General features: G+C 61.2%; 60 protein-coding genes, 5 pseudogenes and 1 other annotated feature (1 of these 66 running past the window's edge). Of the genes and pseudogenes, 28 read left to right on the forward strand and 37 right to left on the reverse strand.

Annotation, left to right across the window (positions count from 1 at the left end):
* On the reverse strand, nt 1-22 hold the 5' portion of the coding sequence (locus tag ACT6VE_RS16475; RefSeq protein ID WP_444799634.1) for a DUF6894 family protein. The gene continues 227 nt to the left of window position 1, outside the view; the window shows 22 of its 249 coding nt (coding positions 1-22); it begins with the start codon at nt 20-22; its stop codon lies beyond the left edge, outside the window.
* Nucleotides 23-396: 374 nt separating this feature from the next.
* Between ACT6VE_RS16475 and ACT6VE_RS16480 the strand changes: the two genes are divergently transcribed.
* A complete protein-coding gene (locus tag ACT6VE_RS16480; RefSeq protein ID WP_130520302.1) occupies nt 397-579 on the forward strand; it encodes a hypothetical protein in 183 nt (60 codons plus the stop codon).
* 87 nt (nt 580-666) lie between these two features.
* Nucleotides 667-1,167, forward strand: coding sequence for a YciE/YciF ferroxidase family protein (locus tag ACT6VE_RS16485; RefSeq protein WP_444799635.1), 501 nt, complete (start codon nt 667-669; stop codon nt 1,165-1,167).
* A 164-nt stretch (nt 1,168-1,331) separates the two neighbouring features.
* On the opposite strand, the gene ACT6VE_RS16490 is transcribed toward ACT6VE_RS16485, so the two are convergent.
* The 3 genes from ACT6VE_RS16490 to ACT6VE_RS16500 form a co-directional block, all read right to left on the reverse strand.
* Entirely contained in the window at nt 1,332-2,297 is a 966-nt protein-coding gene (locus ACT6VE_RS16490; RefSeq protein WP_444799636.1) for an SDR family oxidoreductase, read from the reverse strand.
* Between the two features lie 11 nt (nt 2,298-2,308).
* Nucleotides 2,309-2,665, reverse strand: coding sequence for a hypothetical protein (locus ACT6VE_RS16495; RefSeq protein ID WP_444799798.1), 357 nt, complete (start codon nt 2,663-2,665; stop codon nt 2,309-2,311).
* Between the two features lie 412 nt (nt 2,666-3,077).
* Nucleotides 3,078-3,329, reverse strand: coding sequence for a hypothetical protein (locus ACT6VE_RS16500; protein ID WP_444799637.1), 252 nt, complete (start codon nt 3,327-3,329; stop codon nt 3,078-3,080).
* A 42-nt stretch (nt 3,330-3,371) separates the two neighbouring features.
* On the opposite strand from ACT6VE_RS16500, the gene ACT6VE_RS16505 reads away from it, so the two are divergent.
* Together ACT6VE_RS16505 and ACT6VE_RS16510 are read left to right on the forward strand one after the other, a co-directional pair.
* Nucleotides 3,372-3,806 carry a hypothetical protein gene (locus ACT6VE_RS16505; RefSeq protein ID WP_444799638.1) on the forward strand — a complete coding sequence of 145 codons (435 nt, stop codon included), beginning with the start codon at nt 3,372-3,374 and terminating at the stop codon, nt 3,804-3,806.
* 70 nt (nt 3,807-3,876) lie between these two features.
* Nucleotides 3,877-4,236: a response regulator gene (locus tag ACT6VE_RS16510; protein ID WP_444799639.1), complete on the forward strand. Its 360-nt coding sequence runs from the start codon at nt 3,877-3,879 to the stop codon at nt 4,234-4,236.
* A gap of 292 nt (nt 4,237-4,528) precedes the next feature.
* Here the strand turns inward: ACT6VE_RS16510 and ACT6VE_RS16515 are convergent, their stop codons facing one another.
* The 3 genes from ACT6VE_RS16515 to ACT6VE_RS16525 are packed head-to-tail and all read right to left on the reverse strand — an operon-like array spanning nt 4,529 to nt 6,511.
* The gene (locus tag ACT6VE_RS16515) at nt 4,529-5,071 is read right to left on the reverse strand and encodes a DNA-3-methyladenine glycosylase (RefSeq protein WP_444799640.1); all 543 of its coding nucleotides are present in this window, start codon (nt 5,069-5,071) and stop codon (nt 4,529-4,531) included.
* Entirely contained in the window at nt 5,064-5,786 is a 723-nt protein-coding gene (locus ACT6VE_RS16520) for a DUF72 domain-containing protein (protein WP_444799641.1), read from the reverse strand. The genes ACT6VE_RS16515 and ACT6VE_RS16520 overlap by 8 nt, the downstream gene beginning before the upstream one ends.
* Complete coding sequence (locus ACT6VE_RS16525) at nt 5,786-6,511, reverse strand: endonuclease/exonuclease/phosphatase family protein (RefSeq protein ID WP_444799642.1); 726 nt, start codon at nt 6,509-6,511, stop codon at nt 5,786-5,788. Before ACT6VE_RS16525 ends, ACT6VE_RS16520 begins: the two co-directional genes overlap by 1 nt.
* A gap of 86 nt (nt 6,512-6,597) precedes the next feature.
* Between ACT6VE_RS16525 and ACT6VE_RS16530 the strand changes: the two genes are divergently transcribed.
* Nucleotides 6,598-7,530 (forward strand): lysylphosphatidylglycerol synthase domain-containing protein, encoded by a 933-nt coding sequence (locus ACT6VE_RS16530; protein ID WP_444799643.1) that lies wholly within the window; start codon nt 6,598-6,600, stop codon nt 7,528-7,530.
* Here ACT6VE_RS16530 and ACT6VE_RS16535 read toward each other — a convergent pair.
* The 5 genes from ACT6VE_RS16535 to ACT6VE_RS16555 form a co-directional block, all read right to left on the reverse strand.
* The gene (locus ACT6VE_RS16535) at nt 7,428-8,981 is read right to left on the reverse strand and encodes a phospholipase D-like domain-containing protein (RefSeq protein WP_444799644.1); all 1,554 of its coding nucleotides are present in this window, start codon (nt 8,979-8,981) and stop codon (nt 7,428-7,430) included. The genes ACT6VE_RS16530 and ACT6VE_RS16535 overlap by 103 nt on opposite strands.
* Before the next feature lie 390 nt (nt 8,982-9,371).
* On the reverse strand, nt 9,372-9,593 hold the full coding sequence (locus ACT6VE_RS16540; protein WP_444799645.1) for a hypothetical protein: 222 nt from the start codon (nt 9,591-9,593) through the stop codon (nt 9,372-9,374).
* 21 nt (nt 9,594-9,614) lie between these two features.
* Entirely contained in the window at nt 9,615-10,055 is a 441-nt protein-coding gene (locus ACT6VE_RS16545) for a PPC domain-containing DNA-binding protein (RefSeq protein WP_444799646.1), read from the reverse strand.
* A gap of 15 nt (nt 10,056-10,070) precedes the next feature.
* Nucleotides 10,071-10,313: a hypothetical protein gene (locus ACT6VE_RS16550; RefSeq protein ID WP_444799647.1), complete on the reverse strand. Its 243-nt coding sequence runs from the start codon at nt 10,311-10,313 to the stop codon at nt 10,071-10,073.
* 165 nt (nt 10,314-10,478) lie between these two features.
* Nucleotides 10,479-10,739, reverse strand: coding sequence for a hypothetical protein (locus ACT6VE_RS16555; protein ID WP_444799648.1), 261 nt, complete (start codon nt 10,737-10,739; stop codon nt 10,479-10,481).
* 152 nt (nt 10,740-10,891) lie between these two features.
* Here ACT6VE_RS16555 and catE point away from each other — a divergent pair, with 152 nt between their 5' ends.
* The 3 genes from catE (at nt 10,892) to ACT6VE_RS16570 (ending at nt 14,338) form a co-directional block, all read left to right on the forward strand.
* Nucleotides 10,892-13,054 carry a catalase gene (catE, locus tag ACT6VE_RS16560; RefSeq protein WP_444799649.1) on the forward strand — a complete coding sequence of 721 codons (2,163 nt, stop codon included), beginning with the start codon at nt 10,892-10,894 and terminating at the stop codon, nt 13,052-13,054.
* A 115-nt stretch (nt 13,055-13,169) separates the two neighbouring features.
* Nucleotides 13,170-13,670 (forward strand): YciE/YciF ferroxidase family protein, encoded by a 501-nt coding sequence (locus ACT6VE_RS16565; protein WP_444799650.1) that lies wholly within the window; start codon nt 13,170-13,172, stop codon nt 13,668-13,670.
* 86 nt (nt 13,671-13,756) lie between these two features.
* On the forward strand, nt 13,757-14,338 hold the full coding sequence (locus ACT6VE_RS16570; protein ID WP_444799651.1) for a cysteine hydrolase family protein: 582 nt from the start codon (nt 13,757-13,759) through the stop codon (nt 14,336-14,338).
* Between the two features lie 18 nt (nt 14,339-14,356).
* Here ACT6VE_RS16570 and ACT6VE_RS16575 read toward each other — a convergent pair whose 3' ends face one another.
* The 4 genes from ACT6VE_RS16575 to ACT6VE_RS16590 form a co-directional block, all read right to left on the reverse strand.
* A complete protein-coding gene (locus tag ACT6VE_RS16575) occupies nt 14,357-14,764 on the reverse strand; it encodes an HD domain-containing protein (protein ID WP_444799652.1) in 408 nt (135 codons plus the stop codon).
* Nucleotides 14,765-14,768: 4 nt separating this feature from the next.
* Nucleotides 14,769-15,002: a DUF2934 domain-containing protein gene (locus ACT6VE_RS16580; protein WP_444799653.1), complete on the reverse strand. Its 234-nt coding sequence runs from the start codon at nt 15,000-15,002 to the stop codon at nt 14,769-14,771.
* Between the two features lie 220 nt (nt 15,003-15,222).
* On the reverse strand, nt 15,223-15,417 hold the full coding sequence (locus ACT6VE_RS16585) for a DUF2934 domain-containing protein (RefSeq protein WP_444799654.1): 195 nt from the start codon (nt 15,415-15,417) through the stop codon (nt 15,223-15,225).
* 77 nt (nt 15,418-15,494) lie between these two features.
* A complete protein-coding gene (locus tag ACT6VE_RS16590) occupies nt 15,495-15,797 on the reverse strand; it encodes a DUF982 domain-containing protein (RefSeq protein WP_444799655.1) in 303 nt (100 codons plus the stop codon).
* 232 nt (nt 15,798-16,029) lie between these two features.
* Between ACT6VE_RS16590 and ACT6VE_RS16595 the strand changes: the two genes are divergently transcribed.
* From ACT6VE_RS16595 to ACT6VE_RS16610, 4 genes are read left to right on the forward strand one after another with little or no spacing between them, the layout of a single operon-like run.
* Nucleotides 16,030-16,554, forward strand: a complete 525-nt coding sequence (locus ACT6VE_RS16595) for a (2Fe-2S)-binding protein (protein WP_444799799.1) — start codon at nt 16,030-16,032, stop codon at nt 16,552-16,554.
* Nucleotides 16,551-17,567, forward strand: a complete 1,017-nt coding sequence (locus ACT6VE_RS16600; protein ID WP_444799656.1) for an FAD binding domain-containing protein — start codon at nt 16,551-16,553, stop codon at nt 17,565-17,567. The genes ACT6VE_RS16595 and ACT6VE_RS16600 overlap by 4 nt, the downstream gene beginning before the upstream one ends.
* Nucleotides 17,568-17,576: 9 nt before the next feature.
* Nucleotides 17,577-19,829, forward strand: a complete 2,253-nt coding sequence (locus ACT6VE_RS16605) for a xanthine dehydrogenase family protein molybdopterin-binding subunit (RefSeq protein WP_444799657.1) — start codon at nt 17,577-17,579, stop codon at nt 19,827-19,829.
* The gene (locus ACT6VE_RS16610) at nt 19,826-21,001 is read left to right on the forward strand and encodes a catalase family protein (protein WP_444799658.1); all 1,176 of its coding nucleotides are present in this window, start codon (nt 19,826-19,828) and stop codon (nt 20,999-21,001) included. Before ACT6VE_RS16605 ends, ACT6VE_RS16610 begins: the two co-directional genes overlap by 4 nt.
* 85 nt (nt 21,002-21,086) lie before the next feature.
* Here the strand turns inward: ACT6VE_RS16610 and ACT6VE_RS16615 are convergent.
* Nucleotides 21,087-21,571, reverse strand: a pseudogene (locus tag ACT6VE_RS16615) (DUF3597 domain-containing protein).
* Between the two features lie 109 nt (nt 21,572-21,680).
* Nucleotides 21,681-21,947: a PepSY domain-containing protein gene (locus tag ACT6VE_RS16620; protein WP_444799659.1), complete on the reverse strand. Its 267-nt coding sequence runs from the start codon at nt 21,945-21,947 to the stop codon at nt 21,681-21,683.
* Between the two features lie 288 nt (nt 21,948-22,235).
* On the opposite strand from ACT6VE_RS16620, the gene ACT6VE_RS16625 reads away from it, so the two are divergent.
* On the forward strand, nt 22,236-22,586 hold the full coding sequence (locus ACT6VE_RS16625; protein WP_444799660.1) for a hypothetical protein: 351 nt from the start codon (nt 22,236-22,238) through the stop codon (nt 22,584-22,586).
* A 263-nt stretch (nt 22,587-22,849) separates the two neighbouring features.
* On the opposite strand, the gene ACT6VE_RS16630 is transcribed toward ACT6VE_RS16625, so the two are convergent.
* The 3 genes and pseudogenes from ACT6VE_RS16630 to ACT6VE_RS16640 all read right to left on the reverse strand — a co-directional run bounded on the left by ACT6VE_RS16630 (nt 22,850) and on the right by ACT6VE_RS16640 (nt 25,669).
* Entirely contained in the window at nt 22,850-22,972 is a 123-nt protein-coding gene (locus tag ACT6VE_RS16630; RefSeq protein WP_444799661.1) for a hypothetical protein, read from the reverse strand.
* 167 nt (nt 22,973-23,139) lie between these two features.
* Nucleotides 23,140-24,591: a sensor histidine kinase gene (locus tag ACT6VE_RS16635; RefSeq protein WP_444799662.1), complete on the reverse strand. Its 1,452-nt coding sequence runs from the start codon at nt 24,589-24,591 to the stop codon at nt 23,140-23,142.
* A 205-nt stretch (nt 24,592-24,796) separates the two neighbouring features.
* A pseudogene (locus ACT6VE_RS16640) lies at nt 24,797-25,669 on the reverse strand (hypothetical protein).
* Between the two features lie 270 nt (nt 25,670-25,939).
* Between ACT6VE_RS16640 and ACT6VE_RS16645 the strand changes: the two are divergent.
* From ACT6VE_RS16645 to ACT6VE_RS16665, 5 genes are read left to right on the forward strand one after another with little or no spacing between them, the layout of a single operon-like run.
* On the forward strand, nt 25,940-26,599 hold the full coding sequence (locus ACT6VE_RS16645) for a DUF6766 family protein (protein ID WP_444799800.1): 660 nt from the start codon (nt 25,940-25,942) through the stop codon (nt 26,597-26,599).
* Nucleotides 26,600-26,634: 35 nt separating this feature from the next.
* Nucleotides 26,635-27,444: an ammonia-dependent NAD(+) synthetase gene (nadE, locus tag ACT6VE_RS16650; RefSeq protein ID WP_444799663.1), complete on the forward strand. Its 810-nt coding sequence runs from the start codon at nt 26,635-26,637 to the stop codon at nt 27,442-27,444.
* Between the two features lie 48 nt (nt 27,445-27,492).
* A complete protein-coding gene (locus ACT6VE_RS16655) occupies nt 27,493-27,705 on the forward strand; it encodes a hypothetical protein (RefSeq protein ID WP_444799664.1) in 213 nt (70 codons plus the stop codon).
* The gene (locus ACT6VE_RS16660) at nt 27,695-27,889 is read left to right on the forward strand and encodes a hypothetical protein (RefSeq protein ID WP_444799665.1); all 195 of its coding nucleotides are present in this window, start codon (nt 27,695-27,697) and stop codon (nt 27,887-27,889) included. Before ACT6VE_RS16655 ends, ACT6VE_RS16660 begins: the two co-directional genes overlap by 11 nt.
* A gap of 9 nt (nt 27,890-27,898) precedes the next feature.
* A complete protein-coding gene (locus ACT6VE_RS16665; RefSeq protein WP_444799666.1) occupies nt 27,899-28,084 on the forward strand; it encodes a hypothetical protein in 186 nt (61 codons plus the stop codon).
* 329 nt (nt 28,085-28,413) lie between these two features.
* Here ACT6VE_RS16665 and ACT6VE_RS16670 read toward each other — a convergent pair whose 3' ends face one another.
* The 6 genes from ACT6VE_RS16670 to ACT6VE_RS16695 all read right to left on the reverse strand — a co-directional run bounded on the left by ACT6VE_RS16670 (nt 28,414) and on the right by ACT6VE_RS16695 (nt 32,889).
* Nucleotides 28,414-28,677, reverse strand: a complete 264-nt coding sequence (locus ACT6VE_RS16670) for a hypothetical protein (RefSeq protein WP_444799667.1) — start codon at nt 28,675-28,677, stop codon at nt 28,414-28,416.
* 11 nt (nt 28,678-28,688) lie between these two features.
* Nucleotides 28,689-29,558 (reverse strand): SDR family oxidoreductase, encoded by an 870-nt coding sequence (locus ACT6VE_RS16675; protein WP_444799668.1) that lies wholly within the window; start codon nt 29,556-29,558, stop codon nt 28,689-28,691.
* Between the two features lie 193 nt (nt 29,559-29,751).
* Nucleotides 29,752-30,003 (reverse strand): glycine zipper domain-containing protein, encoded by a 252-nt coding sequence (locus ACT6VE_RS16680; protein WP_272790573.1) that lies wholly within the window; start codon nt 30,001-30,003, stop codon nt 29,752-29,754.
* A gap of 97 nt (nt 30,004-30,100) precedes the next feature.
* On the reverse strand, nt 30,101-30,952 hold the full coding sequence (locus ACT6VE_RS16685) for an NmrA family NAD(P)-binding protein (protein WP_444799669.1): 852 nt from the start codon (nt 30,950-30,952) through the stop codon (nt 30,101-30,103).
* A 25-nt stretch (nt 30,953-30,977) separates the two neighbouring features.
* A complete protein-coding gene (locus tag ACT6VE_RS16690; RefSeq protein ID WP_444799670.1) occupies nt 30,978-32,459 on the reverse strand; it encodes a PQQ-dependent sugar dehydrogenase in 1,482 nt (493 codons plus the stop codon).
* Nucleotides 32,452-32,889: a DUF2231 domain-containing protein gene (locus ACT6VE_RS16695; RefSeq protein WP_444799671.1), complete on the reverse strand. Its 438-nt coding sequence runs from the start codon at nt 32,887-32,889 to the stop codon at nt 32,452-32,454. The genes ACT6VE_RS16690 and ACT6VE_RS16695 overlap by 8 nt, the downstream gene beginning before the upstream one ends.
* A gap of 203 nt (nt 32,890-33,092) precedes the next feature.
* On the opposite strand from ACT6VE_RS16695, the gene coxB reads away from it, so the two are divergent.
* The 8 genes and pseudogenes from coxB to ACT6VE_RS16735 form a co-directional block, all read left to right on the forward strand.
* The gene (coxB, locus tag ACT6VE_RS16700) at nt 33,093-34,040 is read left to right on the forward strand and encodes a cytochrome c oxidase subunit II (protein ID WP_444799672.1); all 948 of its coding nucleotides are present in this window, start codon (nt 33,093-33,095) and stop codon (nt 34,038-34,040) included.
* Nucleotides 34,037-36,550 (forward strand): cytochrome c oxidase subunit I, encoded by a 2,514-nt coding sequence (gene ctaD, locus ACT6VE_RS16705; RefSeq protein ID WP_444799673.1) that lies wholly within the window; start codon nt 34,037-34,039, stop codon nt 36,548-36,550. The genes coxB and ctaD overlap by 4 nt, the downstream gene beginning before the upstream one ends.
* 4 nt (nt 36,551-36,554) lie before the next feature.
* A complete protein-coding gene (locus tag ACT6VE_RS16710; RefSeq protein WP_444799674.1) occupies nt 36,555-36,935 on the forward strand; it encodes a hypothetical protein in 381 nt (126 codons plus the stop codon).
* Nucleotides 36,932-37,561 (forward strand): cytochrome c oxidase assembly protein, encoded by a 630-nt coding sequence (locus ACT6VE_RS16715; RefSeq protein WP_444799675.1) that lies wholly within the window; start codon nt 36,932-36,934, stop codon nt 37,559-37,561. The genes ACT6VE_RS16710 and ACT6VE_RS16715 overlap by 4 nt, the downstream gene beginning before the upstream one ends.
* Nucleotides 37,555-38,622 carry a c-type cytochrome gene (locus ACT6VE_RS16720; RefSeq protein WP_444799676.1) on the forward strand — a complete coding sequence of 356 codons (1,068 nt, stop codon included), beginning with the start codon at nt 37,555-37,557 and terminating at the stop codon, nt 38,620-38,622. The genes ACT6VE_RS16715 and ACT6VE_RS16720 overlap by 7 nt, the downstream gene beginning before the upstream one ends.
* Before the next feature lie 110 nt (nt 38,623-38,732).
* Nucleotides 38,733-39,362 (forward strand): flavodoxin family protein, encoded by a 630-nt coding sequence (locus ACT6VE_RS16725; RefSeq protein ID WP_444799677.1) that lies wholly within the window; start codon nt 38,733-38,735, stop codon nt 39,360-39,362.
* A gap of 12 nt (nt 39,363-39,374) precedes the next feature.
* A pseudogene (locus ACT6VE_RS16730) lies at nt 39,375-40,452 on the forward strand (IS3 family transposase); the annotation flags it as partial.
* Nucleotides 39,704-39,813, forward strand: a sequence feature (AL1L pseudoknot). It overlaps the preceding pseudogene by 110 nt.
* A pseudogene (locus ACT6VE_RS16735) lies at nt 40,415-41,068 on the forward strand (transposase); the annotation flags it as partial. The pseudogenes ACT6VE_RS16730 and ACT6VE_RS16735, both read left to right, overlap by 38 nt.
* Here the strand turns inward: ACT6VE_RS16735 and ACT6VE_RS16740 are convergent.
* The 3 genes and pseudogenes from ACT6VE_RS16740 to ACT6VE_RS16750 form a co-directional block, all read right to left on the reverse strand.
* Nucleotides 41,065-41,367 (reverse strand): annotated as a pseudogene (locus ACT6VE_RS16740) (DUF1810 domain-containing protein); the annotation flags it as partial. The pseudogenes ACT6VE_RS16735 and ACT6VE_RS16740 sit on opposite strands and share 4 nt — an antisense overlap.
* 12 nt (nt 41,368-41,379) lie before the next feature.
* Nucleotides 41,380-41,508 (reverse strand): hypothetical protein, encoded by a 129-nt coding sequence (locus tag ACT6VE_RS16745; RefSeq protein WP_444799678.1) that lies wholly within the window; start codon nt 41,506-41,508, stop codon nt 41,380-41,382.
* A gap of 1,007 nt (nt 41,509-42,515) precedes the next feature.
* Complete coding sequence (locus ACT6VE_RS16750) at nt 42,516-43,616, reverse strand: GlxA family transcriptional regulator (protein ID WP_444799679.1); 1,101 nt, start codon at nt 43,614-43,616, stop codon at nt 42,516-42,518.
* 252 nt (nt 43,617-43,868) lie between these two features.
* On the opposite strand from ACT6VE_RS16750, the gene ACT6VE_RS16755 reads away from it, so the two are divergent.
* Both ACT6VE_RS16755 and ACT6VE_RS16760 read left to right on the forward strand, forming a co-directional pair.
* The gene (locus tag ACT6VE_RS16755) at nt 43,869-45,083 is read left to right on the forward strand and encodes a M24 family metallopeptidase (RefSeq protein WP_444799801.1); all 1,215 of its coding nucleotides are present in this window, start codon (nt 43,869-43,871) and stop codon (nt 45,081-45,083) included.
* Between the two features lie 67 nt (nt 45,084-45,150).
* Complete coding sequence (locus tag ACT6VE_RS16760; RefSeq protein ID WP_444799680.1) at nt 45,151-46,026, forward strand: LysR family transcriptional regulator; 876 nt, start codon at nt 45,151-45,153, stop codon at nt 46,024-46,026.
* Here ACT6VE_RS16760 and ACT6VE_RS16765 read toward each other — a convergent pair whose 3' ends face one another.
* From ACT6VE_RS16765 to ACT6VE_RS16795, 7 genes are all read right to left on the reverse strand, one after another.
* Nucleotides 46,027-46,836, reverse strand: coding sequence for an ABC transporter permease (locus tag ACT6VE_RS16765; RefSeq protein WP_444799681.1), 810 nt, complete (start codon nt 46,834-46,836; stop codon nt 46,027-46,029). It abuts the gene before it with no gap.
* 5 nt (nt 46,837-46,841) lie between these two features.
* Complete coding sequence (locus ACT6VE_RS16770) at nt 46,842-48,089, reverse strand: ABC transporter permease (protein WP_444799682.1); 1,248 nt, start codon at nt 48,087-48,089, stop codon at nt 46,842-46,844.
* A 2-nt stretch (nt 48,090-48,091) separates the two neighbouring features.
* Nucleotides 48,092-49,228 carry an ABC transporter ATP-binding protein gene (locus ACT6VE_RS16775; protein ID WP_444799683.1) on the reverse strand — a complete coding sequence of 379 codons (1,137 nt, stop codon included), beginning with the start codon at nt 49,226-49,228 and terminating at the stop codon, nt 48,092-48,094.
* A 10-nt stretch (nt 49,229-49,238) separates the two neighbouring features.
* Complete coding sequence (locus tag ACT6VE_RS16780; RefSeq protein ID WP_444799684.1) at nt 49,239-50,282, reverse strand: ABC transporter substrate-binding protein; 1,044 nt, start codon at nt 50,280-50,282, stop codon at nt 49,239-49,241.
* A gap of 284 nt (nt 50,283-50,566) precedes the next feature.
* Nucleotides 50,567-52,276 (reverse strand): FMN-binding glutamate synthase family protein, encoded by a 1,710-nt coding sequence (locus ACT6VE_RS16785; protein WP_444799685.1) that lies wholly within the window; start codon nt 52,274-52,276, stop codon nt 50,567-50,569.
* 155 nt (nt 52,277-52,431) lie between these two features.
* Nucleotides 52,432-52,638, reverse strand: coding sequence for a hypothetical protein (locus tag ACT6VE_RS16790; protein WP_444799686.1), 207 nt, complete (start codon nt 52,636-52,638; stop codon nt 52,432-52,434).
* Nucleotides 52,639-52,847: 209 nt separating this feature from the next.
* Nucleotides 52,848-53,372 (reverse strand): NUDIX hydrolase, encoded by a 525-nt coding sequence (locus ACT6VE_RS16795; RefSeq protein WP_444799687.1) that lies wholly within the window; start codon nt 53,370-53,372, stop codon nt 52,848-52,850.
* Between the last annotated feature and the right edge of the window lie 92 nt (nt 53,373-53,464).

Genomic DNA, 53,464 nt, shown 5'->3' on the forward strand with positions numbered 1-53,464 from the left:
TCTTGAAATAATACCGTTCCATTGCCGCCTCCCGGATTGAGAAGACAATGGCAAAGCGGGGCAAACGTTCCGTGAGCGAGCGAGCCGCGCAAAGGATAGGGCGGCCAACGCTCGGGGGAGCTTTGGCAACGAAGGGCTTGAGGCCTCCGCCCAATCGCCAAACGGCGACTGCGCCCTCCCTTGCGGGAGAGCGGAATGTGTCACGACAACAAGGCGAGATGAAGCGGCGTGCCGGCTTATGCCGGCTCCGTACGAAACCGCACCGACCCCCGAATTGCAGCACCTCTCGGTTGATAGAAGCCGAAACATGTACGGTTCCGTACAAACACTCAGCCGGCAGGAACATCCCCTTCCCCAATTTCATTTGCGTGACACCACCAGCGGGGGAACGACGTCATGCAACATCTCGACAAGAAGCGTTCGAAACCATCCGTCAAAGTGTTCGACGTCATCGCGTACTGCCGATCGCACAACATCGATGAGCGGGAGACCAGAAAGCTCGTGCTCATTGTCGGCCGTTTTGCGAGCAGGCTTGAAATCCAGATGAATCTTACGAAACGGCCTGCGCGCTTCCGATAGCGCTTTGTCCGGCACCCGGAACAATCACGGAAAGCACTTGATGAAACCGGAGCTGATCAACGGCTCATTCCAAGCGAGGAGATTGAAATGCCCACGAAAACAATGGAGGACCTCTTCTTCGATGGGGTCAAGGATATCTATTACGCCGAACGCAAGATCGTCGCCGCGCTCAAGAAGATGATCCGCGGCGCCAAGGCCGAAGAGTTGAAGGCCGCGTTTGACAAACACCTGCAGGAAACGGAAAGCCAGATCGAGCGCCTCGTTCACGTGTTCGAAATCCTCGGCAAGCCTGCCCGCGGCAAGACCTGCCCCGCCATCGACGGCATCCTCGAAGAAGGCCAGGAGATTCTGGAGGAGTTCAAGGACTCGCCTGCGCTCGACGCCGGTCTGCTGGCAGCCGCACAGGCCGTCGAACACTATGAGATTGCCCGCTATGGCACCCTGAAGTCATGGGCCCTGCAGCTGGGGCACAAGGATGTCGCCCAGTTGCTCGAGCAGACTCTTTCGGAAGAGATGAAGACCGACCAGGCGCTGAGCCAGCTCGCCGAAACGAAGGTGAACCGCGAAGGCAAGGCCAAGGCTGCCTGAACGCGCGGGGTGGGCAGTTCGGTTGAAAAAATGCAGGAACCGCCCACCGCTTCATTGCGCAACACCCTGCTTCAAACAAAGGCTCCCGCGCTCGACGGGGGCCTCAATGCGCAGACAACATCCTTTGAAAGTTGTTTCCAGGTATCGGCCTGGTACCTGGCTGCTCAATAGCCGCCAATGATGGGGAGCACCTCGCCGGTGATGTAGCTGGAGCACTGCGGCGACGCGAGGAAGACATAGGCCGGGGCCAATTCCTCAGGTTGGGCAGGTCGTTTCATCGGCGTGTTAGCGCCGAATTTTGCAACGTCCGCCGCCTCCTTGTCAGAAGGGTTGAGCGGCGTCCACACCGGTCCCGGCGCTACGGCATTGACACGGATACCGCGCGGCACGAGCTGGCCGGCGAGCGAACGCGTAAAGGCATGAATGCCGCCCTTGGTGGTGGAATAGTCTAAGAGGTCTTTCGACCCTTCAAGACCGGTAACGGAGCCGGTGTTGATGATCGCTGACCCGGGCTTCATATGCGGTACCGCCGCCTGCGCCATAAAGAAGTAGCCGTAAAGGTTGGTCTTCAGTGTCTCGTCGAAATGCTCTTCGGAAAGATCGACGATGTCCCTGCTGTGAACCTGGAAGGCGGCGTTGTTGACGAGAACATCGAGTCGGCCGAGATTCTTGACCACGCACTTGACCGTATCCGCGCAAAACGCCTTGTCCTTCAAGTCGCCGGCAAAGGCGATGCAGCGCTGCCCTTCCGCCTCTACTGCTGCGATCGTCTCCTTGGCGTCGTTTCCTTCCGCAAGATGGGCGATCGCGACATCCGCACCCTCCCGGGCAAAGAGGACCGCAACCGCTCGTCCGATACCGGAATCCCCGCCCGTAATCAGCGCCACCCTGCCCTTAAGCTTCTCCGAGCCCTTGTAGAAGGGTGCGTCGTACATCGGTTGCGGATCGAGCTTCGCCTCATCACCCGGCTTAGGCTGATGTTGCTTGGGAAAGGGAGGGACGGGATAGAGGCGCGCGCCGGCCTGCATGGCCTGCGGCTTCTCGGCCTCCCCCTTGCGGTCAGCCTCCGCGACCTCTGCCTGAATATCACGCTGTTTCGCCGCCGTGCGGGCGGATTGACTGCGGGCCATGGCCGGTCTCCTTAAATTTCGGTAGGGCGAATGTTGTCGACGCGGACGGTGCCGGCGACGACCTCGCGCGGTCCGTCGACGGAATATGAGGGGTTGCGCTCGTCAACCACCGTGTAGAGCTTTTCGTTGCGAAACGCGCTCGAAGAAGTTGTGGAATTGCCGTCCCCTGGCAGCGCATCGATTTCCATGTAATCGAGCTCGGCTTCCGCAGCCACAACACGCGCATCACCACTCGAGCGGGCGCGCACAACCACTTCGCCGTGATTGGGTGCAATGTCCCAGTTGGTGTCCGCCGCGGAAGCGATCGGAACCAGTCGGAAGAGCTTCAGCTCTTCAGGATCGGAATAGTTGGGGACGGGCGTCGGCATATCCTGGCGCGGAGCATTTTCGTCAAAACCCACGGACCAGTCCTGGCTGGGCGTTTCCACACCCGGCGGTGTACGATGTATTGTGGCATCGTCGCTCCCCGTGATGACGCGCGGCTTTGCGCTGGATACGCCGTCATTAGTCCGGCCCGCCTGAGAAACCTTGAATTGCGGCACCGCATCAGCATCGACGATTTTTTCGCGGCCAGTCTGCGCCGAGACGACGCTATCTGCGCCCGGCATCACGCTAGGCGCAACCGACACAACCTGATCGTCCTGCTCCCGATACGCGCCTTCTGTCTCCCGGCGGCCTCGGTCATGCAGCGCTTGATCACCCGCGACTTCGCCAGCCAGTTGTTTGAAATAACCGGAAATCTTGTCGATCATACCCATCGTTTCATCCTCATGTCCTGGTTTAGGGGCGCGCTATCGCAGCCTGGAGAATTCTCCTGATCTCGTCATCCGCGATCTGCTGGGCGGCAAAGGCCGTATCGGGCTCCACGCCCGGATCTTCCTGATGGTCGATTACCGTCTCGTTATCTCGCGCCATGGCAATCAGGGCGTCGCGCGCATCGGGAATCGTGCCGAGTATGGAAACGAGTTCGACCAGCAGGCGTCGGTGCGCGTTGATCCTACCTTCCAGATGGTCTGATGTGTCGCCGGCCATGCATGCCTCCCGAGATAAAAAGCAAACGGGAGGGGTGAACGATTGTTCCATTTGTTGCTGCCGACGCGGCAATCGGAACAAAGCCAGTCTTCGCAGGTCGCCATTGTACGTCCCGGCGGGGCCGGTCTGCACCGGTCCCGCGCAAGCTTACAGCCCTTCCGTGCGCTTGATCTTCCGGCGTGCCGGCTCTCTCCCGGTCGTGATCACGACCTCATCTGTGGCGGCAGCCGGCATCGCTTCGACAGCGCCTGCATTGCCGCCGGCTCTCTCGCCCAGTACAGAAAATCCCCTGAAGGGACCTGCCGGCTTTTGTTACTCATCAAACTCCGTCTCGGCGATGAGACAATGCTGCAACTCGCCGCTTGGCGGCATCCCTTCCGCCTGCCAGATTTCATAGACGCGTCGACGAATTTGTTCAGGCTTGTGCATGGTGATCAGAACTCCTTGTTAGACGGCGTGGCAGAGACGCCGATCTAGTCTGGTGGAGGAAAAGTAGGAGGAGCATACCGTACCGCCTCCGTTTCCGGACAAGGTCGATGCGCTTAGCGTGCTTACTGTCGATGACGATCCGATCGTGCTGATGAACACCGTGATGATGCTGGAAGATATGGGCCATAGCGGCTGCGAGGCCAGCTCCGGCACAAAGGCCCTAACGTTCCTCGCTGAGCGGAACATCGACCTCATCGTCACCGATCAGGCCATGCCGCAGATGACCGGTTTCCAGCTTGCCCACATCGAGCAGGAACGCTGGCCGGGCATCCCGATCGTGCTCGCCACGGGCTATTCGGAACTGCTGCCTGAGGCTCGCGCCGATCTGCTTCGCCTGTCAAAGCCCTTCGGCGAGCGGCAACTAGAAGATATCAATAAGCGGGCCATGTCCGGCGATACCAGGCCACCGAAGCGATAGGTACGGTAGATGATCGACCACGGTCGGCTTTACCAAAGGCGGGAAAGAACTCAACCTTCCTGCTAAGGTTGACCGACGCACTTGGGGGATAGTGGTGTTGCGTGGGCTGAACATCCATTTGATCAGCGAACTTCTGACCAATATCCTGAAATATGCTTTTCCGGATGGCCGTGAGAGGAGATTTCCATTGCTCTCAAGTCAATCGGGGAGCGCCGCGCCCGTCTAACCGTGCGCGACAATGGTATCGGTTTCGATCGCCGAACTGGATATCGTGGCATCGTAGGAGCTTGGCTCAAATCGGGCGGCTCAGATAACGCGATCCCTTGACGGCGAAGCGCCATGGGCGTTCGGCAGCCTTGCTGATGCCGATCCGCACACCGCGTGCCGAGGCAAACATTTCGGATCGCGGCTCCAGGGAAAAGGGATCGGCAAGAACCGACAGCCCGTTCATTCCCCCGGTGATGGCCAACGCCTTGCACAGATTGCCCGGCCCGGCACACAGCTTGCGCGCCTCGCCCACCGCCCGCCGCGCCATCATCGTCTCCAGCGCGTGTGTCGGCTCCAGCGCGCGGATGAGCACAGCGCTGCCTCGCTCGCACACGATATTGAAGCACCAATGCAGGCCATAGGAGCGATAGACATAGGCCCGCCCCGGCGCCCCGAACATCGCCGCATTTCCGGCCGTCTGCCCGCGAAAACTGTGCGATGCCTCGTCGTCCTGCCTGTAGGCTTCGGTTTCGACGACAAGCCCGCCAACGCCATTCACCAGCAGGCGCGTGCCGAGAAGGCCGGCTGCGACGGCAACCACGTCGCGCGCGAAGAAGCTTTCATCCATTAAGCCGGCCCACCATGTATTTCCGCATCGCCAGCGCATTTTCGATGGCCGCGCCGGAGGCGCTGTTGTCGAAGACGCACCAGCTGTCGCCGGCAAGGCGCTCTGCGAAAACGCTAATCTCGGCGTCGCTGTACCGGGAATAGTAGATTTTCGGCGCACCGTGCAATCGGACGTATCGAGGCACCTCGGAAAAATCGGACATCGGCCAGATTGGGGCGGGATCCGCCAGAACACGATCGATTGCGTACGCCCTGAGAAGCGCGCGTGCCAGCGGGGACGCCCAGCTTTTGTGGCGTGGCTCGAAAACCAGGATGCCCGGAAAAATACGGCGCATGGCTGCGAACGCCTCCTCCGCTTCGGCGGTATCGAACCTCAGACTGGGCGGCAACTGGCAAAGCAGAGGGCCAAGCTTTCCCTCCAGCGCCGACACCTCGTCCACGAAGACATCGAAGAGCCGTTCGATGTTTCGCAGGCGTGCCTCATGTGTAATCTGCCGTGATATCTTCACCGCAAAACGGAAATACTCCGGCACCGCGCCTGCCCAACGCTCGAACGTCTTCTTCTTGTGATGATGATAGAAGGTTGAGTTGACCTCCACGCCATTGAAGACGGCGGCATAGCGTTCGAGACCGCTGCCCGTTTCGGGAAAGCAGCTGGCGACCGTCTTAGGGATCGACCATGCCGCCGTCGCGATGAAGGGACCGGTCTGTCGCATCACGCGATCTCCAGGTCCGCACAGAGCGGCAGGTGGTCGGACGCCCGGCGGGCAAGCGGCGTGCTGTGTACGAAGGTCCGGCTTGCGGTAACCCCTGCACCGATGAAGAGGTGGTCGATGCGAAACAGAGGAAGGCGGGAGGGAAAGGTCGCGGCGGGCCGCCCGCCGGCATCGATCTGCGCATCCCGAAGGTGGCGTGCGAGCATGCGATAGGATGGCGAGCGGGAGATCGCATTGAGGTCACCGGCAAGGATGATACGCTCATCATCCGCCATCGGCTTTCCGAGCCAGCCTGGCCCGATCAGGGCTTCTGTCTGGCGCACGCGCTCGGCGCCGAGGAGGCCGAGATGGGTGACGAAGACCTGCAGCTTTACATCGTCGACGGCCACCTCCACCCACAGTGCACCCCGTGGCTCGCCGCGCGAGGGAAGCCCGTCGGCCTTGACGAGACGGGTCGGCAGCGCCGTCAGCAGCGCGTCGCCATAACGCTCCTCCTCAAGATGCAGCGCGGGGTGGAAGTGCGAGACCATCCTGAGATGGTTGGCGATGGTCTGCGCCTGATCGATACCGCCACTGCGTGCCCGCGCGACGTCCACCTCCTGCAAAGCGACGATATCCGCTTCGCATTCGGCGATGACCGCGGCAATGCGCCCGGGATCGAGCTTCCGGTCCGTACCGAAGCAACTGTGCACGTTATAGGTCATAATCCTGAGCCGTCTGCCCATGCCTTCCTCTCGTTGTTTCCAACGGTTCGGGAACACAAAAGCCCCGTTTTCGTTCCGCCCTGGCAGTTCAGGAAGGAACCAGCCGCATGAAACGAACCCACTTTCTCCACGCGCTGATCGCTCTTGCGGTGCTCGTTGCGGGATGGCTGATCTACCGGACGCTGGCGCAATACTCCTGGGATGATATCCGCAACTCCGTCGCGGCCATCCCCAAGGGGAATTTCGCCCTGGCGCTCGCTTTCGCGGCGTGTTCCTACCTTTGCCTCACGGTCTTCGACTTTCTGGCGCTGCGCTATGTCGGCAAGCCGCTTTCTTATCCGCGCGCCGCACTCGCTTCCTTCACCAGCCTCGCTATCGGCCACAATGTCGGCGTCGCGGCGCTCAGCAGTGGGGCGGTGCGCTACCGCTTCTATTCCCGTTGGGGCCTCGATGCGGAGGAGATCGCCAAACTGATCGTCTTTTGCGGCGTGACAGTCGGGCTCGGCCTGATCACTCTGGCCGGGCTTTGCCTCATCCTGCTTCCCGGGATCGCGGGGAAGATCGCTGGGCTTGGAACCGCCGCATCCGTTACCCTCGGCATGATCTGCCTCGCGCTCGGCGCAGGTTATCTGGCGCTTGCCGCCTTCGTGCGTGGCGAGTTGAACGTCCGCAACTGGCATTTCGCGCTAACGCCGCTGCGCCTTGCAGCCCTGCAGATCCTAGTCGGAACAGTCAACTTCGCCTTTGTCGCAGCCTGCCTGCACCAGCTTCTGAACGGAGAAGCTGCCTACAAGGAAACGACCGCCGCCTATGTGGTGGGTAATCTTACGGCTCTCGTCAGCCATGTGCCGGGCGGGCTCGGCGTGCTGGAGGCGACGATCGGCTTCCTGCTCGGCGGCGCGGCCTCCATCGGAGCGCTGATCGCCTTTCGGGTCGTCTATTTCTTCATTCCGCTGCCGCTGGGATTGGTCTTGTTGCTGGCGAGCGAGGCCTTGCTCGGATCGAACGTGGAGGCTGGTCTGCGCAAGAGCGCAAGCTGACGGCCGAAGAACGAGTGCGCCGTACCGCCCCAGATCGAAAGCGGCCACCACGGCGCGACGGGATCGACGATTGCTGTTCCCATCACCGGGGCCACCGCGCCCTGCTTCGCCGCATCCCGGAACGGCCGAAGCCCGCGCGCCTTGTTGTTGAAGGCATCAATCGTCTCGCCTAACCGACCTTGCGCGCGCACCGCCGCGCCGAAGGTTTGGGGATCGGCGTCGAGATGTTCGGCAAGCAGCCGGTCGCGCAATGCGCGGATGGCGCGGCGCTCGGCATCCGAATGTGCCTCGACCGCGATGTCGAGTTCGGTATCCAGCCCCTCGCTGCGCTGGTTGAGGTTGGAGGATCCGACGCGCAGGAAGGCGTCATCCACTATTACCAGCTTCGAATGGATGATGATCTCCTGCTCCGCACCATCGGGCTTCGGCACGACGGGATAGAAGGCACGCATGCGACCATGTTTATCGCACTGGCTGAGACGGCGAACGAAACGATCACGGTTCGCACCGAGGACGAGGCGCTCGATCGTACCGTGCGAACTCAACGTCGAAATCAGGACCACCTCCGGGCCATCGGGGTCGGCAAGCCGCTCGCACAGCACATCGCAGATCCGGTTAGAGGCGAAATACTGGCTCTCTATATAGATATGGCGCCGCGCCGCCTTGAGCGCTGCGACGGTAAGGTCCATCGCCTCCGTCACGGCGGAGCGGCCACGGATAGCCGGCTCCGTGCGCGCGAAGGCGACCTCGATATTCGTCATCATGTCCGGTGTGCCAACCAACCGGACTTGCGCCTGAGGCGCGATTGCCGGGATGACCTCGTCCGTAGCGAAGAGCCAGCGGCGGCGGGCGATATCGCCGGCGAGGCGCGCCGCCTCCCCCTCGACCGCCACCTGCATGTCATGCACCGGTTCGTAACGCTTTCCGGAAGGAAGCTTGCGCCGGGGGTCGTCGATCAGGTGCTCACTCGTATCCCACCGCTTGGCAGTGAGATCGATGCCGCCGACGAATGCGACGGTATCCTCCACGACGACGAGCTTCTGGTGATGCGAGCCGCGGATCGGATGGCGGCTATCGAAGGCAAGCAGGATGCGCGGATGGGAGGACCAGCGCCGCTTGCGAAACATCTTCAGCGACTTGCCCGAATAAACCGGTCCCATGGCCCAGACGAGCACACGGATCGTCAGGTCCGGCCGCTCCTCCACGAGCTTGAGCAGATAGGCGCCGAGCGTCGGGGATTGCGGCACTCCAGGCTGCATTCGAATATCAGGGTTGAAGTCCCAGCCGACGATCCAGATTTCCCGGCGCGCCTGCTCCAGAACGCTTTCAAGCGCCCGGAAGTAAGCCTGCCCGTCGACAAGGACATCGAGCCGGTCGGCTTTCGCCGTGCGCCAGGCGTTGTGTCCGGGCCGGATGATCGGAGGGTTTGTGTCGGTCGCTGGAACGAGCAACGGGGACTCTTCGTTTCGCACTGTCTGCCGCCTGTGTGTTTGCCTCTGCAGCGTGAAAATTCACGGCACCGGTTTTGGTTCCTCACTGCGCGCCGGCATCGGAACATTTTGACGCCCGCCGGCCTTGCGTCCGCTTTGAAGCGGGAGAACGAGCGTGGCACCGAGAGCGAACTGGAAAGGCTTCCTGAAGGTGGGCGAACTGGTGTGTCGTCCTCGCTCACCGTCTTGCCAGTGACGGGATGGACATAGCGGCTTACGACGGGGTTGCCGGTTTTGGCGTCGAGCGTGCAGAAGCGCACCTTGCCCTCCTTCGCGAGCTCGCCGGCGACCTGGCGACCGGACAGGCAGCGAAAGCTTGAGATCGCCCTTCCGGAACGCACCGCGGCGCCATCATCCCTTCTTTTCGAGCGGAAGGTGTTTCGACAGGGCAAAGCGTTCGGCGAAGGCGATGTCCTCCTGGGTGACGATCGGGATGGGATCGGACAGGATGGCAAGCAACGTTTCTCTCGAAATCGAATCCTCCTCCAGTGCTTCCATCAGCGCGCCCCGCGTCTCGCGCTCGGCGCGCAGCAGTGCCGCGAGCGCCAGGATCAATCTGTCCTTGTTGTCCATGACAACCTCCCGATCGGTTTGCTACCCGACGTCGATCAGCGCTATGCCCAGATCCGCCCGATGCCGCCGCCGCAAACTGACCGGTGTTTCCCGCAAAACGACCTCCAGAGTGGGGCGAACGTAGCCTTCCTGAAAATGGCCTCCCTTTGTGCTTCCGTCCTCAAATCCAAGCACGACATGCAGGTGCAAGCTCGACTTGCCCGCGTCATCTACCGCCACATCGCCCAGCATGCTGAGCACCTCCGATTGAACCTCGACAGGTATCTTTCGGTAAGTCTTCGTCTGGAATTCGAAAAACGCGATGGCCGCCACACGGAAGGCGCCGATGGCGGTAATCGATGCCGCGGTCACCCCTTCTCTTTCCGCAAAGGTGGTGATGCAACCAAAAGCTTCATCGCCTTCATCAAGAACCAAGATGAACGTGCGTTCGCCTGCATCCTCTGTCAGAAGTTTGTGCTTCATGTCCGTTCTCCCTGATCACAGGAAAAGGCTCGAAGCCGATTTCTGTTCCACAGGCGTAAAGTCTCGCGACGAGGCATAGCGCAAGAGCCCCTGCCCGCCGTCAATCCACAGCGGGATACCCGTAATGTGCCGCGCTTTCGGGGAGGCGAGAAAAAGGATTGCGTCGGCCACTTCGTCAACCGCCCAGGGTTCGCCATGTGAGACCGGGATATCGCCTTCAGGCCATTTTTTGATGGGAATACAATCGGTCAAAGGCATGCTGCCTTGTGGCCATATGACGAGCACTTCCGTTTCCGCGCGGTTACGATTTCCCCGCTGGCAACAAAGTTTGTCTCGACGGCTCCCGGGCATACTATATTGAGTCGTCGCCCGCCCTATTCCAGATGCGACCCCGGTAATCAATGTAACGGGAGACCCCGTGGGTCAGCTCCGCGCTTCGGACGTGAAGCCGGTGGTCTCGACAGCTTCCTCGTTTATGGTTTCACCGTCGATATCGCCCTGCTGCGCGGGATCTGTATCGAAAGCGGTGAGCTGGACCATGATTTCCTTGGCGCGCGTGATCGCAGCATCTTCCTGCACGTCATGCGCGGCCATGCAGACCGATACCTTCTCCCCACCCTCTCCGACGAACTCGACCGTCGTCGTGCCTTCACCGCTGTGAACATTCGTTTCGATGAGTTGCATGGTGACCTCCTATCGGGGTGGCCAAAACCGAAGAGGAAAGACGAAGTTCCTGTACGTTTGCGGTCAAACCTCGTCGTCAGGAGCACAAAAATGCCTCCTTACGGAACCTTTCGCCGCATGTGTTGTTCGCCAGTCACAACAGGGAGCGCACCATGGCCAAGAACACATCACCGAAAACCGCATCGGCGAAATCCTCGAAATCCACGGCGACCACGGCGCAGGTCCACGATCAGAAGATGGCGCGTGGCAATGGCGGCGAGCTGCACCAGGTTGCCGAGGGCGAAACGCCCGTTCTGACGACGGCACAAGGCGGTCCTGTCGCTGATGACCAGAACTCGCTGCGCGTCGGCGCCCGCGGGCCGCTGCTGGTCGATGACTTCCATTTCCGCGAGAAGATCTTTCATTTCGACCACGAGCGAATCCCAGAGCGGGTCGTGCATGCGCGCGGGTACGGAGCACACGGCTTCTTCGAGACCTATGAATCGCTTGCCGCTTATACAAGGGCGGATATTTTCCAGCGCGCCGGCGAGAAGACGCCAGCCTTCGTCCGGTTCTCTACTGTCGCCGGCAACAAGGGCTCCTTCGACCTCGCACGCGACGTCCGCGGCTTTGCCGTCAAGCTCTATACGCAGGAAGGTAACTGGGACCTCGTCGGCAACAACATCCCGGTCTTCTTCATCCAGGACGCCATCAAGTTTCCCGATATGGTGCATGCGGTTAAGCAGGAGCCAGACCGCGCCTTCCCGCAGGCCCAGAGCGCGCATGATAATTTCTGGGATTTCATCAGCCTGACGCCGGAAAGCATGCACATGATCATGTGGGTCATGTCGGACCGGGCCATTCCCCGCTCCTTCCGCTTCATGGAAGGGTTCGGCGTGCACACCTTCCGTCTCATCAACGCGAAGGGTGAATCCACGTTCGTCAAATTCCACTGGAAACCCAAGCTCGGCCTGCAATCCGTCGCGTGGAACGAGGCTGTGAAGATCAACGGCGCCGATCCCGACTATCATCGCCGCGACCTTTGGAATGCGATTCGGGCTGGTAACTTCCCCGAATGGGAGCTCTGTCTCCAGCTATTCGATCAGGATTTTGCCGACAGTTTCGACTTCGACATCCTCGACCCTACCAAGATCATCCCCGAGGAGGTCCTGCCGGTGAAACCGGTTGGCCGCCTCGTTCTCGATCGCATGCCGGAAAACTTCTTTGCCGAGACGGAGCAGGTCGCCTTCATGACCCAGAATGTCCCGCCCGGTATCGATTTTTCCAACGATCCGCTGTTGCAGGGGCGGAACTTCTCCTACCTCGATACGCAGCTCAAGCGCCTGGGCAGCCCGAACTTCACCCATATTCCGATCAACGCTCCGAAATGTCCCTTCCATCACTTCCAGCAGAATGGGCACATGGCCATGCGCAACCCCGTCGGCCGCGCTAATTATCAGCCGAACTCTTGGGGCGAGGGGCCGCGGGAATCGCCGTCGGCCGGTTTTCCGCATTTCCCTGCGGAAGAGCAGGGCCAGAAGGTGAGGCTGCGACCCGAAAGCTTTGCCGACCACTACAGCCAGGCGCGCCAGTTCTACATCAGCCAGACGCCGGCCGAGCAGCGGCACATCGCGGCGGCGCTGACCTTTGAGCTCAGCAAGGTCGAAACACCCGTCATCCGCGAGCGCGTCGTCTCCCATCTGATGAACATCGACGAGACGCTCGCCAACACCGTCGGCGAAAAACTCGGCTTCCAGTCCATGCCGAAACCCGCCGATGCCGCCATGCCGACGCGACAAGACCTCAAGCCCTCGCCAGCACTGAGCATCGTGGAACGGGGGCCGAAACGTTTCGAGGGGCGCAAGCTCGGCATTCTGATCACGGATGGCGTCGATATCGATCTTCTGACCGGCCTGCAGGACGCGATTCTGGCAGAGAAGGCGGAGGTCGCCCTGATCGCTCCGAAAGTTGGCGGCGTGACGGCGTCGGACGGTTCGTGGGTGCCGGCTCAGTTCATGATCGACGGCGGCCCTTCCGTGCTTTTCGACGCGGTGGCGCTGCTGCCGGCCAAGGCAGCCATGGACGACCTTCTCCAGGAGGCGACCGCGCGCGACTTCGTCGCCGATGCCTTCCAGCACTGCAAGTTCATCGGCCATGTCGCCGATGCCTTCCCGCTTCTGGAGAGGGTCGGGATCGCCGACAGGCTCGATGAAGGCGTGATCGAACTCCCTGGAGAAAACGGGCTCTCGGCGTTCGTCACGGAACTCGGCAAGCTGCGCCTTTGGGCACGCGAGCCCTCCGTCAAACTCGGCAAGGCATCCGTTCCGTCCCCATAGCGAGCGGTTGCACTTCGCGGCTTGCGCCGGGAACAAAGGCCCTGGAGCCTCGTTGAGTCCGCGCGCGATCGCGCCTCGCCATGTCGGCAAGAATTCAGAACAACAGGAGAGACCGATGCCCACCAAGACAATGGAAGACCTTTTCCTCGACGGCCTCAAGGACATCTACTATGCCGAGCGCAAGATCATTGCCGGCCTCAAGAAGATGATCCGCGGCGCCGAGGGGCAGGACCTGAAGGCCGCATTCGACAAGCACCTGCAGGAAACCGAGAGCCAGGTTGAGCGGCTCGTGCAGGTGTTTGAGCTTCTCGGCAAGCCGGCGCGCGGCAAGACCTGCCCGGCCATCGATGGCATTCTCGAAGAAGGCCAGGAAATCCTCGAGGAATTCAAGGGTTCGCCCGCGCTCGATGCAGGCCTTCTCGCCGCTGCCCAAGCCGTCGAGCACTACGAAATCGCCCGCTACGGCACCTTGAAGTCCTGGGCCATGCAGCTTGGCAAGAACGATGTCGCCAAGCTGCTTGACCAGACGCTCGCCGAGGAAACCAAGACCGACCAGGCGCTGACGCAGCTTGCAGAGGCCAAGGTCAACCGCGAAGGCAAGACCAAGGCGGCATGACGCGGAACGGGCGGAGAAGCGGCTCTCCGCCCGACCCTCTCCGCGGGGGAAGACGCCCGGTCCGATGCGAAGCAACGGGAGTGGAGATGTACGGTGAGTGGCGACATATCTGCGTGGATATGCAGCGCATGTTCGCTGAAGACACGCCTTGGAAAGTCGCCTGGATGGAGCGGGTCTCGTCAGAAGTCCTGGAAGTCGTGGGCCGCCATCCCGAGCGCACGATCTTCTCCCGGTTTCTACCACCCGCCCGCGCTACCGATGCCACGGGCATGTGGCGTAACTACTACGAAAAGTGGTGGATGATGACGGCCGAGCATCTGCCGGGCGAGATGTACGGCCTCCTCCCGGAACTCGCCGCATTTACGCCGCCCGCAATCCTCTTCGACAAGCGAACCTATTCGCCCTGGATCGACGGACGGCTACACGCCTATCTAAAAGGACACGACGTGGAGACGCTGGTCATCACCGGTGGCGAGACCGATGTCTGCGTTCTCGCCACGGCACTCGGTGCCATCGATCTCGGCTATCGCGCGATTATCCTGGCGGATGCCGTCTGCAGTGGCACGGACGAGACGCATGACGCGTCCTTGAAACTGCTCGAAAGCCGCTTTACAGCACAGTTGGAAGTGATGTTGACCGAGGCGTTCCTGTCGTCGGTTGCCGCCTAGCCGCCTGCCGAGAGGCTGTCAGCGTTCAGTGAATAGACGAAGGGCTCGCAGATACTTCTGACCATCCTCGCCGATCGTCTGCACTTGCGAAAGATTGTCCTCAAGATCTGCCAGCTTCACGGGCTTTGCGACAGAGTTCGAAGCAGCCCGGCGGACAAATGCCTCCCACTCCTCATCCTCTCGCCGCGTCATCGCATCCACCGCGCTGATGACGTCGGGCGGGAAACCCTCCTCCCGCAGCCGATCCAGCGTCCAACCTTTACCCTTCTCGACCACATCATGCAGATACGCGACGACTTTTCCGGTGTCATCGGTGACGGAGGAGGCGACGCGGCGGCAGTGCTCGAAATAGGATCGTCCGGTCTTGTCGGCTTGGCCTTCATGCGCCGACTGGGCGACCTGAATTGCGTGATCGAGGTGGTTCACGGGCTCAAGGTCCTTCGGTCCTTTTGCTTTTCTTGCGAGGCGGGTCATCTCCGGTCGAGATTTCCACTTCCGGTGTCTCAGTCGTGGCCGCGTCTCCGCTGGCCCCCTTCTTCGAAGCCTCGAACTCCGCTTCCGCCATTGACCAGTGGCGCAGATCCTCACCGGCCGGAGATCCTTCCTCTTCCCAGATCCAGTAGGCACGCCGGCGGATTTGTTCATGTCGATCGGTATCGGTCATCGATTTTCTCCTCCTTTTGTCTTCCCCTCACATATCGCCATTGGGCGACTAGCCTTGCTCCACTCCTAGTGCGACGACCAGAATGCATGACAATAGGGTTGGCCTGCGCGATTCAAATGCCCGGAGCGGCAAGGGTTCGATTCCGTACGAACGGAAAAGCCGCCCGGCCTTTATGAGGGTCGAGCGGCTGCGTTAAGAATGCTTGGTCTGTCGCGCCGCCTCAACTGGGCGGCGGAGGGCGGTTTTCAAGGTTTTCAGGATCTCGCGCGCTTTCCTCTGTGTCGGCTCCAGGCTCGGCATCCACCTCTTCCTGGGCTTGAATCCAGTGATCAAGCGCTACCCCGTCTTCGGAGCCTTCGCGTTGCCAGATTTCATAGGCGCGGGCGCGGATCTTTTCCTCACGGTCGTTGGTCATCGGGAACCTCCTGCTGATCGTGAAAACCAAACCGGCGGCGCGTGCGTATGTTCCAAACGGCGTTCAGCGAACCTAAGCTAGGCGCTCATTCGCGGTGGTGATGAAGGGCCGGACCGATTCCACGCTGGCGGGAGACCTTGAACGGGCAGGTCGGCCTCCAGGCACGCGGCGACGAACGCTTCGCGCGCAATTGCGACAGGCGTCATGCGATAGAGCGCAGCGCGGCATTTCTCCCGCGCGCGTTTGTAACGCTCGCCATGACGCAGAGGCCATTCATTTTCGAGAAAATCGACGGTGTCATGAACGCTCTCGAACGAGCGCGTCACCCCATTGGGAAAGGACACCTGAAGGGGAACAGAGAAGTAGATATCAGCCAGCATCGCAATCCTCCTTTCAATGACAATTCTGGCGCTACCAATTTGGTTTTCATTGCCCTGTTTTCAAGAGCGGCCGGCAACCATCAGGTCGAGTTCCCCATACAACGATATGCAAGGCCGGAAACCGGCATCTCGGGCGTCGCGCTTGGCCAAACGCGCGCCGCTTGGCACGCTCCGGAACAATAAAGGATGCCTCTCGTTAGCGAACAGTTCACGCAATAAAAAGGCAGAAGATATGGACACTCCGCGCGCTCAATCGGGCCTCCCCACCTCTTCGCTCATCCTCGATATCAATGGCATCGCTCAGACCGTGGATGCCCATCCCTGGACAACCCTGCTCGACCTGTTGCGCAACGAGCTTGAGTTGACCGGCACCAAGAAAGGCTGCGACCACGGGCAGTGCGGCGCCTGTACGGTGCTGATTGATGGTGAGCGGATGAATTCCTGTCTCAAGCTCGCCGTCACGCTCGACGGTGCAGAGATTACCACGATCGAGGGTCTCGGCACACTTCGCGACATGCACCCTTTGCAAAGGGCCTTCGTCAAGCACGATGCCTTTCAGTGCGGATATTGCACACCCGGTCAAATCTGTTCGGCCGTCGGCCTGATCAACGAAGGCCATGCGCAAAGTCGCGACGAGATCCGCGAACTGATGAGCGGCAACCTCTGTCGTTGCGGTGCCTACACGAACATTGCAGATGCCATTGAGGAGGTGCTCTCCGCCCAGGCTGGAACGCCCCAACGGGAGGCCGCCGAATGAAACCCTTTTCCTACACACGCGCCGAATCCGTCGGCGATGCGGTCGCTGCGCTGATGGCCAATCCGCAGGCACAGTTGCTGGCTGGCGGAACCAATCTCATCGATCTGATCAAATACGATGTCGCTGAGCCAGAGGCCGTGGTCGATATCAATCGTCTGCCGTTGAAGGAGATCGTGGAATTGCCCGACGGCGGCCTGCGGATCGGGGCGCTGGTCAGCAATTCGGCTGTCGCCTACGATCCGCGCGTCGAGCAACACTTTCCGCTCTTGTCGAGCGCCATCCTCGCCGGCGCCTCGCCGCAACTGCGCAATGCAGCGACGACCGGCGGCAATCTGCTCCAGCGTACACGCTGCTATTATTTCTATGACCCGGCATCGCCCTGCAACAAGCGCGAACCGGGCAGCGGCTGTCCGGCCATCGGCGGCCTTAACCGCATTCACGCGATCTTCGGCGCAAGTGACGCCTGCATTGCCGTGCATCCTTCCGACATGTGCGTGGCGCTGGCAGCGCTGGACGCGACGGTGGAGGTCGAGGGGCCGGATGGCGCGCGCGAGATCGGCTTCGCCGATTTCCATCGCCTGCCCGGCGACGCGCCGGACCGGGACAACACGCTCCGCCGTGGCGAGATCGTCACCGGCGTCCGACTCGAAGCCAACCATTTCGCCGGGCATCACACCTATCTGAAGCTGCGCGACCGCCTTTCCTACGCCTTCGCGCTCGTTTCCGTCGCCGCGGCCGTGCAGGTCGCTGACGGGCGTTTCGTCGAACTGCGTGTCGCGCTCGGCGGGGTTGCTCACAAGCCTTGGCGCGATTCACTGGCCGAGGCGGAATTTGCCGGCGCGCCAGCCGGAGAAGAGACCTTCGTCCGCCTCGCCGATCGCTTGCTGGCGGGAGCGGAAGGCCGGGGCCATAACGACTTCAAGATCCCTCTCGCCCACCGCGCCATCGTGCGCGCGCTGCGGCAGGCCGTGAGCGGCCATCCGCAGGATCAAACGGTTAAAGCGATCCAGTAGGAGGCCAACATGCTCAATCAATCCAAAACCGTCGGCCTGCCGGTCTCGCGCATCGACGGCCCGCTGAAGGTGACGGGCCAGGCACGATATGCGGCGGAACATTTCGGGCCGGGCATGCTCTACGGGCATGTGGTGCCTGCGACCATCGCCACTGGCCGCATTCGCACCATCCATACGGCAGCAGCCGAACATTTCCCGGGCGTCGTCAAGATCTACACGCACGAGAACCGGCCCAAAACGGCCTACCGGGACAGCAAGTGGAAGGATGCGGTCGCGCTACCCGGTCATCCGTTCCGCCCGCTCGAAAACGACCGCGTCCTCTTCGACGGCCAGCCGGTTGCCTTCGTCGTCGCTGAAAGCCCGGAAGCGGCACGCGACGCCGCCGGGCTGATCCAGGTCGAATACCTCTCGGAGGAGCCGCACACCGACATTGTCGCGCAGCGTCACGAAAGCTACGAACCGCCCGTCCCGCGCATGAAGCAGTTCATGCCGCCACCTCCAAGAGGCGATGCTCAAGCGGCATTCACCGCCGCCGCCCACAAGGTCTCCGCTGACTATGTTCTTTCCGGGGAGCACCACAACCCGATGGAACTCTTCGCCTCTACCGTTCTCCTCGACACGAACGGCGCGCTGACCATCCACGACAAGACGCAGGGCTCGCAGAATAGCCGCGACTACATCTGCGGCGTCTTCGGTCTCGACCCGGAAAAAGTGGTCGTGAAGAACAGTTTCGTCGGCGGCGCCTTCGGCCAGGCGCTGCGACCCAAGCACCAGCTGTTCTTCGCTGTCATGGCAAGTCTCGATCTGAACCGGTCGATGAAGGTGGAGATGACGCGACAGGACATGTTCTACCTGACATGGCGACCGTCCTGCATTCAGACCGTCTCGCTCGCGGCCAACGCTGAAGGGCATCTGCAGGCGGTCATGCACCATGCTGTTCATGCCACATCGCGCCATGAGGACTATCAGGAGAACGTAGCGAACTGGTCCGGCCTCGCTTACAAGTGCGAGAACGTCAAGATATCGTACGAGATCGCCAAGCTCGATCTCGCGACGCCGGGCGACATGCGCGCGCCGGGAGCGGCCACAGGCGTCACCGCATTGGAAGCGGCCATGGACGAGCTGGCCTATGCGGTTGGCATCGATCCTTTGGAACTGCGCATCCGCAATTTCATCCACCGCGACCAGAACCAGGACAAGGCGATCACATCCAAGGCTCTTCACGCCTGCTATCGCGAAGGCGCGGCGCGGTTCGGCTGGGCCGAGCGCTCTGCCGCGCCGCGCTCCATGCGCGAGGGCGACGATCTCGTCGGCTGGGGCATGGCAGGCGGCATCTGGGAGGCGATGATGTCGAAGGGTGAGGCGAAGGTCCGACTGTCGGTCGACGGCAGCGTAACTGTAAGCGCTGCCGCTTCCGATATCGGCACCGGCACCTATACGATCCTCGGCCAGCTCGCGGCGGAAGCTTTCGACTGTCCGATCGACGCCGTGAGGGTCGAGATCGGCGCATCCGATCTTCCCAAGACCGGCGTCGAGGGCGGCTCCTGGACGGCCGCGACCACAGGATCGGCTGTGCAGGCCGCCGCGAAAGCGGTCATCAAGACCCTTCTCACGCACGCTCAGTCGATGGAGAATTCGCCGCTTAAGGAGGCGAAAGAGCAGCAGGTCGAAATTGCCGAAGGCCGCCTCGTCCTGGAAAGCAATCACCAGATCGGCGTTTCAACGGCTGACATCCTGCAGGCGGCGGGGCTCGAGGCGATCGAGGAACATGCCAAGGTCGGCCCGGATATGCTGACCATGATGCGATATGCCTCCTACACCCATTCGGCGGTCTTCGTCGAAGTGAAGGTGGACGAGGAACTTGGCATCGTGCGGGTCACCCGCGTCGTCAGCGCCATCGGCGCCGGACGCATCCTCAATCCAAAGACCGCCCGCAGCCAAATTCTCGGCGGCATCGTTATGGGGATAGGCATGGCGCTTCACGAGGAGGGCATGATCGACCATCGCACCGGCCGGATCATGAACCACAATCTCGCCGAATATCATGTGGCCGCCCATGCGGATATCCGCGACATCGAGGTGATATTCGTGGAGGAGGACGACGACATGGCAAGCCCGATCGGCGTCAAGGGCCTCGGTGAAATCGGCATCGTCGGCGTTGCCGCGGCCGTGTCGAACGCGGTTTTCCACGCCACAGGGAAACGCATCCGTACCCTGCCGATCACTGTAGACAAGATTCTCCAAAGCGAGGCCGTTCAATGACCGAGCGCCTTGCCATCACCCCGCTCCGATATCGTCCCGACGTGGAGCAGATCGAACCCGATGAACCGCAAATCGCTCGCGACCTTGCCGAGACCATGCTGTCTATCGCGCAGAAGACCTATGCCGATAGCGGCCACGCAATGCGATGCGTCCACGCCAAGAGCCACGGCCTGCTTGCGGCGCGTCTGGAGGTGCTCGCCGATCTGCCACCGGAACTTACTCAGGGCATTTTCAGCAAATCACAGTCTTACGCCTGCGTCATCCGGCTTTCGACGACGCCCGGTGATCTGCTGCACGATAGCGTCTCGACGCCGCGCGGTATGGCTTTGAAGGTTCTTGATGTCGAGGGTGCCCGGCTGCCTGGCTCCGAGGGATCATCCAACCAGGACTTCGTGCTGGCCAACGGCAAGGAGTTCGACTCACCAAGCGGAGAGGCGTTTCTGAAGAATCTCAGGATGCTCGCTTTGACCACCGATCGGATTGAAGGCCTGAAGGAGCTTATCTCGAAGGTGTTCAGGGGCATGGAATCCGTCGTCGAGGCTGTTGGTGGCCAGAGCGCGATGCTGAAATCGCTCGGAGGAAATCCGCCAACCCATATCCTTGGCGAGAGCTTTTTTTCGCAAGTGCCCATTCGGTACGGCGACTATGTTGCGAAGGTCGGCGTCGTACCCGCCTCGGACAATCTCCGGGCTCTCGCAAATGCACGGCTCGATATCGGCAAGGACTCAAACGCCATACGCCATGAAGTCGAGCACTTCTTCGCCGAGGAGACCGCAATCTGGCATCTACAGATCCAGCTTTGTACCGATCTTGATGCGATGCCCGTCGATGGCATCTCTCCCTGGGATGAGAAGACCAGCCCATTCATCACAATCGCCCGGATCATCGTGGATCCCCAACAGGCGTGGAACGAAGAGCGCTCCAACACGGTCGATGACGGCATGCGGTTCGATCCATGGAATGGTGTCGAGGCCCACCAGCCGCTCGGCTCAATCATGCGGCTGCGCAAGCTGGCCTATGAGAAGTCGGCGGCATTCCGCTCTCAGCGCAATGCGACGCCGGTTACGGAGCCGTTGTCCTCTCCATTCACGCCACGTGAGCCGGAATTGGAGGCAATTTTGCCTACAGAGAAGCGCGTTCCGGCTAACCGGAACGTTCTCTCGCCTGACTGATATCACAGCAGCCAAGAAGGGCGTTGGAAACGGGGAAGCCAAACGTTTTAGCATCCCCGCTCCCTCGGTGATCCATGCGCCGCGACTAGTCGAGCAGTTCGTCTGGCACCTTCCCCCCGTCATCTGCCAAGGCCTTCATGAGCGCCTTATGAATCCAGATATTCATTCCGGCGGAATCATTCTTGTCTCCCGTAAAGCCCAACTCATCGGCCGGTTCCTTGCGCGCCGAAAGGCTCGAATCCAGCTCAAGCGCCTTCATCATGTCGACAATCGAACGGCGCCAGTCGAGCTTCTGTCCATTGCTTCTGACAGCAGCGTCCATGACCGCTGCAACATCCACCTGTCCCGCGGATGTCGCCATCACCGGAGCGGAATGCGCGCCCGTAAGTGTCGCGGTGACTTCATCGGGGGTTGCTGGGTCAGCCATTCTCTCCGATCTGTCCCCCTTATCGGTCGTTGCAGGGGCTGTCGTGTCAGCGGTTACCGTGCTGGCGCCGGAGGTTACCGGTGTGTCCCCTTGGTTTTCTGCTAACCGAAGAGTTTTTCCTTGATACGGCTAAAAATGCCCATAGACGGCTCCGTTGTGTTTGCGAAATGTGAGATTCGAGCGCGGCTTAGAGGTTTAATATTCTCCTCGAAGCTCAAAGACTCTCGCCGGGATCGCCCGTCGTGCAATCTCCTATTCCTGATCGACTGGCGTTCCGCTTTTGGCGTCGATATTGATTTCCACTTTTGCCTTGTCGGTCGTGCGATATTCGATCTCATAGTATCCACGGTCGTTCCACGACATCTCGATGAGGCGCTGGAAGTCCGGGCGCCGCTCCACTTCCCCCAGTATCTCCGAGGGTTTTTTGCCCTCCTCAGCCCGTTGTTTTGCGTCCTGGGCCTCCGCGGACGCAAAAGAGATAACAAGAGCGCCGACAGCGATAGCGATTTGAGTTTTCATGTTGCTCTCCGTCACAATGATCGAAACGCTAAACGGCGCGGCGGGTCACAGGTTCCAACGGAAGAGCTGCCGGTTAGGCCGAGCAATCGAAGGGCCAACCTTACACAAAGCTCGCCAACCCGGTGTGGTAGGCGATTTGCGGCGCCCGTCCGATATTGATCACCATCCGCCTCCGACCCCAGCCCGGAATCGTGAGAAACCAAGAGGTGGCGCCTATTGCCAGGCGGGGCCATGGAACTTCCCTCGGCACCACCGTCTTTCCGTTCCATCGTATCAAAGGAGCGGACCATGAAACGGATTGCAATCGCGGTTCTGGCGAGCGGCCTTGCGCTTATGCAAGCGGATAAGGCGGTAGCCAGCGAAGAACAGTTTCTATCGTCGCTTGAGGGAAAGTATGAAGGAAAGGGACAGGTAAGGCTGCGTACCAATCGAGGCCCAATCACTGTGACGTGCTCCTTTCGATCCACAGCAACCGAAACCACACTTTCATTGAGTGGGAAATGCCAGGCCAGGGAGATAAACGGCGACCGCAGCGCCAACTTGTCGGTTGCTAAATCAGGTTCCCGAGGCCTGACGTTGACGACAACCGACAGGATCCTGCAACGGGCAAGGCAGTTGTCACGAGTAAAATCGTACTGAACCGCGTTTAGGTTTTCAGGCACATTGTACGGAATCCGCGCGGAAGGTATGAGCGGCGTTTCGTCGCCAATCGTACGATCCCGGTGGCGAAAACCGAGACGCGGGACCCCCCATTGCGGAATAGGTTTGAGAAGCCGAGAAAACCTTCTACAATGACGTCGTGCCTAATTGAAATGCGGGGACGAAGAAGGGGGGCAGATCGTAGGCAGAGCGTATTTCCGTTTCGACTCGACGGCAGGAAATCCCTCCCGCTCGTTGGGTCGCTAGTTGCTCCGGCAGTTCTCCTGCCGGCCGGAACTTGCCTGATCGAGCCGTTTGAGCAGATCGTCGAGCCTCGAATCGGCAGTTTGCTCGACGCGATACATCGACTGTAGACGGTTGCGCATGTTCAGGTTTCCATAGCATGCAAGACGCGCGCGTCGTTGGCTTTCCTTTTGATGTTTGACTTGATGCAAAACAGTCTCCGATGAACACTCTCCGGATACTGAGAACAATATCGGCACCTGGATTGTTCCGAGCCGACTGTATCAGCCAAGCAGCTCCACACTGCTGTTTAACAATCGACTTCCTTCGGAAGAGAAGCACTTACATTGCAGACGAGCCCGGAAGGAACGAACTCCAACCGCACATCTCCCTGCAGTTCGGACGCCAGCAGGCGCTCGATGAGCTTCGAGCCAAAGCCGCGCCTTGTGGGAACAATAACCTCCGGCCCTCCTTCCTCCCGCCATTGTAGCGTGAAGCGCGAGGCGTCCGCGCTTTTGCCCCAGCCGATCGAAACGACACCTCCGGCGCGCGAGAGCGCGCCATATTTCGCGGCATTGGTCGCAAGTTCGTGGAAAGCGAGCGTCAAGGCCGTTACCGCGTGCGCGCCGACGTTGATTGCAGGTCCTTCGATACGGAAGCGATCCGGAGAATATGGCAGCAAGGCTGTGTCAATCACCGTTCGCAGATCTGCCTCTTCCCAATTGCCGTTCGTTAGCACGTCATGAGCACGAGCAAGAGACGCTAGCCGCTCTTCAAACGTTCTGACGGCTTCACGCTCGTCGTCTCCATTGACGAATGTCTGGCGGGCGATAGCGGTAACTGTCGCAAGGACGTTCTTGATACGGTGTTTGAGTTCACCCATGGCCATCGCCTGAAAGCGCTCGAACTGCTTCTTCGCAGTGATGTCGCGCGCAATCTTGGACGCCCCGATGATCTCGCCGCTCGCGTCGTAGATGGGAGAAACCGTTAGAGAGACATCGAGCAGGGTACCGTCCCGCCGGCGACGTCGAGTTTCATAAGGAGGCACATGTTCACCAAGGCCGACCCGCCGAAACAAGTCGTACTCTTCATCGCTACGGTCGTCCGGTATGAGCATCAGAACGGACTGCCCGATCGCTTCCTCGGCCGTATAGCCATAAAGACGTTGTGCACCATTGTTCCAGCTCGCGATCGTCATGCCAAGGTCAGCGCTGAGGATCGCGTCATCACTCGAGGCAATGATCGCTGCGAGCTGTCGCTCGGTTTCCTGAGCGCGCCTCAATTCTGTCGTCTCGTTGACGATGCAGAACACGCCGGCGACGGGACCATCCTCGCTGTGCACGGGGGAGTAGGAGATATCGAAATAGACGGTTTCCGGGCCTCGGCCGCGCTCTATGTAAAAGGGCCTGTCCTTGGCGGAAATCGTTTCGCCTGTCTCCAGCACGCGGGTCAGAAGCGGCCCAAGGTCGCCCCAAAGCTCAGCCCAGTGCTCCTGCGCAGGCCTGCCGAGCGCGTGAGGGTGTTTGTCGCCGATTGTCGGTGCATAGGTGTCGTTGTAGATGGCCACAAACTGCGGCCCCCAGAAGAGGACGATCTGTACCTTCGCTCCTAGCAAGATGTCGACGGAGGAGCGCAGACATTGGGGCCAGTCGGAAATGGGACCAAGGCTGGTTCCTGCCCAGTCGAACGATCCGACCAAACGTGCCATCTCGCCGGGGTGGCGAGCAAACCCCGAACTCGACACAAAACCCTCATTATTCATGTGGATAGTCCCATGCGAGTAGATAATTGCTTGAGCAATTAATACAAGGGCGGGCCGAAAAATCCAAGCATCCTTGGCCGACTATTGCGCGCGACTCTATCGTGAAAATCGCCGCTCTCGCCCAACCCAGCCCACCAGCGAAAGACAAAATAGAGGCGCCGTGTCCATTTTTGAACACGGCGCGTTGTAAGCGGCAATACTCGTTTCACTCGTCGCGTTGGCGGCCACCGAGAGCGGCAGCGGCAGATGCCACGAAGGCACCGATCGGCAACGACAAGGCGCCGAGCAGGGCGACCGTTGCGGCAGACTTACGGGCTGCGTCGGCAGCCTTAAGGGCTGCGTTTTTTGCATCCTCGATCTGCTGCAGTACCTGATCCACCCGTGCGCGAGCTTCTTCCGGAGGGATATTGGCACGGGAAGCCACGATGGTGGCGACATAGGCGCGATCCGCTTCGACGACCTCCCCCTTGGCGGCACCCTGCACCAGGATGCGAGAGACTTCCGCGGCAGCAGCCGTATCGTCAAATTGTGCCCTCGCCGCCCCTTCCTGCGGACGGAGGAGCATGTCCGTAAAGTATCCGGTGGCAGGATCAGGCGCCGCGTCGCTTGCCGCAGCCGTTGCAGCGGCGCCGACGGTTGCGGTCGTCGCGACGGATGATGCCACTTGCACGCCGCCGCCGACCAGCGAAGAGAAAGCCGAGCCGGCCAACCCGGCCACGACGACCGTCGCCAGCGCCCAACTCAAAAACCCGTGCGCGGTATCGCGAAAGAACACTTCATCGGTATGAACACCGGCGCATTTCGTGCGCAGCCGTCCCGTCAGGTAGCCGCCAAGCGCCGAGGAGAGCCATTACACGATGACGAACCAGATCGCCGCCGTCACACTGACGGTTGTGAAAGAGGCGCTTTCACCGCCCCAGGGGGAGACCATGGTGAGCCCCACACCGGAGCCGAGAAGAAGGAGGATAAGGCTGATCGAGCAGGCTGCTGCCGCGCCACCGATAATCGGCCCCCAGGTCAAAGCGGGGACATTGGATTCGACGCCGACGTCGGAGACGCCCGTCGTGTAGTTGGCCATACCCGCCTCCTATCGCATGAACAGGACAAGCAGAATGACGATCGGCAGGGGAATGCCCAGGAGCCAGAGAAGAATACCGCGACCCATTTGAAATCTCCGACATGTCGTGAACGCGACGTGCGCGTGAAAACAACAACCTTTGCAACGATCCGATGTTCCATGCCTTGGCTCCGCCACCGCATTAACCGCCCTTTCCGAGAGTACAGCAGCGAGGAACATTGTCGTGTAAGCGGGGTTTGCCCGGCTGAGACGCTTGCGGAGCTTCAGATGATCAAGGTGCTGAGAGACAACGGGCTGACAATCGTTCTGATCACTGCGACGATGGCAACATTGGCAGGAATGATGATGACGGGGATCTGCGTCTACAACGACGAATTGGCACAACATCATCAGCCTGCCGTATCGCTCGCTGCGTACCTGACGAGCGGGCATTTTCTATCTGCGCTCTTTGAGAACTGGGAAAGCGAATTTCTGCAAATGTCGGCCTATGTCGTGCTGACGGCCTTTCTCTTCCAGCGCGGCTCGGCCGAATCGAAGGATCCGGACGGCGACGCGGAACAGGATAAAGATCCTGCAAGCCATGTCGGCGACCCGGAGGCACCGCTCCCAACCCGGCTTGGGGGCTTGGCGGCCAGCCTTTATGCCTATTCGCTCGGGATCGTACTCTTTATCCTCTTTCTCGTGAGCTTTGTGCTCCACCTTCGGCACAGTGCCGCCGCCGAGGCGATCGAGGCATTGAGCCACGGCGAGCCGGCGCCGACGATCTGGCAACATGCGGGTAGCGCCAGTTTCTGGTTCGAATCCTTCCAGAACTGGCAGTCCGAGTTCCTGTCGACGGCCATTCTCGTCATCCTCTCGATTTTCCTTCGCTTTCGGGGGTCGCCGGAGTCAAAACCTGTTGCGGCGTCCCACTCCAAAACGGGAGGATAGATGGTGTCTGCACACGCTCAAAGGAGAAGCAAGACGTGATAGAGCAGTCAGCGATCATCAAGGCGCTTGGAGTTCAACCCGATTTCAACGCCGCGCATGAAATTGAAAAGCGCATTGCGTTTCTCAAGACCTATCTCGTCGACAGCCGGCAGACGGCCTATGTGCTCGGTATCAGCGGTGGCGTCGATTCCCTCACCGCGGGCCATCTGGCCCAGCGCGCCGTGCGGGAGCTTCGCCACGAGGGGCGGACCGCCACCTTCATTGCGGTCCGCCTTCCCTATGGCGTCCAGGCAGACGAAGATGATGCCACTGCGGCGGTCACCGCCATCGGTCCGGATCGCGTCATGAGGGTGGACATCAAACCGGCAGCCGACAGCCTGATGGCCGCCGTGCTTGCCGGCGGCATCGATCCCCTCCTGCGCCATCATTTCATCCTTGGAAATGTGAAGGCGCGTCAAAGAATGGTGGCGCAGTATGCGATCGCAGGAGCTGCATCCGGCCTCGTCATCGGAACCGACCACGCCGCCGAAGCGCTTATGGGTTTTTACACCAAATTCGGCGACGGCGCCGCCGACGTCCTTCCGCTTGCCGGCCTCAACAAACGGCGTATCCGCGCCGTGGCCGCCGCACTCGGCGCACCGGATCACCTCGTGTGGAAGGTGCCGACGGCTGATCTCGAATCCGATGCACCGCTGCGACCCGACGAGGACGTTTACGGCGTGACCTATGACCAGATCGACGACTTCCTGGAGGGGCGGTCAATCGCGCTGGCGGCGGTGCAGCGAATCCTTTTGGCCTACAATGCGAGCGCCCATAAACGCGCGCTCCCCGTCCCTGCCGGATGATGGAACATCGACGGAGCCGGCGGGTTAGGATCGAAAAGGAGATCCGACATGGCTATCGACAAACCCCGAGACGGTGCGCCCGGTACAACCGATCAATCCCCCCGCTGGGAAGGCCCCGAAGAGACCAGGCCTCGCGGCTACCTTCCGGCAAAGGACGACCCCGACAGCACGCGTGATGCCGTCGGGGAGACGAATACGGACCCGAAGCGCAACCGCCCGTCTGACGCTCTGAAAACGAAGGAACGACCTCATGGCGAATGAGCGCGAAAAGACCGGCGCGTTCGCTCCGTCTCAAGCTGATCGCAAAGCCGATGGTGTGGCCAGCGCAAAACCGACCGTCATCACGGGCTCCGAGGATGCCACGGCAAACCGGACACCCCCCGGCAAGAAGCGGCAAAAGGATTGGGACGTCGGTTTCGACGACGAACAGCCCGACCGGTCATGAGGTGCAATCATGAAAAACAGCCCAAACAATCCCGATAAAACAACTGGCGGCCAGCGCACGCGCCCATCGCAAACATCCGACCGCGAGGTTTCGGATCCCCATCCCGGCAGCGTTTCCGACGGCACTCATCCCGAAGCCAATGAAACCAAGCTTCCGCGAAACGAAGGAGACAGGAAACATGGGACGCCAAACTGAATCGCCGGCCGTACGGTCCCTGCACGAGGAGCAGGCGCGCCAGGCCAGCGCCGATGCGAAGGGCAAACTTCAGAAAGGATTGGAGGACACTTTTCCCGCTTCGGATCCTGTCTCTGCCACGACGACCTCGACCGTTAAGAAGCATGTCGAGCCGAGCATGTCGCCGGACGGCAACCGGCAAGAGCAGAAAAGATAGAGCTCCGACCTCGCTCTGTAAGGGGACAAACCGTTAGTTTGTCAACGGTCTGCGCGCGCCGCACGTCCCCTGTCAGGTGTGTTTCTGCTCGATGCTTTCCAAGCGTGAATCGTCGGTTTTGCCTTGGCTTTTCTCATCTGCCCGCAGCGACGGCAAGCAGAAGCAAGACCCCCGCACCGACGACACGCCTCCACCGTATCATGTGACCACGGTCATACCGCATCCTCATCCGCTCCCGCACGGCGGCGACTTCAGCGCGCAGCGCTGCGAGGTCGTCGAGCACATCCCGATCGCTCGCCGGCCGGATATCTGCCGGATGTCCGGTCTCTTCGATCTCCTGCAGGTATTCGCGCCATTGCGCATCGCTCTCAAAACCATGTTTGCGGATGTCGGTCATTGTTTCCTCTCTCAGATCATGATCTCGCCGCCCGTGACGGGGATCACCGCGCCTGTCATGTAGCTGCCGAGGTCGGAGGCGAGCAGAACAAAAGCTCCCGCCAGTTCGGCCGGCTGGCCGGCGCGACCAATCAAGGTTTGCTTGCCGAATTCCTTCGTCTTCTCGGGCGGCATGGTGGAGGGAATGAGCGGCGTCCAGATCGGCCCCGGCGCGACGGCGTTCACACGGATTCCCTTCTCCGCCACCATTTCGGCGAGCCCCGCGGTGAAGTTTGAAATCGCTCCCTTCGTCGCCGCGTAGGCGAGAAGATGAGGCGACGGCTGGCGCGACTGGATCGATGTCGTATTGATGATGGCACTGCCCGGCTTCATATGCGGGATGGCCGCACGGGACAGAAAGAAGGGCGCATAAATGTTGGTTCGAAACGTCCGGTCCCATTCCTCGGAGGTGATATCGCTAATATCTGCATAGGTCCGCTGGAACGCGGCATTGTTCACCAAGATGTCGAGTTGGCCGAAGTTTTCGAGGCACTGACGCACGAGATGATGGCAGTGATCTTCGCTGGTTATATCCCCGGGGAGCACGAGAGCCTTGCGGCCCGCCTCATCGACCCAGCGGGCGGTCTCATTGGCGTCCTGATCTTCGCTGAGATAGGAAATTGCAATGTCGGCGCCTTCGCGCGCGAAGGCGATGGCGACGGCCCGACCGATGCCCGAATCGGCGCCGGTGATCAGTGCAACCTTCCCCTTCAACCTTTCCGATCCGACATAGGTTTCCTCGCCGTGGTCGGGAACCGGCTTCATCGCGCTCGTCAGGCCGGGTGGAGCTTGCTCCTGCGCGGGTTGCGGCGGAAGGGGGCGGCGCGCATCGTTCTCAGGCATCTCGGTCTCCATCTTCAACGGGCATGCGCTTCGAACTCGCCGCCCCTGGAGATGTTCCCGCATGGAGCGCAAACACCTGAAAACGTAACGCTCGGGCCGGGCAATCCTGATGACGGGAAAAGGTGGAGGCATATGCCTGTGTGCGGGCAGACCCCAGCAAAAATGCTCGGGGTCTGCACCTGTTCGGTCGAACCTAGCAACGGTCGACGTATCTGTTACCGTACTGGTCTCTGTAGTAGCAGCGTCCTGGCTGATCCGCGACATTGCCGATCAACGCGCCGGCGACACCGCCGACCGCTGCGCCAACGGCGGCGCCGCGGACATTGCCGGTCGCAACGCCGCCGACAACCGCGCCTGTCGCGGCGCCAACACCGGCGCCCCGTTCCGTTGCGGTACATGCGGCAAGCGATAACCCGACACAGGCAATAAGCATGAGCTTTTTCATGGTAACCTCCCTATCTCGACCTTGTGAGAACCCGCGGTCACCCCACAAGTTCCCGGCCGTGTCGACCCGGATTGAGGCGAAGGGCAGGCCTGGGTACCTATTGTTCGCTCAGGCCTTTGATATGGTCGAGCAGGGCAACGTCGCCGCGCAGGGGATCGGCAGGCAGGTGCGGCCCATCGACCGTCGCTGCGGTCATTCGCGCATAGGCACGGGCTGCTTGCGGCGAGAAGCCCATGGCGCGAAAGCTCTCCTCCCATTTGTCGCGTGGAATGGTCTCCAGCCGCACAGGGCGGCCGAGCGCCGTCGAGAAGGCGGTCGCGACATCGTCGAACGTGTACCGACGCGGCCCTTCGACATAGCGTATGCCGACGTCGTCAGATTTGGAGAGAAGACGGCTGGCGGCCGCTTTCGCGATGTCGACAGGCGAAACCATCGGCAGACGCATGTCGCCCGGAAAGGGTGTCTGCAGGACGCCTTCCCTCGCGGGTTGCAGCAACATGTCGAGGTTCGTGTAGTAGTAGGCCGCACGGTTTATCGCCGTGGGAACGCCGCTTGCCTCGGCTTGCTGCTCGAAGTCGAACAGGACGGACAGGTCACCGATCCCCTCTCCCGGCTGGGCGCCATAGGTCGAGGCGACAACGATCTTTTCAAGGCCCGAACCGGGCAGGGCGTCCGTGATGGCACGCGCTGTCGCCGTTTCCGTTGCATCCGTATCGCCGCCCGGATCGGCCGGCGGATTGAGGAGAAAGGCGCGGCGGCCTCGACGAAAGAGATCGTGCAACGGCGCGGTCTTCCCCACATCGAGAGCGATCGGCTCGACATTCGCGGTGCGGATGTCGTCGACCTTGCCGGCGTCGTGCACGATCGCAATGATCTTTTCGCCGGCCGCATCGAGCAGGTTCACGAGTTTGGACCCGATATGGCCCGTTGCTCCCAGAACGATGAACATTGTGCGCTCCTGTCGCTTGTGCCGTCTATTGTCCGTCTTCCGACGAAACCGCGGGGGCGATATCGGTCTGGGCGGGCGTTGCAGATCCGTCGGCGGTCGCCGCATCCCCCGGCTTCTCTTCCAGCGGCCCCGTCGATGTCCCGTCATTTGAAACCGATACCGAAACCCTGTCCGTCGAAAGCGGCTGCGCCGTTATGGACCCATCGGCGGCCGCGACGCGCCAAACGGTATTGCCGGCGTCATCGGCGATGAGCAGGGCTCCCGTTCCGTCCATGGCAAGACCGACCGGTCGGCCACGGGCCTCGTCCCCTGCCAGGAAGCCCGTCACAACATCCTGAGCGGCGCGGGATAGGCGCCCGTTGGCGAAGGGGATGAATATGACCTTGTAGCCGTTGAAGGCGTTTCGATTCCAGCTGCCGTGATTGCCGACGAAGGCACCGTCTCGGAACGCCTCCGGCATAGCGGAATCGTTGGCAAAGGCGAGGCCCAGCGCCGCGACATGGCTCGACAGCGCATAGTCCGGCACGATCGCCCGCTCGACCATGTCAGGACGCTGCGGATGAACCCGCGGATCGACATGCTGTCCGTAGTAGCTCCAGGGCCAGCCGTAGAAACCGCCCTCTTTCACCGAGGTGAGATAGTCGGGAACGAGATTGGGACCGAGCTCGTCACGCTCATTGACCACCGTCCAGAGTTCGCCGGTCTGCGGGTGAAAGTTGAGGCCGTTGGGATTGCGCAAACCCGAAGCAAAAACCTTTGCCGCGCCGGTCTGCCGGTCGACCTGCCAGATAGCCGCGCGCCCCTTCTCGGCCTCGATACCCCGTTCTCCGGCGTTGGAATTCGAGCCGATCGACACGAAGAGAAACCGCGCGTCAGGACTGAGAGCGAGATCCTTCGTCCAATGGTGATTGATCGGCCCGCCGGGAAGCGGCGTCAAAATCTTCGGCCTAGCCGTAATTTTTCCGCCGCCGAGTTCGTAGGGATAGGCGAGAATGGCGTCGGCCGCAGCGACGTACAGCGTTCCATCGTGCCATGCGACACCGAAGGGCGAATTCAAATCGGCCAGAATTTCCCTTTGCTCATCCACCGCCCCATCGCGATTTGTATCGCGCAGAAGCGTGATGCGGTTCGTCTCGCCGCCTTCCCCTCCTCCGCCGGCCGCCATCGCCATTATCCAGCCACGGATGATATCCTTGGGCCGGTTCAGCGGTTTTCCCTCCGGCGCTTTCGATTGCACGACCAGAACGTCGCCGTTCGGAAGCGTGTGCACGGTGCGCGGATTGGCGAGATCTTTGGCATAGACGGTGACGGTGAGACCCGCAGGGACGTCCGGTGTCTCTCCCTCCTTCCATCCGACGACCGTCGCCACCTTGAGGTCTGGCCACAGGCTTTGCGACGGTTCGGGAAGTACCGGATCGGGGCCGATCTGGCGCGAGGTGTCGAAATCGTCGTTGCCGCCGCATCCGGCGAGCAGAAGAGCCGCAAGAAGGATTGCGCGTCTAGACATGAGAAGCCTCCTGCCGGCCGAGCCAGGCAGCCAAGACCATGACCATGACCATGACCATGACCAGCACCGTGACGATCGACACCGCCAGTCCATAGGGGACGACAGCCGTCCAACCGTCGGCGGTGTGGATGAAGCTGTTCAACGTCGCCGCCAAAAGCGCGAATACGCCGGCGAGGAGCGCGAGCCATGACGGTCCGTTCTTCCAGATGGCGCGGCCGACCACGGCTATGACGAAGGCGCAAAATCCGAAGACCAGCCCGGCCAACAACAGCCATTCGGAGAAATGAAGCCAGAGCAGGTTCGACGTCTGCCAATAGGCGATGTCCGTCAGAACAGTGAGGGAGAAGCAGGCGACCGGAAACGACGCGAAGAATCCGCAAGCGGCGCGCATCGGCCAGGGGGACATGGGCTTGGTGTGGTCAAGATACATCGGCGCGGTTCCGTTGTGTTTGAACTCTCACCTTACGCGCCAAGCGATGGAATGTTCCGTGTGGGAATCTCTGCTGAAAGCGCGGACGCTTGGCGACACGACCGCCGACGCACCCTTGCCGGCATGCAAATGCGGGCCATATCGCTTCAGGAGACCCCACAGGAGCGAGAGCAATTTTCCGGCGCATCTTTCCGATATTGCTGGTGCCGTTGACCGGCTGTTCCGGCGTTCAATCGGCGCTCGCCCCCGCCGGTGAGGAAGCGGCTGCGATCTATCAGCTTCTTCTCGTCATGGTGATTGGCGGGGTATTGGTGTGGCTTGTAGTCGTCGGCTTGCTTCTTCATGCGGCGCGACGCCGGGAAACCTCGTGGACCGAAGAGCAGGCGGGCCGCCTGATCCTGTTCGGCGGCGTCGCCTTTCCCGTTGTCGTGCTGCTTACGCTTCTCGCCTACGCCGTCTGGCTGATGCCGGTGATCCGGCCGTGGTTCGCGCAGCAGGCGCCACAGCCCGAAATGATCGAGGTGACCGGCGAACAATTCTGGTGGCGCATCCGCTATCCGGCGGTGGACAGCATGCCGGCCTTCGAGACGGCGAACGAACTGCGACTTTCCCTTGGCGAGCGGGTCGCCTTCTCGCTCAAGGCGACCGATGTCATTCATTCGTTCTGGATTCCGGTGCTTGGCGGAAAGATGGACATGATCCCGGGGCGCACGAATACGTCGTCCTTGCTGCCGACGAAGACGGGTGTCTTCCGCGCACCCTGCGCCGAATTCTGCGGCACCTCCCACGCGCTGATGGCCTTTTCCGTCATCGTCATGGAGCCTGCCGATTACTTAGCCTGGCGACGCGCGCAGGCTGCGGGCAACGGAACGCGCGGGAGCGAAGGCGAGCGGCTTTTTGCTTTCCACGGCTGCTCCGGCTGTCACGGCATAAGGGGGATGACACAGGCCCCGAGCCTTGGCCCGGACCTGACCTTCTTCGGCCAGCGCCAGACGGTCGGGGCCGGCACGCTTGCCAATACGGTCGAGAACGTTACGCGCTTCATCCGCAACCCTGATGTCGTCAAGCCTGGCGCGAAAATGCCGGCCTTCGACATGCTTCCCGACTCGGAGATCAACGCCATCGCCGATTACCTCATGGGGCTCAAATGACCGAAACGGCAGAGCTTTCCGTCGAGGAACGCAAGGCGCAGGAGGCAAAGCTCCGCGATGTCTGGCGCACGCCCTCTGGCTGGCGCTACTGGACCTCGGTCAACAATACCGAGATCGGCCTGTGGTATGGCTCGGCCGCATTCCTCTTCATGCTGTTCGCCGGCGTGCTGGCCCTTGTGGTGCGCGTGCAGCTTGCCGTTCCCGACAACGACTTCCTCTCCGCCGACACCTTCAACCAGGCCTTCACCCTGCACGGCACCGTCATGATGTTCCTGTTCGCCGTGCCGATCTTCGAGGCGGTGGCGATCTTCCTCCTGCCTTCGATGCTCGGCGCGCGGGAACTTCCCTTCCCGCGCCTCTCCGCCTTCGGTTTCTGGAGCTTTGCACTCGGCGGCATATTCGTCTGCGGCTCGATCTTCTTCGGCGCGGCGCCCAATACCGGCTGGTTCATGTATCCGCCGCTCGCCACGGACAAGGAGTATTCCGGCATCGGCGCCGATGTCTGGCTGCTCGGGCTGTCCTTCATCGAGGTCGCCTCCATCGCCGCCGCGGTGGAATTGATCGTCGGCATCATGAAGTGCCGCGCACCCGGCATGCGTATCAACATGATGCCGCTTTTCGCCTGGTATCTTCTCATCGTCGCCGGCATGATCCTCTTCGCCTTCCCGCCGCTGATCGCCGGCGACATCCTGTTCGAGATGGAGCGGATGTTCGGCTGGCCCTTCTTCGACGCGGAGCGTGGCGGCGATCCCCTGCTCTGGCAGCATCTGTTCTGGATCTTCGGCCACCCCGAGGTTTATATCATCTTCCTGCCGGCCATCGCGCTCATGGCGATGATCGTGCCGACCTTCTCGCAACGGCCCATCGTCGGCTATTCCTGGATCGTGCTCGCCGCCGTCGGCACCGGGTTCCTGAGCTTCGGCCTCTGGGTACACCACATGTTCACGACGGGCCTGCCGCAGATTTCGCTCGCCTTCTTCTCGGCCGCCTCCGAGGCCGTGGCGATCCCGACCGGCGTGCAGATCTTCGTCTTCATCGCCACTATGCTCGCCGGCCGCGTCATTTTCTCCGTGCCGATGCTGTTCGGCGCCGGGGGTCTTGCGATCTTCATCATCGGCGGCCTGACGGGCGTTATGGTGGCGGTCGTTCCTTTCGATTGGCAGGCGCACGACACCTATTTCATCGTCGCCCACCTGCACTATGTGCTGATCGGCGGCATGCTCTTCCCTGTCGTCGCCGGCATCTACTATTATTATCCGCTGCTCAACGCGCGAAAACTCTCCGACCGGCTGGGAAAAATCGCCTTCTGGCTGATGTTCTCGGGGTTCAACATTGCCTTCTTTCCGATGCATCTCGCAGGTTTGCGCGGCATGCCGCGACGGGTCTTCACCTATCCCGCCGAGATCGGTTGGGATTGGTTCAACCTTATCTCCACCATCGGCTCCTTCATCTTTGCAGCCGGGGTCGCCATCGTGGTGATCGATGTGCTGAGGCCCAAGCATCGCCAGCCGAAGGGCGAGCAGAATCCTTGGAACGCCGGCACGCTGGAATGGATCAGCGGACCGGAGGAGAAGTGGGGCGTACGCTCCATTCCCATCATCACGAGCCGCTATCCGATCTGGGACCAGCCCGGCCTTATCGAAGGCATCAAAACCGGGCGCTACTACTTGCCCGATACGAAGGACGGCGCGCGCGAAACACTCGTCACCTCCGTCCTCGACGCCGAGCCTATCCAGTGCCTGCGCGTCGGCGGCACCTCGGTCCTGAGCATCATCGCCGCTTTCTCGCTCGGCGGCGTCTTCATCGCGCTCACCTTCCACTGGTGGATCGTCACGATCGTCTGCGCGGTGATGACGCTTGCCGCCATCGTCGCCTGGCTCTGGACCGGCACCGCCGCCATACCCAAGGAGGAGATGCGCGATGTCGGGCTCGGCAGGACGCTGCCGCTCTACACGTCCGGGCCGCAATCGGTCGGCTGGTGGGCCATGTTCATCACCATGGCCGGCGACAGCACGGCCTATGCCAGCCTGATGTTCGGTTATTTCTTCTATTGGACCATCCACGATGACTTCACCGCCGGCCATGCCGGCCCCGGCACGCTCTGGCCGCTCGCCGCAGCCGGCCTCTTCACGCTCGCCTGGCTGGCGATGCTCGCAGCCCGCAAGGCGAACGAAGGCGACCGCGATGCGCGCACGCGCCTCTGGCTTGCCCTCTCCGCCCTCCTGACGTTCGCCGCCGGTTGCGCCGGCCTTGCCGGCCCCTATCTCACGGCGATGGACCCGACCGCGCATGTCTATCCGGCCATCGTCTGGGTTGTCACCCTTTGGACCGTCGTGCATGGCGGCGTCGGCGTGATCATGCAGGCCTATTGCCTGGCGCGCAGCCTTACGGGCCGGATGAGCGCCCGCCACGACATGGACCTGCGCAATGTCGTGCTCTACTGGCATTTCCTCGTCATCACCGCGATCACGACCTTCGGCGTTCTCGGTCTCTTTCCGGGCTTGAGGTAATGCCATGCGTCTGATCCCCAAGGAAATCGAAAGCCTCTGGACGCTCTTCACCGCACCGACGATCTGGGCGCTGCATTTCCTTGCCTGCTACATCACCGCCGCGACCTATTGCGCGAAGGCGAGCGCCGCGTCTTTCTCCTTCGAAACCATGCGCCTTGCGCTCGGCGCCGTCACGCTCTTGGCCCTTGGCGGAATCGTCCTCTCCGCCGTTCTCGCCTGGCGGCAATGGGGTTTCGGCTCCGGCGATCCGCCGCATGACGAACCGACCCGCAGGGATCGCCTGCTCTTCCAGGGCTTCGCGACGCTGCTGCTCTCCGGCCTCAGCTTCGTGGGGGTGGTCTTCCTCGCCGTGCCGCTCATCTTCATCGAGGCCTGCCAGCCATGAAGAGCCTTGCACGCATCCTCGGCCTTCTCCTCCTCCTCGTGCTTTGCGCCGTCCTCGTGGCGAGCTTCGGCGGCGGCTCATTCACCGTCCATATGATCGTCCATATGGGCATCGTCGCGGTTGCCGCGCCGCTCATCGGCTACGGTATGCGCAGCACCCGGCTCGATGCAGCACCGGGCGTGGCGCGGATCACGCCCATGCTCGCATCGTTCTTCGAGCTCGTCGCCGTCTGGTTCTGGCACCTGCCGGCGTTGCGCGCGATCGCCGACGCGAGTCTCACACTTTCCTTTCTCGAGCAGGCAAGTTTCCTTACGGCGGGCATCCTGCTGTGGCGGGTCTGCTTGCGGCCGGGGGAAGGCCGACTTGCCGGCGCGGCCGGGCTGCTGTTCACCTCCATGCACATGACCCTGCTCGGCGTCCTGCTGGCACTCGCCCCGCGTCCCCTCTACGGCGAGGGCGATGTCTCCTGCTTCGGCATTTCGATTTCGGCCGCCGCCGACCAGCAGATCGGCGGGATCGTCATGCTGATGGTCGGCGCCTGCGCCTATCTTCTCGGAGGGATCGTGCTTCTGGCCGGACTGCTGCATGACGGCGAAGCGCTACCCACGGAGAAACCGCGATGCTGATCGGCCGCAAACACATCGTCGGCCTCCTTCTTGCGGGAGTCCTGAGCGCGTTTCTTCTCGCCTGGTCAGGCCTCATCGGCGTCGGCGCGAGCACGGGCCACTGGAAGGCGACCGACTGGTTCCTGCACTGGGTCATGCGGTCATCGGTGCGCACGGCCGCGTTGGGCACGAAGGTACCCGTCTTCACCGAAGGCATGTTGCCGATGGCGGCCGGTCATTTCGAAGCGGGCTGCGCCATCTGTCACGGCTCGCCGGCCATGGCGCGGCCCAAAAGCGTCGGCAGGATGCTTCCGGCACCACCTGACCTGAAAGACAAGATCGCGACCTGGACTGACGCCGAGCTTTTCCAGATCGTGCAGCATGGCATACGGTTCACCGGCATGCCCGCCTGGCCGGCTGCGTATCGCGAGGACGAGGCGTGGGCCATGGTCGCATTCCTGCGCCGCTATCCCGACCTCGATGCGAAGCGATACCGCGACCTGGCCGGCTATGCTACCACGCAATCGACGTCGGCGGACAAGGTGCTTGAGGACTGCAATGGCTGCCACATGCCGGAGCGCCTTGACGCCGAAAGCCTCATTCCGAATCTCTCCGGACAATCGGCGCTCTACCTCGAGCAGGCCCTTGCTGCCTATGGGAACGGAACCCGGCCAAGCGGCACAATGGCCGTGGCAATTCGTGGATTGAGCGAGGCAGAACATCAAACGCTCGCCCGCCACTTCGCGAGCCTGCCACCGGTAGCCCTGCAGTCGACAGTGGAGAGCTCCCTCGCCCGGCTCGGTGAATCGCTCGCTCTGAAGGGGGACGCCGCGCGACGTATCCCCGCCTGTCTCTCCTGTCACGACAAGGCGGATGCAAACCCCGCCTATCCGCATCTCTCCGGCCAGGCTGAAGCCTACCTCGCCAATCAGTTGCGGCTCTTTGTCGGAAAGAGGCGCGGCGGCGGCCCTTTCCGGGCGCTGATGACCCAAGCGGCCGCCAATCTTCAAGACGAGGACATCGCGGCGCTAGCCGCCTATTTCGCTGCGCGCAGCGCGAGTCAGGATCCGGCACAGCCGTAATTCCTGTCGGCCGTCGCCAGTATGACAGCGCGCTCCTGCGGCCTGGAGAATAAGGGAACAATCGGCAGGTAAAGAGGTTGGGCCTTCAACTCCAACCTCGTGAGACGACCATGACTCTGACTGCGCTGGCACTCAATTGCACGCTCAAGACGAAGCGTGCCGAAGACCCGTCCTCCACAGATCGCATGCTGAAGCTGCTCGCCGCCGCAATGGAGCCTCTGGGCGTAACGACAGAATTCCTGCAGCTTGCCGATTACGACATCAAGCCCGGCGTTACCTCGGATGAAGGCAATGGCGACGCGTGGCCCGACATTCGCCGCAGGATTCTCGATGCCGATATCCTCATCATGGGCACGCCGATCTGGATGGGCCAACCTTCCAGCGTCTGCAAGCGGGCGCTGGAACGCATGGACGCCTTTCTGGAGGAAAAGGACGATGAAGGCCGGATGGTTTCGTATGGCCGGGTCGCCGCCGTTGCCGTCGTCGGCAACGAGGATGGTGCGCATCACGTCTCGGCCGAACTCTTTCAAGCACTGAACGATGTCGGCTTCACCATTCCCGCCAACGCAGTGACCTATTGGGTCGGCGAAGCGATGGGCTCGGTCAATTTCGTCGATCTGGAGGAAATCCCCGATGTTGTGCAGGACACGCTCAACCTCGTCGCTCGAAATACCGTACACGCCGCGCGCCTTTTCAAAGCACTGAACCGCGCCGGCTTTGCCGGAGACCCCAACTCGTGAGAAGTAGGGTCTATGACAAGCAAGACGACAAACAAGTTTTCTCCTGAAGTCCGCGCTCGCGCCGTTCGAATGGTGGTCGAGCATGAAGCGGAGCATCCTTCGCGCTGGGCGGCTGTGTCTTCCATAGCCGCCAAGATCGGCTGCTCGGCGCATCCGCTCAACGAATGGGTGAAGAAGGCCGAAGTGGACAGCGGCAAGCGTGCGGGTTTGCCGAGTGACGTTGCAGAGAAGATGAAGGCTCTGGAGCGGGAGAATCGCGAACTTCGTCAGGCCAACGAGATTTTGCGCAAAGCGTCTGCGTATTTTGCCCCCTCTCGGCGAATGTAAACATTCGCCTGCCGGGCAGGGAGGCGGAGCTCGACCGCCCACTGAAGCGATGATTTCCTTCATCGATGCACACCGCTCGGTGCTCGGGGTCGAGCCAATCTGCAGACTGCTGCCGATTGCCCCATCCACCTATTATGAAGTCGTCGCCAAGCGCACGGACGTGGGCCGCCTGTCGGCCCGCGAACGCAATGATATTGCCATGAAAGTCGAGATACGCCGGGTGTTCAACGAGAACTTCCAGGTCTATGGCGTGCGCAAAGTCTGGCGACAGTTGCTACGGGAGGGCTACGACATCGCCCGCTGCACGGTTGCTCGGCTTATGAGGGTAATGGGACTGCAGGGCATCATTCGTGGCAAACCGATCCGCACGACGATCAGCGACAAGACCGCACCATGCCCGCTCGACCGGGTGAACCGGCACTTCTACGCTCCCGCGCCGAACATGCTGTGGCTTTCGGATTTCACTTATGTCGCGACCTGGCAGGGCTTCGTCTACGTGGCCTTTGTCATCGATGCTTTTGCTCGCCGTATCGTCGGTTGGCGGGCAAGCCGGACTGCCCATGCGGGCTTTGTGCTCGATGCCCTCGACCAGGCCCTTCATGATCGGCGGCCCGTTCACCGTGGCGGGCTGGTTCATCATTCCGACCGCGGCTCGCAAGGCGGATTCAACCGGTCGTCGCAACACTCCAATCATGGAGGTATTCATGGGACGACCTGCTGGATGGATGCAGGAGTTGACGGGGCGAGGAATAATGCGCTCGCCAGGTGCACCGTCGCTTCGTCGTGAGATTGAACGACACTTCTGGGAAAAGATCGCGACCGGGATCACCAGTGAGAAGGCCGCGGAAGCGGTCGGGGTGTCGCAAGTTGTCGGCACACGCTGGTTCCGTCATCGTGGCGGAATGCCATTGTTCATGTCGAGCCCCATATCCGGGAGATACTTGTCGTTCACCGAGCGAGAGGAGATCGGACTTCTGTGGGCCCAACGCGTCGGGGTGCGAGAGATCGCCCGTCGTATCGGGCGTAGCCCGTCCTCGGTCTCGCGAGAGCTGAGACGAAACGCTGCAACGCGTGGCGGGAAGCTCGAATATCGAGCTTCGGTCGCACAATGGAAGGCGGAATTGGTGGCCAGAAGACCAAAGCCGGCGAAGCTGGTGACGAACCCACGTTTGCAACACTACGTCCAAGACCGTTTGGCTGGTAAGATCCAAGCCCCTGACGGCCGTGAGATTTCAGGCCCTCAGCAGGCACCGTTCAAGGGGCGCAACAAGCCACACCGCGGTGACAGGCAATGGGTTAATGGGTGGTCGCCCCCTTCTTCGGCCGCCGCTTCGCTGAACAACGTCATCGACGACCGGAACTTGAGATGGTCTGGCGAGCCGAATATCTCATGGGCGGAATGGCCGAATACCCCGAGCACCGCGTCGACCGCCTTCGTCATTCTATCGCGAAGGACGGGATGTTCGAGGTAGGCGCGAGCCTCCTCGATCGAGCCGATGCCGTAGAAGCTCGCGGTCGGTGATCGCCCCAGCGCCCGCAACTGCGGGAAGACGAACCACATCCAGTGCGTTTCCTTGCGTCCCGCGTTGAGCTCGGCAACGGCCGTGTCGAAAACGAGATCCTGCGCTGCGATGAAACGAGAGAGATCGAACGGGTCGGGCGTCATCATCGTTACCATTTCTGCTCGATGTCAGATCGGCGCAGCGGCCAGCAGGACGGCGACGGGCACGGTGATCGCCGACGCACTGAGTGCCACGGCAGCCACAAGCCTGATCAGACGGGCGCGTCGGGCGCGCCGAGGATCCCATTCATACGCCATACTCGTCCCTCCGACCCCTAAAACAGCATGCGGAACGCAGAGAGTCTATCCCGCAGTACGGTCGCCGCTCGCCTTCCGCGCCCGCACCATTGCAAAGCGTCCCGTCGCTCTTATCTCTTGTCGCTGAGGTCAACGGAGACGCATAGGATGAAGGAAGTCGTCATCGATGCCTTATCGGATGATGCAGCGGAGATCATAGTGGAGACCAGGCGCAAGAGCCCTCTGCGATGCGCGGTCGTCTGCCTTTGTTGCGAGCGCGCGGATCAGCCGATGGATGATGATGGCTGCGGTATTTGCGATGCGTGCCTCGGATTACCGGTTTCCGCCGGGGCCGCTTCAGATACCCTTGAATGTCGGGCATCCTCGTCCCATCTACCGCTTACTGCCCGTGATCGATAACTGCCTGCAGCGATAATGCTTTTGTCGCGCGTTCGTGGTTGTCCGGGTTCGAAGGGCGCTCCCCGAAAGGGTCGAGCGCCCTTCGTCATTTCAGCATACCGCGGGCTTGGCCTGGATGGCGATTGACTTCCCTACGTCGCGCTCCACATCAGCACCGTCCTTCGGACTCAAGCGGGCGGATTGGGGAGGTCCAAGCAGCCCCCGCTGCCTTGGACCTTCCCACCACATCATCATGCATGTCGTTGAGCGGATGATTAGCGAACAACCTTGGCAACCATCGGCCTCCTTACTGCGTTCACCTTTATTCTCGGCGACGGGTTTGGCGCAAGAATAAGAGACAACTGATGACAGAGCTCCGTGGTCGTCTGGAGATGTCGAAAGGTCTGCACGAAACAGGTACGGCGCGCATCGCTGATCGCACTCACGGCAATTGCCGGTGCCGTGCTCTGGGTGGCGGCGCCGAAGTGGCAAGCACCCCGAATTAGCCCTAAAACCGACAAGCAGGGCCTGATGTCAGTTGGCGTCACTCATGCCACGCCAGTTTTCAAGAGGAAGGCATATCGCCATCCGCCGGCAGTCTCGTGCTGGCGTGTAATATGATCGCAACATTACGCACGGCGATCGCGGGATCCCGTTACGTCAACCGTTGTGTTAGGCGTGATACTTCCCTGGCCACGGTTTCGCATCTTCTCCCGCAGCTTGTTGGGCGTCATGCCGAAATTTGCCCGAAAGCGCCGGCAAAAGTGCGAGCTGTTTGCAAAGCCGACGTCGAGGGCAATCTCGATCACGGTCTTGGATGTTCGCTCGACCAGCTGCGCGGCCTTCTTCATGCAGATCTTCTCGTATGCCGCAGCAGGTGAAAAGCCCGTCTTGTTCTGGAATATCCGTTCCAGCTGACGCCGGGAAAGACCAACGCGGTCCGCGATCGCCTCGATCTCAAGCCTGTCGTCCATATTTTCCTCCATGCAAAGCAGCGCCACGCGAATGCGGTCATCGCAGTGAACGGGCAGAGTGATCGGCGTCCGGCTCTGCAGATCCGAACCTTCTCTGCGGCGATCGAGTTGAAGGATTTCCATGGCATTGCGTTCTGCGCCCTCGCCGACATGCCGCCGGACCAGCAGTGCGGCAAGATCGGCCACGGCGCTTCCTCCGGCACATGTCGTCACCTTTCCGTCCTCAACGAAGAGCCGTTGCGAGGTCAACCGGATCGCCGGGAAGCGTGCCTTGAATTCGGAGTGATGCAGCCAGCTGACACACGCCGTCTTGCCGGCCAGCAGTCCGGAATTGGCAAGAACGAAGCTGCCGGTGCAGGCGCCGATCAGCCTGACGCCCTTCTGGAGGGCCCGCTGAAGAAAGCTGACGGATTCGGAGGGTAACTGTTCCTCGACGCCCAGAAGGCCGCCAATCACGACGACATAGTCGAAGCGCTCCGGATCACCCAGACCCGTGGTCGGAACAACCTGAACGCCGCAGCTTGATCGGATCATGTGTGTGTTCGGGCTCAGGACATCCCAGTCGCACAGGCGGCGGCCAGACTTGTCCTCCACGTCGCTGGCGAGCCGCAGGGTATCAACGAACAGCGCGAAGGCGCTCAGGGTGAATTGCCGGGCGAGAAGGAAGCCGACCCTCAGCCGCTTGCCGGATCCGCTATCGGGGCCGTGGTTCTTGCCGCGTCCGGCGACGACATATCCAGTTCCACGCTCCAGCATCGGCTCTCCCCGCATTCGAAGGACGGCCGACCACGGCCCCGTCTTGCTGGAAACCTATAGAAGGGGATGCCGCGACGGAAATTTCGATCGCAAATGCCGGCATTAGCAATCTGCACGGGGGTTCGAATTCCTTATGCCGGCATTGGAACTTCTAATTTTCCAGCGGCCGCGAAGGTTCCTACCCTCAGCCTCGTCAAACAGCGCGATTGGCCGCGGAGAAGGAGTTTTTACATGAACATGTTTGCGCGAGGGATGCCGAACCAGCTCCTGCGGTTGCAGGAGATGCACAATGGCGAGAAGGCACAGCCGACCTTCTCGGCTGGAGAAATGGAGCGGCGACAGAACGCGATGCGCGGCATTTTGGAGGAGTTGAAACTCGATGCTGCTGTCCTGACCTCCTATCACAACATCTGCTATTTTTCCGATTTCCTGTATTGCTCCTTCGGCCGGCGCTATGCGTTCGTCATCACGCCGGAAAAGGCGACATCGGTCTCCGCCGGCATCGATGCCGGCCAGCCATGGCGCCGCACCTTCGGTGACAACATCACCTACACCGACTGGCAGCGAGACAATTTCTTCCACGCCCTGCAACAGCTTCTTCCGAATGCTTCGCGCATCGGCATCGAGTTCGACCAGGTCAATCTCGACCTGCGCCGCCTGCTGGAAGAGGCCTTCCCCAGTGTCGAGTTCGTCGATATCGGCTCGCCGACCATGTGGTTGCGCACGATCAAGTCGGCCGAAGAAATCGTGCTCATCAAGGCAGGGGCCGCAACGGCCGATATCGGCGGCGCCGCTGTGGCGAAGGCCGTGCAAGAAGGCGTGCCGGAATATGAAGTCGCGCTAGCCGGTACGCAGGCCATGGTCCGCCACATTGCGGATCGTTTTCCCCATGCCGAGCTGATGGATACGTGGGTTTGGTTCCAGTCGGGCATCAACACCGACGGGGCTCATAATCCGGTGACGTCGCGCCGCGTCCAGAAGGGAGACATTCTCTCTTTGAACTGCTTCCCGATGATCGCTGGTTATTATACGGCGCTCGAACGCACGCTGTTCCTCGACCATGCCAGCGACGAGCATCTGCGCATCTGGGAGATCAACTGCGCCGTCCATCGTCGCGGCCTTGAACTGCTGAAGCCCGGTGCGCGTTGCGGCGATGTGGCGACGGAACTCAACGAGATCTACCGCGAGCACGGCCTGCTCGGCTACCGTTCCTTCGGCTACGGTCATTCCTTCGGCGTGCTCTCCCATTACTACGGCCGCGAGGCGGGCGTCGAGCTGCGCGAGGACATCAACACCGTGCTGCAACCCGGCATGGTCGTCTCCATGGAGCCGATGTTGACCATTCCGGAGGGCATGCCGGGCGCCGGTGGCTATCGTGAGCACGACATCCTGGTGATGACGGACACCGGCAGCGAGAACATCACAGGCTTCCCCTTCGGTCCCGAGCGTAATATCCTCCCCGCCTGACCCGTCCGCGGGCAACTTGGAACGGGCCGCCCGATCGGCCCGTTTCCTTTTGGAACAGTGCTGCCCCGTGAGAAACATCCCGACCGACCTTCTTCGCACCTTCCTTGCTGTTATTGATCTGCGCAGCCACACGCGCGCTGCTGAGCAGCTCGGCCGTACCCAGCCGGCCATCAGCCTGCAGATGAAGAAGTTGCAGGAACTGCTCAACGTCTCCCTCTTCGCCAAGGATGCCAGTGCCCAGCCGACCGAGGCGGGCGAACTGGTGGCGAGCTATGCCCGTCAGATGCTGACACTGAACGACGAGATGGTGCTGCGCCTCTCCCGGCGCGACCAGCATGGCAAGATCCGCCTCGGCATTCCCAATGACTATGCCGACCATTTCCTGCCGAAGCTGATGCCGCGCCTTGCCCGCAGCGGCCACGATTTCCGCTTCGAGGTCGTCTGCGACCTTTCCCATGTCCTGCTGCAAGGGCTGCGCAACGGTCTGTACGATCTCGTGGTGGCGATGACGCCGGACGGGCCGGCAGAAGGCGCGTTCATGACCTGGAAGGAGCCGCTCGCCTGGGTGGGTGACGGCGAGACCTCCATTGTTGCGGATGGCGGTGGCAATCTGCGCATCGTCTGCTATCCGGAGGGCTGCCTCTACCGACGGGCGATGCTGACGGCCCTGCAGCGAGACGGGCGTGGTTATGACCTCGTCTATACGAGCCCCAGTCTTTCGGGCCTCGAGGCCGCAGTCGGTTCCGGCTTCGGCAACACGGTGCTCGCCCGTCGCATCGTGCCGGCCAAGCTATCGACGCTTGACGACGCCCTCGGCCTTCCCAGGCTCGCGGACGTCGTCGTCGGCATCTATCTGAGTTCCGACCGCAAACGCTCCCCGGTGGCGGAGAGCTTTGCTGCGCATTTTGCCGACGCTTTTCTCGCCGACACCCGGAACGGATGATCAGGCCCGCCGCACACGGCGAATGAGGTTCAACACCAGAAACAGGGCGATGGAGACGGTGGTCAGCAGGCTTGCCGCCGCCATGATCGTCGGGTTGATCTGGTCCCGGATGCCGGAGAACATCTGCACCGGCAACGTGCGCTGCTCGGCCCCCGTGAGGAAGAGGGCGACGATGACCTCGTCGAAGGAGACGGCGAAGGCAAGCAGTGCGCCGGAGACAATGCCAGGCAGGATGAGAGGCAGCGTGACGGCGAAGAACACGCTGATCGGCCCGGCGCCGAGACTGGCGCCTGCCCGCGTGAGATTGGAATCGTAGGTGGAAAGCGCTGAAAGCACCGTGACGACCACGAAGGGAATGGAGAGCGCGGCATGGGCGAGTACCAGTCCCGTGCGCGTGTTGGTGAGCCCGAGCGTACCGAAGAACATGTAGGCGCCAACGGCGACGATGACGACGGGCATGATCATTGGCGAGATCATCAATGCCATGACGGCTTTACGGGCTGGAAAGCCGGGTCGGCTGATGCCGAGTGCGGCCAGCGTGCCGAAAAGCGTGGCGAGCGCCGTGCTGAAGAGAGCCGCGACGACGCTGTTGAAAAGGCTCTGTGTCCAGCGCGGGTTCTCAAAGAAATCCGCATACCAGCGCCAGGAGTACTCCTGGATCGGAAAGGTGAAGAACGGATCCTTCGAAACCGACAACGGAAACACGACAAAGAGCGGTCCGATAAGGAAAACGAGAACGGCAAAAGCGAAGGTGACGACGGCGAGACGGCAGAGCCGTTCGCTTCGGGTTGCGTAAGCAGGAAGCCACATGGTTCTCATCCAAGCTTGATACGTTCCGCACCGACGAGGCGCAGGAACAGGAGGTAGATGGAGAGCGTCATGACGAGGAGCACGCAGGCGAGCGCAGCGGCCATGCCCCAGTTCAGGTCGCGGTTTATGTAGGTGGCGATGAAGTTTGACATCATCTGGTCACGCGGCCCGCCGACCAGTGCCGGCGTGATGTAGTAGCCGAGCGACAGGATGAAGGTCATCAGGCAGCCGGCGGCAACGCCAGGCAGCGTCTGCGGCGCGTAAACCCGCCAGAAGGCGAAAAATGGTGGCGCACCAAGCGAACGAGCGGCGCGCAACTGTCCTTGCGGAATGGACTTCATCACGCTGAGGATCGGAAGGATGGTGAAGGGCAGCTGGATATGGGTCATGGCCGTCACGGTGCCGAAGCGTGTCAACATCAGTTGCAGCTTTTCCGTCGTGAGGCCGAGGGCCAGCAGCGTCTGGTTTATGATGCCGTCCGTTTGCAGCAACACGACCCATGCGGTGGTGCGCACCAGAAGCGAGGTCCAGAGCGGCAGCAGCACCATCAGGAGCAGGAAGCCGGCGATGCGGACAGGCGCCAGCGAAATGACATAGGCCGTCGGAAAGCCAAGCAGCAGCGTTGCGAAAGTCACCAGCGCGGCAATCCACAGCGTGCGACCGAGGATGCCGAGAAAGACAGCCTGATCCTGTGGCACCTTGACGATGCTGCCGGACGCATCCTGCCCGAAATCCACGGCTGTCAGAAGATAGTAGGGTGTCACGGGATCGGCGTTGCGCTTGAGGATCGCCCATAGGTCCGGGCTCGCCCAGACAGGGTCGAGTGTGGCGAACTGCGGGGCGAGAGGCCCTTCCTGAAAACTGCCGAGATGGCGGGCAACCGACATGATGCGGCTGCGCATGCCGGCGCTTTCGTAGTTCAGCCGCTTGCCGAGCGCGGCTGCCGTATTGTTCTCCTTTGCCCGTGCAAGATCCGCCGCCAGCGCGACATAGACGTCTTCGCCGGGGGTGGATCTTCCATCCCAGCCGTCAAGCGCGACAATCGTTTGCGGCAGGACGTCGCGCACTTCCGGATTGCTGACGGCCGTCGTCAGGAAAATGCCGATTGGGGCAGCGAAGGTTACAAGCAGAAACAGGAGCGCCGGCAATGCCAGCGCGAATGCCCGGAGCCGGTTCGGTCTTTCCGCACGGCGGAGCGCCGCACCCAGATTGGCGTCGGCGGCGAGAGGGGCAAGAGACATGGTCTGCGTCATGGCTACCTCGTCAGCGTTCGGCAATCAGCCGCGAAACAGGTCATCTCGATGAGGCTTTCCGGCTGGATGGCTGCACCAGACGCCGCCGGCAAGGACGCAACGAGGCGATCTCCGCCGAAGGCTTCGAGTGTCAACCGCACCCGGTCGCCAAGAAAGGTTTTGTCGAGCACGCGGGCACGGATGCGGTTTTCGGCAGTGCCGCGTTCCGCATTGTCGAGACCAAGTCGCTCCGGGCGGAGTGACATGGTGAGGTTCGATCGGGCCTGTCCCGAGGCGCCCGTTGTCAGGAGCCGGGTTCCGTCCGCCATTCGCACCACGTTGAAGCCGTTTTCCGTCCCGACAAACTCGCAGGAAAGCGTGTTGTTGTCACCGATGAAGCCGGCGACGAAACGGTTGTCGGGTCGGTCGTAGAGGGTGACCGGATCGGAAAGCTGCTGGATTTTACCTTCGTGGAAGACAGCGATCCGGTCGGACATGGTGAGTGCTTCGGACTGGTCGTGCGTCACATAGACCATGGTGATGCCGAGGCGTTGCTGGATTTTCCGGATTTCCACCTGCATGTGCTCGCGAAGCTGCTTGTCGAGCGCGCCGAGCGGCTCGTCCATCAGGATGAGCTTCGGGTTGAAAACCATGGCGCGGGCAAGCGCCACGCGCTGCTGCTGCCCGCCCGAAAGTTGCGCTGGACGACGCTCGCCAAGGCCGGTGAGCTTGACCATGGATAGCGCTTCCTCGACCCGACGTCTTGCATCGGCACCCCTGACGCCGCGGTAGCGCAGGGGGAAGCCGACATTCTCGGCAACCGTCATATGTGGAAAGAGCGCGTAGTTCTGGAAGACGAAGCCGATGTCGCGGCGCTCGGGCGGCAGGCGTTCCACGGCCTGTCCTTCGAGCATGATACGCCCGCTCGTCGGCTGTTCGAAGCCGCCGAGCATCATCAGCGTCGTCGTCTTCCCGGAGCCGGACGGACCCAGCATGGTGAGGAATTCGCCGCGTCGAACGCTGAGATTCAGGTCCTCGACGACAAGCGTGCGCCCGTCATAGGTCTTTTGCACACGCTCGAAGGCGACCATGATTTCGGCGGTATTTGTAACTGGAGGCGCTTCATCGAAGCGCCTCCTTTCCAGCGTCATCGTGTTCATCCGTCGCTCCTCAGTTGGAAAGCCAGGTGGTGAAGCGCTTGCGGATCTCGTCGCCATGGTCGGCCCAGAAGGCGTTGTCGAGTGTCAGCGACGCTGTCAGATTGACCGAACTCGTCGGCAGGCTTTCCGCATCCTCCGGCGCCACTTCGGCAGCTGCAGTCGTCCGGACCGGGCCGTAGGGTATGTATTTTGTGATGCCGGCCAGAACCTTGGGCTCGACTGCGAAATGGATGAAGGCGAGCGAGCCTTCCAGATCCTTCGCGCCTTTGGGAATGACCCAGTAGTTGGAATCGAGGATCTGATTGTCCCAGACGATTCCGAAATTTCTGCCTTCCTTGTTGGCGTTGAAGATGCGTCCGTTCCAGGCGGTCGTCATGGTCACCTCGCCGGAGGCGAGAAGTTGCGGCGCCTGCGCGCCCGCTTCCCACCAGACGATCTGGCTCTTGATCGTGTCCAGCTTGGCGAAAGCGCGGTCGACACCTTCCGGTGTTGCAAGCGTCGCATAGACATCCTGCGGCGCTACGCCGTCTGCGAGGAGTGCGAATTCAAGATTGGTCGCGGGGTTTTTCCAAAGACCACGCTTGCCGGGGAAGTTGGCGAGATCGAAGAGATCGGCAAGCCGCGTCGGCGGCTTTTCCAGCTTGTCCTGATCGTAGGAGAGAATAGTCGCATAGACGATTGTCCCGACACCGCAATCCGATGTGGTGCCGGCGAGCCAGTCCGACTTCGGGCCGATCTTTTCCCAGTCGATCGTTTCGAAAAGACCTTCGTCACAGCCCTGTAGCAAGGTCGGCGCGTCAACGTCCACCACGTCGATCGTCGTGTTGCCGCTGTCAATCATTGCCTTGATCTTGGCTATTTCGCCGCCGTACTCCTGCTCGGATATCTGTCGGCCGGTTTCCTCGCTGTAAGCGCCGAATACGGCCTTTCGCTGGGCATCCTGATAAGCTCCACCGAAGCTCATGACTGAAAGCGGCTCGGCCGCGAGTGCCACGCCGAGCGTCAAGCCATAGGCAAGCGTCGTCGCTGCCAGGAACATGCGTGTTCTGAACATGGAAATTCCTCTCTGGAGACAGATTTGATCTACCCGTCGTGACGCCCGTCTTGCTTGCGAGCTATGAGGAAAGCCTATGTTGCGACATGCTGCGGCGCAAATAAGTAGCTGTCATGTGAGCATGAGCGCCGCTTATCGGAGCTGCGGGCTAATTCCTGTACCCTACCACAAGATCACGCCGCAGACCGCGGACACTCGCGACTATATATGTGAACAACCCGGTGCATAAAAAGTCTTTTGCCTAGATCGACGATAGCCCCGAACAAAACCAACCATGTCGACGTCTAAGCAACAGAGGTGAGCGTCCCAGAAGCCCCTCGCTGCTCCTCATGCGGCTTCTGTTTCCGATTGCGCTTAAACGGTCCATGGGGAATTTCGGGCGGGGCGAAGCTGTCGGCACTGGCACGGTCCCATCGATCGTGCCAATCCGCTAGTTCGGGAATCTCTCCGCCCGACACAAGGAAACCCTCGGGCAGGTAGGGATAGGCTTCGTTGCCGTCCAGGAATTCATTATCCTTCTGCCGGAACATGAAGTGGTAGGGCATGAAATCGCTTGGATTGCTGAGGCCGGCGGCACCTGCGATTTCCCCAAGCGCACGCATCGTGTTCCGATGGAAGCGAGCGACGCGGTCGCTCTTATCGCCGAGGTCGATCGCCCGCTGGCGTATCGGATCCTGGGTGGCGATTCCCACCGGGCAGCAGTTGGTATGACAGGATTGAGCCTGTATGCACCCGATGGCGAACATGAATCCGCGGGCAGCATTGCACCAGTCTGCACCGAGAGCCAGCGTGCGGGCGATGTCGAAGGCGGAGACAATCTTTCCGGCGGCACCGATCTTTACCTGGTCGCGAATGCCTGCGCCGCGGAGCGTATTGTGAACGAAGGTCAAGCCTTCCAGCATCGGCATCCCGACCCTATTGGCGAACTCCACGGGGGCCGCCCCCGTTCCGCCTTCCGCGCCATCAACGACGATGAAGTCGGGAACGATGCCCGTCTGCAACATCGCCTTGACCATGCTCATGAACTCACGGCGATGCCCGATGCAAAGCTTGAAGCCGACGGGCTTTCCGCCGGAAAGCTCCCGCAGCTGGCCGACGAACGTCATCAGCCCCAGAGGTGTCGAGAACGTGCTGTGTGCCGCGGGTGATATACAGTCTACCCCCATCGGAATGCCGCGCGCTTCGGCGATCTCGGGTGAGATCTTCGAGGCCGGTAACATGCCTCCATGTCCCGGCTTGGCGCCTTGGCTCAGCTTGATCTCGATCATCTTGATCTGGGGATCGGCCGCGAGTTGGGAGAACTTCTCCGGAGAGAACCGGCCCTGCTCGTCCCGGCAGCCGAAATAGCCCGACGCAACCTGGAAGATCAGGTCGCCGCCGCCTTGCCGATGGTAGCGGCTGATGCTGCCCTCTCCCGTATCGTGGGCGAAACCGCCCTTCTTTGCACCAGTGTTGAGGGCAAGTATCGCGCTGGCGGAGAGTGCGCCGAAGCTCATGGCCGAGATATTGTACAGGCTGGCTTCGTAAGGCTGCTTGCAGGATGGTCCGCCGACACGCACCCGGAAGTCCGTGTCGGCAATAGTAACCGGTGTGGCGGAATGGGTGAGCCAGGCGTATCCGGAACCATAGACATTCTCGATAGTGCCGAAAGGCCGCTTGTCTTCCACACCCTTCGCACGCTGATAGACGAGTCCGCGATCCTGCCTGTTGAACGGAACGGCATCGTTGTCGCCTTCAATAATGTACTGGCGTATCTCCGGCCGGATACTCTCCAGCAGGAAGCGCAGATGCCCAACTACCGGATAGTTGCGCAGGATCGCATGCTTGCGCTGACGCAGATCATGGATACCAAGTAGGAACAATGCGCCGCAGATCGCGGCAATGACAAGGAGCCAACCATTGTAGAAGAGGCCGCCGCCGAGTGATGCAGCCGCGGCCATTCCGACGCTGAAGAACACCGCATAGCGCTGATTGGAAACAAGAGCCTTTATCATGATACCTTGTCCGAAATCGCGATATCGAGTGAGAGCCGGTATGCCTGGGATACGCGCAGAAACTGCGGCGAACGGCACAACCCTGCTATAACCACCTGTGTGTGCAGAATGCTTATGGGATGATAGCGGGCCGGTCGTTCGCCGCGAGCAGGCCGTTAGAGACTGACGCCTTCCAGTTTCCCAATCAGCGTGTTGCGATCATTGATGGATTTTAGCCGCACCGTGAGTGCCTCGCTCTTGACCGGCACCTGGGGCGGCAGGGATACGGCGACATCCGGAATGTTCTCGGCCGCCCACTGCTTGAAACGGGGCAACTTGTTCGGGCCGCTGATTGGGAAGGTATGGCTGTATCTGAAAGTCATTTCTGGTTCTTTCCGTATATAGGCAACGCATCGGCACAGAGAGGCCGGGTTGCTCCGCAAGTCTCAGTCTCGGAGTGAAAAGATGCCTGGCGTCACTCTTGCCATCGCAGTTAGTGACGCCAGGCAGTCAGCGTCCGGCATTGACCCTGCGAATGGGAAAGACGGAAGGTATCAGACCTGCGAAACCTGTCGGAAACATCGTGGTCACCTCAGCTTTCAAGAGCACGCAGGCCGTTGAAAGATAGACTTGGCCGATCGAAGCAGCCGCTTGCTTCCAGCCGCTCCGGGTCCGTTTCGAGCTCTCTTACGAATTCGGCAAGCTCGACATCGTCGAGCTTGCTTGCGGCCGCTTCGAGAGAAAACCATCTTCGCTGTCTTTGCCCCTTCTCGCGCCAATGGCTGAGCGTACCGCGCACATTCATGCCGAACACCGTAACGCGGCATGCGACTTGCGACCCGTCGTCCCGGACCTTCATGTATCGATAGGTCGTCACTGGAGCAGACGAGATGTCACCGATGATCCCTGCCTCCTCAAAGGCTTCCCGCGAGGCCGCGACGAAGGGCGGATATCCCTTCATCGGCCACCCTTTGGGTACGATCCATCGCCCCCGCCTGCGCGAGGTAATTAGTAGCAGCTTCCGCTCGCCATCACGCCTAATACGCCAGGGAAGAACCGCGACCTGCTGCAACTCGCCCGTATCGCAAGCCATCCGGACATTGTCGCTTGTAGTCATCTTACAAGTCATAGTCCGGCATCCTCCCGGAGCCAGAGAAAAACCTGTTGAGAGGCACCACGATCGCGAACGGCACCACGGCGGGAAACAGG

This window comes from Shinella sp. (assembly GCF_052438155.1).
Taxonomy (GTDB): Bacteria; Pseudomonadota; Alphaproteobacteria; order Rhizobiales; family Rhizobiaceae; genus Shinella.

Excerpts from the sequence above, each read along its gene's own strand:
- ACT6VE_RS16480 (WP_130520302.1), top strand. The coding sequence starts at position 397 with ATGCAACATCTCGACAAGAAGCGTTCGAAACCATCCGTCAAAGTGTTC.
- ACT6VE_RS16485 (WP_444799635.1), top strand. The coding sequence starts at position 667 with ATGCCCACGAAAACAATGGAGGACCTCTTCTTCGATGGGGTCAAGGAT.
- ACT6VE_RS16490 (WP_444799636.1), bottom strand. The coding sequence starts at position 2,297 with ATGGCCCGCAGTCAATCCGCCCGCACGGCGGCGAAACAGCGTGATATT.
- ACT6VE_RS16495 (WP_444799798.1), bottom strand. The coding sequence starts at position 2,665 with ATGCCGACGCCCGTCCCCAACTATTCCGATCCTGAAGAGCTGAAGCTC.
- ACT6VE_RS16500 (WP_444799637.1), bottom strand. The coding sequence starts at position 3,329 with ATGGCCGGCGACACATCAGACCATCTGGAAGGTAGGATCAACGCGCAC.
- ACT6VE_RS16515 (WP_444799640.1), bottom strand. The coding sequence starts at position 5,071 with ATGGATGAAAGCTTCTTCGCGCGCGACGTGGTTGCCGTCGCAGCCGGC.
- ACT6VE_RS16520 (WP_444799641.1), bottom strand. The coding sequence starts at position 5,786 with ATGCGACAGACCGGTCCCTTCATCGCGACGGCGGCATGGTCGATCCCT.
- ACT6VE_RS16525 (WP_444799642.1), bottom strand. The coding sequence starts at position 6,511 with ATGGGCAGACGGCTCAGGATTATGACCTATAACGTGCACAGTTGCTTC.
- ACT6VE_RS16530 (WP_444799643.1), top strand. The coding sequence starts at position 6,598 with ATGAAACGAACCCACTTTCTCCACGCGCTGATCGCTCTTGCGGTGCTC.
- ACT6VE_RS16540 (WP_444799645.1), bottom strand. The coding sequence starts at position 9,593 with ATGGACAACAAGGACAGATTGATCCTGGCGCTCGCGGCACTGCTGCGC.
- ACT6VE_RS16545 (WP_444799646.1), bottom strand. The coding sequence starts at position 10,055 with ATGAAGCACAAACTTCTGACAGAGGATGCAGGCGAACGCACGTTCATC.
- ACT6VE_RS16550 (WP_444799647.1), bottom strand. The coding sequence starts at position 10,313 with ATGCCTTTGACCGATTGTATTCCCATCAAAAAATGGCCTGAAGGCGAT.
- ACT6VE_RS16555 (WP_444799648.1), bottom strand. The coding sequence starts at position 10,739 with ATGCAACTCATCGAAACGAATGTTCACAGCGGTGAAGGCACGACGACG.
- catE (WP_444799649.1), top strand. The coding sequence starts at position 10,892 with ATGGCCAAGAACACATCACCGAAAACCGCATCGGCGAAATCCTCGAAA.
- ACT6VE_RS16565 (WP_444799650.1), top strand. The coding sequence starts at position 13,170 with ATGCCCACCAAGACAATGGAAGACCTTTTCCTCGACGGCCTCAAGGAC.
- ACT6VE_RS16570 (WP_444799651.1), top strand. The coding sequence starts at position 13,757 with ATGTACGGTGAGTGGCGACATATCTGCGTGGATATGCAGCGCATGTTC.
- ACT6VE_RS16580 (WP_444799653.1), bottom strand. The coding sequence starts at position 15,002 with ATGACCGATACCGATCGACATGAACAAATCCGCCGGCGTGCCTACTGG.
- ACT6VE_RS16585 (WP_444799654.1), bottom strand. The coding sequence starts at position 15,417 with ATGACCAACGACCGTGAGGAAAAGATCCGCGCCCGCGCCTATGAAATC.
- ACT6VE_RS16590 (WP_444799655.1), bottom strand. The coding sequence starts at position 15,797 with ATGCTGGCTGATATCTACTTCTCTGTTCCCCTTCAGGTGTCCTTTCCC.
- ACT6VE_RS16595 (WP_444799799.1), top strand. The coding sequence starts at position 16,030 with ATGGACACTCCGCGCGCTCAATCGGGCCTCCCCACCTCTTCGCTCATC.
- ACT6VE_RS16600 (WP_444799656.1), top strand. The coding sequence starts at position 16,551 with ATGAAACCCTTTTCCTACACACGCGCCGAATCCGTCGGCGATGCGGTC.
- ACT6VE_RS16605 (WP_444799657.1), top strand. The coding sequence starts at position 17,577 with ATGCTCAATCAATCCAAAACCGTCGGCCTGCCGGTCTCGCGCATCGAC.
- ACT6VE_RS16610 (WP_444799658.1), top strand. The coding sequence starts at position 19,826 with ATGACCGAGCGCCTTGCCATCACCCCGCTCCGATATCGTCCCGACGTG.
- ACT6VE_RS16620 (WP_444799659.1), bottom strand. The coding sequence starts at position 21,947 with ATGAAAACTCAAATCGCTATCGCTGTCGGCGCTCTTGTTATCTCTTTT.
- ACT6VE_RS16625 (WP_444799660.1), top strand. The coding sequence starts at position 22,236 with ATGAAACGGATTGCAATCGCGGTTCTGGCGAGCGGCCTTGCGCTTATG.
- ACT6VE_RS16630 (WP_444799661.1), bottom strand. The coding sequence starts at position 22,972 with ATGCGCAACCGTCTACAGTCGATGTATCGCGTCGAGCAAACTGCCGAT.
- ACT6VE_RS16635 (WP_444799662.1), bottom strand. The coding sequence starts at position 24,591 with ATGAATAATGAGGGTTTTGTGTCGAGTTCGGGGTTTGCTCGCCACCCC.
- ACT6VE_RS16655 (WP_444799664.1), top strand. The coding sequence starts at position 27,493 with ATGGCTATCGACAAACCCCGAGACGGTGCGCCCGGTACAACCGATCAA.
- ACT6VE_RS16660 (WP_444799665.1), top strand. The coding sequence starts at position 27,695 with ATGGCGAATGAGCGCGAAAAGACCGGCGCGTTCGCTCCGTCTCAAGCT.
- ACT6VE_RS16665 (WP_444799666.1), top strand. The coding sequence starts at position 27,899 with ATGAAAAACAGCCCAAACAATCCCGATAAAACAACTGGCGGCCAGCGC.
- ACT6VE_RS16670 (WP_444799667.1), bottom strand. The coding sequence starts at position 28,677 with ATGACCGACATCCGCAAACATGGTTTTGAGAGCGATGCGCAATGGCGC.
- ACT6VE_RS16675 (WP_444799668.1), bottom strand. The coding sequence starts at position 29,558 with ATGCCTGAGAACGATGCGCGCCGCCCCCTTCCGCCGCAACCCGCGCAG.
- ACT6VE_RS16680 (WP_272790573.1), bottom strand. The coding sequence starts at position 30,003 with ATGAAAAAGCTCATGCTTATTGCCTGTGTCGGGTTATCGCTTGCCGCA.
- ACT6VE_RS16685 (WP_444799669.1), bottom strand. The coding sequence starts at position 30,952 with ATGTTCATCGTTCTGGGAGCAACGGGCCATATCGGGTCCAAACTCGTG.
- ACT6VE_RS16690 (WP_444799670.1), bottom strand. The coding sequence starts at position 32,459 with ATGTCTAGACGCGCAATCCTTCTTGCGGCTCTTCTGCTCGCCGGATGC.
- ACT6VE_RS16695 (WP_444799671.1), bottom strand. The coding sequence starts at position 32,889 with ATGTATCTTGACCACACCAAGCCCATGTCCCCCTGGCCGATGCGCGCC.
- ctaD (WP_444799673.1), top strand. The coding sequence starts at position 34,037 with ATGACCGAAACGGCAGAGCTTTCCGTCGAGGAACGCAAGGCGCAGGAG.
- ACT6VE_RS16710 (WP_444799674.1), top strand. The coding sequence starts at position 36,555 with ATGCGTCTGATCCCCAAGGAAATCGAAAGCCTCTGGACGCTCTTCACC.
- ACT6VE_RS16715 (WP_444799675.1), top strand. The coding sequence starts at position 36,932 with ATGAAGAGCCTTGCACGCATCCTCGGCCTTCTCCTCCTCCTCGTGCTT.
- ACT6VE_RS16720 (WP_444799676.1), top strand. The coding sequence starts at position 37,555 with ATGCTGATCGGCCGCAAACACATCGTCGGCCTCCTTCTTGCGGGAGTC.
- ACT6VE_RS16725 (WP_444799677.1), top strand. The coding sequence starts at position 38,733 with ATGACTCTGACTGCGCTGGCACTCAATTGCACGCTCAAGACGAAGCGT.
- ACT6VE_RS16745 (WP_444799678.1), bottom strand. The coding sequence starts at position 41,508 with ATGGCGTATGAATGGGATCCTCGGCGCGCCCGACGCGCCCGTCTGATC.
- ACT6VE_RS16750 (WP_444799679.1), bottom strand. The coding sequence starts at position 43,616 with ATGCTGGAGCGTGGAACTGGATATGTCGTCGCCGGACGCGGCAAGAAC.
- ACT6VE_RS16755 (WP_444799801.1), top strand. The coding sequence starts at position 43,869 with ATGCCGAACCAGCTCCTGCGGTTGCAGGAGATGCACAATGGCGAGAAG.
- ACT6VE_RS16765 (WP_444799681.1), bottom strand. The coding sequence starts at position 46,836 with ATGTGGCTTCCTGCTTACGCAACCCGAAGCGAACGGCTCTGCCGTCTC.
- ACT6VE_RS16770 (WP_444799682.1), bottom strand. The coding sequence starts at position 48,089 with ATGACGCAGACCATGTCTCTTGCCCCTCTCGCCGCCGACGCCAATCTG.
- ACT6VE_RS16775 (WP_444799683.1), bottom strand. The coding sequence starts at position 49,228 with ATGAACACGATGACGCTGGAAAGGAGGCGCTTCGATGAAGCGCCTCCA.
- ACT6VE_RS16780 (WP_444799684.1), bottom strand. The coding sequence starts at position 50,282 with ATGTTCAGAACACGCATGTTCCTGGCAGCGACGACGCTTGCCTATGGC.
- ACT6VE_RS16785 (WP_444799685.1), bottom strand. The coding sequence starts at position 52,276 with ATGATAAAGGCTCTTGTTTCCAATCAGCGCTATGCGGTGTTCTTCAGC.
- ACT6VE_RS16790 (WP_444799686.1), bottom strand. The coding sequence starts at position 52,638 with ATGACTTTCAGATACAGCCATACCTTCCCAATCAGCGGCCCGAACAAG.
- ACT6VE_RS16795 (WP_444799687.1), bottom strand. The coding sequence starts at position 53,372 with ATGACTACAAGCGACAATGTCCGGATGGCTTGCGATACGGGCGAGTTG.